Source organism: Verrucomicrobiia bacterium, from assembly GCA_035577545.1.
Lineage (GTDB): Bacteria > Verrucomicrobiota > Verrucomicrobiia > Palsa-1439 > Palsa-1439 > Palsa-1439.
In genome coordinates, this window is record DATLVI010000010.1 from 1 (window position 1) to 57671 (window position 57671).

At 58.3% G+C, this 57671-nt stretch carries 50 protein-coding genes (1 of these 50 running past the window's edge); 35 read left to right on the forward strand and 15 right to left on the reverse strand.

Annotated features, from left to right (window positions below; translation table 11 throughout):
- From VNL17_03040 to VNL17_03050, 3 genes are all read right to left on the reverse strand, one after another.
- Nucleotides 1-282, reverse strand: a 282-nt coding sequence (locus VNL17_03040) for a 3-deoxy-manno-octulosonate cytidylyltransferase (protein ID HXI83047.1), incomplete at its 3' end; no start/stop codon positions are given.
- Nucleotides 283-328: 46 nt separating this feature from the next.
- The gene (locus VNL17_03045; protein HXI83048.1) at nucleotides 329-913 is read right to left on the reverse strand and encodes a DNA-3-methyladenine glycosylase I; all 585 of its coding nucleotides are present in this window, start codon (nucleotides 911-913) and stop codon (nucleotides 329-331) included.
- Between the two features lie 2 nt (nucleotides 914-915).
- Nucleotides 916-1368 (reverse strand): cupin domain-containing protein, encoded by a 453-nt coding sequence (locus VNL17_03050; GenBank protein ID HXI83049.1) that lies wholly within the window; start codon nucleotides 1366-1368, stop codon nucleotides 916-918.
- Between VNL17_03050 and VNL17_03055 the strand changes: the two genes are divergently transcribed.
- The 11 genes from VNL17_03055 to VNL17_03105 all read left to right on the forward strand — a co-directional run bounded on the left by VNL17_03055 (nucleotide 1367) and on the right by VNL17_03105 (nucleotide 13888).
- Complete coding sequence (locus VNL17_03055) at nucleotides 1367-1489, forward strand: hypothetical protein (protein ID HXI83050.1); 123 nt, start codon at nucleotides 1367-1369, stop codon at nucleotides 1487-1489. The two genes, VNL17_03050 and VNL17_03055, sit on opposite strands and share 2 nt — an antisense overlap.
- Nucleotides 1490-1522: 33 nt before the next feature.
- Entirely contained in the window at nucleotides 1523-2500 is a 978-nt protein-coding gene (locus VNL17_03060; GenBank protein ID HXI83051.1) for a ParB/RepB/Spo0J family partition protein, read from the forward strand.
- A 20-nt stretch (nucleotides 2501-2520) separates the two neighbouring features.
- Complete coding sequence (locus tag VNL17_03065) at nucleotides 2521-3636, forward strand: M48 family metallopeptidase (protein HXI83052.1); 1116 nt, start codon at nucleotides 2521-2523, stop codon at nucleotides 3634-3636.
- Nucleotides 3621-4532 carry a M28 family peptidase gene (locus tag VNL17_03070; GenBank protein HXI83053.1) on the forward strand — a complete coding sequence of 304 codons (912 nt, stop codon included), beginning with the start codon at nucleotides 3621-3623 and terminating at the stop codon, nucleotides 4530-4532. Before VNL17_03065 ends, VNL17_03070 begins: the two co-directional genes overlap by 16 nt.
- 90 nt (nucleotides 4533-4622) lie before the next feature.
- A complete protein-coding gene (locus VNL17_03075; protein ID HXI83054.1) occupies nucleotides 4623-6605 on the forward strand; it encodes a patatin-like phospholipase family protein in 1983 nt (660 codons plus the stop codon).
- Nucleotides 6602-8056, forward strand: a complete 1455-nt coding sequence (locus tag VNL17_03080; protein HXI83055.1) for an AMP-binding protein — start codon at nucleotides 6602-6604, stop codon at nucleotides 8054-8056. Before VNL17_03075 ends, VNL17_03080 begins: the two co-directional genes overlap by 4 nt.
- Nucleotides 8057-8109: 53 nt before the next feature.
- Nucleotides 8110-8883, forward strand: coding sequence for a dienelactone hydrolase family protein (locus VNL17_03085; GenBank protein HXI83056.1), 774 nt, complete (start codon nucleotides 8110-8112; stop codon nucleotides 8881-8883).
- Nucleotides 8880-10121 carry a thiolase family protein gene (locus tag VNL17_03090; protein ID HXI83057.1) on the forward strand — a complete coding sequence of 414 codons (1242 nt, stop codon included), beginning with the start codon at nucleotides 8880-8882 and terminating at the stop codon, nucleotides 10119-10121. The genes VNL17_03085 and VNL17_03090 overlap by 4 nt, the downstream gene beginning before the upstream one ends.
- A 220-nt stretch (nucleotides 10122-10341) precedes the next feature.
- A complete protein-coding gene (locus VNL17_03095) occupies nucleotides 10342-11223 on the forward strand; it encodes a PEP-CTERM sorting domain-containing protein (protein ID HXI83058.1) in 882 nt (293 codons plus the stop codon).
- Between the two features lie 92 nt (nucleotides 11224-11315).
- Nucleotides 11316-13325 (forward strand): 3-hydroxyacyl-CoA dehydrogenase NAD-binding domain-containing protein, encoded by a 2010-nt coding sequence (locus VNL17_03100; GenBank protein HXI83059.1) that lies wholly within the window; start codon nucleotides 11316-11318, stop codon nucleotides 13323-13325.
- A gap of 8 nt (nucleotides 13326-13333) precedes the next feature.
- The gene (locus tag VNL17_03105; GenBank protein HXI83060.1) at nucleotides 13334-13888 is read left to right on the forward strand and encodes a YqgE/AlgH family protein; all 555 of its coding nucleotides are present in this window, start codon (nucleotides 13334-13336) and stop codon (nucleotides 13886-13888) included.
- Here the strand turns inward: VNL17_03105 and tadA are convergent.
- The gene (gene tadA / locus VNL17_03110) at nucleotides 13885-14355 is read right to left on the reverse strand and encodes a tRNA adenosine(34) deaminase TadA (GenBank protein ID HXI83061.1); all 471 of its coding nucleotides are present in this window, start codon (nucleotides 14353-14355) and stop codon (nucleotides 13885-13887) included. The two genes, VNL17_03105 and tadA, sit on opposite strands and share 4 nt — an antisense overlap.
- A 170-nt stretch (nucleotides 14356-14525) precedes the next feature.
- On the opposite strand from tadA, the gene VNL17_03115 reads away from it, so the two are divergent.
- The 8 genes from VNL17_03115 to VNL17_03150 all read left to right on the forward strand — a co-directional run bounded on the left by VNL17_03115 (nucleotide 14526) and on the right by VNL17_03150 (nucleotide 22314).
- A complete protein-coding gene (locus VNL17_03115) occupies nucleotides 14526-16172 on the forward strand; it encodes a tetratricopeptide repeat protein (GenBank protein ID HXI83062.1) in 1647 nt (548 codons plus the stop codon).
- An 86-nt stretch (nucleotides 16173-16258) separates the two neighbouring features.
- Entirely contained in the window at nucleotides 16259-18088 is a 1830-nt protein-coding gene (locus VNL17_03120; protein HXI83063.1) for a hypothetical protein, read from the forward strand.
- A gap of 4 nt (nucleotides 18089-18092) precedes the next feature.
- Nucleotides 18093-18830 (forward strand): glycosyltransferase family 2 protein, encoded by a 738-nt coding sequence (locus VNL17_03125; protein HXI83064.1) that lies wholly within the window; start codon nucleotides 18093-18095, stop codon nucleotides 18828-18830.
- Between the two features lie 6 nt (nucleotides 18831-18836).
- Nucleotides 18837-19511 carry a class I SAM-dependent methyltransferase gene (locus VNL17_03130; GenBank protein HXI83065.1) on the forward strand — a complete coding sequence of 225 codons (675 nt, stop codon included), beginning with the start codon at nucleotides 18837-18839 and terminating at the stop codon, nucleotides 19509-19511.
- A 135-nt stretch (nucleotides 19512-19646) separates the two neighbouring features.
- Nucleotides 19647-20492 carry a glycine cleavage T C-terminal barrel domain-containing protein gene (locus VNL17_03135; GenBank protein HXI83066.1) on the forward strand — a complete coding sequence of 282 codons (846 nt, stop codon included), beginning with the start codon at nucleotides 19647-19649 and terminating at the stop codon, nucleotides 20490-20492.
- 53 nt (nucleotides 20493-20545) lie between these two features.
- Nucleotides 20546-21079, forward strand: coding sequence for a peptidylprolyl isomerase (locus VNL17_03140; GenBank protein HXI83067.1), 534 nt, complete (start codon nucleotides 20546-20548; stop codon nucleotides 21077-21079).
- A 12-nt stretch (nucleotides 21080-21091) separates the two neighbouring features.
- Nucleotides 21092-21298 (forward strand): hypothetical protein, encoded by a 207-nt coding sequence (locus tag VNL17_03145; GenBank protein ID HXI83068.1) that lies wholly within the window; start codon nucleotides 21092-21094, stop codon nucleotides 21296-21298.
- A 245-nt stretch (nucleotides 21299-21543) separates the two neighbouring features.
- Nucleotides 21544-22314 carry a PEP-CTERM sorting domain-containing protein gene (locus tag VNL17_03150; protein ID HXI83069.1) on the forward strand — a complete coding sequence of 257 codons (771 nt, stop codon included), beginning with the start codon at nucleotides 21544-21546 and terminating at the stop codon, nucleotides 22312-22314.
- Between the two features lie 117 nt (nucleotides 22315-22431).
- Here VNL17_03150 and VNL17_03155 read toward each other — a convergent pair whose 3' ends face one another.
- Genes VNL17_03155 through VNL17_03165 form a run of 3 tightly spaced genes read right to left on the reverse strand, consistent with a single transcriptional unit; the run spans nucleotide 22432 to nucleotide 27917 of the window.
- On the reverse strand, nucleotides 22432-24153 hold the full coding sequence (locus VNL17_03155; GenBank protein HXI83070.1) for a glycosyltransferase family 39 protein: 1722 nt from the start codon (nucleotides 24151-24153) through the stop codon (nucleotides 22432-22434).
- A gap of 9 nt (nucleotides 24154-24162) precedes the next feature.
- Nucleotides 24163-26382 (reverse strand): tetratricopeptide repeat protein, encoded by a 2220-nt coding sequence (locus tag VNL17_03160; GenBank protein ID HXI83071.1) that lies wholly within the window; start codon nucleotides 26380-26382, stop codon nucleotides 24163-24165.
- Nucleotides 26379-27917 (reverse strand): hypothetical protein, encoded by a 1539-nt coding sequence (locus VNL17_03165; GenBank protein ID HXI83072.1) that lies wholly within the window; start codon nucleotides 27915-27917, stop codon nucleotides 26379-26381. The genes VNL17_03160 and VNL17_03165 overlap by 4 nt, the downstream gene beginning before the upstream one ends.
- Nucleotides 27918-28187: 270 nt before the next feature.
- On the opposite strand from VNL17_03165, the gene VNL17_03170 reads away from it, so the two are divergent.
- Nucleotides 28188-28865, forward strand: a complete 678-nt coding sequence (locus tag VNL17_03170) for a PEP-CTERM sorting domain-containing protein (GenBank protein HXI83073.1) — start codon at nucleotides 28188-28190, stop codon at nucleotides 28863-28865.
- Between the two features lie 126 nt (nucleotides 28866-28991).
- Nucleotides 28992-30608, forward strand: coding sequence for a bifunctional UDP-sugar hydrolase/5'-nucleotidase (locus tag VNL17_03175; protein HXI83074.1), 1617 nt, complete (start codon nucleotides 28992-28994; stop codon nucleotides 30606-30608).
- 3 nt (nucleotides 30609-30611) lie between these two features.
- Here VNL17_03175 and VNL17_03180 read toward each other — a convergent pair whose 3' ends face one another.
- A complete protein-coding gene (locus VNL17_03180; protein HXI83075.1) occupies nucleotides 30612-31292 on the reverse strand; it encodes a hypothetical protein in 681 nt (226 codons plus the stop codon).
- 297 nt (nucleotides 31293-31589) lie between these two features.
- Between VNL17_03180 and VNL17_03185 the strand changes: the two genes are divergently transcribed.
- The 12 genes from VNL17_03185 to VNL17_03240 all read left to right on the forward strand — a co-directional run bounded on the left by VNL17_03185 (nucleotide 31590) and on the right by VNL17_03240 (nucleotide 42998).
- Complete coding sequence (locus VNL17_03185) at nucleotides 31590-32798, forward strand: type II secretion system F family protein (protein HXI83076.1); 1209 nt, start codon at nucleotides 31590-31592, stop codon at nucleotides 32796-32798.
- A gap of 81 nt (nucleotides 32799-32879) precedes the next feature.
- Nucleotides 32880-34406 (forward strand): sigma-54 dependent transcriptional regulator, encoded by a 1527-nt coding sequence (locus VNL17_03190; GenBank protein HXI83077.1) that lies wholly within the window; start codon nucleotides 32880-32882, stop codon nucleotides 34404-34406.
- Between the two features lie 291 nt (nucleotides 34407-34697).
- Nucleotides 34698-35084, forward strand: a complete 387-nt coding sequence (locus VNL17_03195) for a prepilin-type N-terminal cleavage/methylation domain-containing protein (protein ID HXI83078.1) — start codon at nucleotides 34698-34700, stop codon at nucleotides 35082-35084.
- A gap of 95 nt (nucleotides 35085-35179) precedes the next feature.
- The gene (locus VNL17_03200) at nucleotides 35180-35605 is read left to right on the forward strand and encodes a prepilin-type N-terminal cleavage/methylation domain-containing protein (protein ID HXI83079.1); all 426 of its coding nucleotides are present in this window, start codon (nucleotides 35180-35182) and stop codon (nucleotides 35603-35605) included.
- Between the two features lie 143 nt (nucleotides 35606-35748).
- Complete coding sequence (gene pilM / locus VNL17_03205) at nucleotides 35749-36864, forward strand: pilus assembly protein PilM (GenBank protein HXI83080.1); 1116 nt, start codon at nucleotides 35749-35751, stop codon at nucleotides 36862-36864.
- Between the two features lie 16 nt (nucleotides 36865-36880).
- Nucleotides 36881-37549 (forward strand): hypothetical protein, encoded by a 669-nt coding sequence (locus tag VNL17_03210; GenBank protein ID HXI83081.1) that lies wholly within the window; start codon nucleotides 36881-36883, stop codon nucleotides 37547-37549.
- Nucleotides 37546-38145, forward strand: a complete 600-nt coding sequence (locus VNL17_03215; GenBank protein HXI83082.1) for a hypothetical protein — start codon at nucleotides 37546-37548, stop codon at nucleotides 38143-38145. The genes VNL17_03210 and VNL17_03215 overlap by 4 nt, the downstream gene beginning before the upstream one ends.
- Nucleotides 38142-38741, forward strand: a complete 600-nt coding sequence (locus tag VNL17_03220) for a hypothetical protein (protein HXI83083.1) — start codon at nucleotides 38142-38144, stop codon at nucleotides 38739-38741. Before VNL17_03215 ends, VNL17_03220 begins: the two co-directional genes overlap by 4 nt.
- A gap of 51 nt (nucleotides 38742-38792) precedes the next feature.
- Nucleotides 38793-40373, forward strand: a complete 1581-nt coding sequence (locus VNL17_03225) for a secretin N-terminal domain-containing protein (GenBank protein ID HXI83084.1) — start codon at nucleotides 38793-38795, stop codon at nucleotides 40371-40373.
- A gap of 204 nt (nucleotides 40374-40577) precedes the next feature.
- Complete coding sequence (locus VNL17_03230; GenBank protein HXI83085.1) at nucleotides 40578-41048, forward strand: type II secretion system protein; 471 nt, start codon at nucleotides 40578-40580, stop codon at nucleotides 41046-41048.
- A 4-nt stretch (nucleotides 41049-41052) separates the two neighbouring features.
- Nucleotides 41053-41628 (forward strand): hypothetical protein, encoded by a 576-nt coding sequence (locus VNL17_03235; protein HXI83086.1) that lies wholly within the window; start codon nucleotides 41053-41055, stop codon nucleotides 41626-41628.
- 11 nt (nucleotides 41629-41639) lie between these two features.
- Nucleotides 41640-42998 carry a hypothetical protein gene (locus VNL17_03240; protein ID HXI83087.1) on the forward strand — a complete coding sequence of 453 codons (1359 nt, stop codon included), beginning with the start codon at nucleotides 41640-41642 and terminating at the stop codon, nucleotides 42996-42998.
- A gap of 12 nt (nucleotides 42999-43010) precedes the next feature.
- Here the strand turns inward: VNL17_03240 and VNL17_03245 are convergent, their stop codons facing one another.
- The 3 genes from VNL17_03245 to VNL17_03255 form a co-directional block, all read right to left on the reverse strand.
- A complete protein-coding gene (locus tag VNL17_03245; GenBank protein ID HXI83088.1) occupies nucleotides 43011-44438 on the reverse strand; it encodes a sigma-54 dependent transcriptional regulator in 1428 nt (475 codons plus the stop codon).
- Between the two features lie 79 nt (nucleotides 44439-44517).
- Nucleotides 44518-45825, reverse strand: a complete 1308-nt coding sequence (locus VNL17_03250) for a CCA tRNA nucleotidyltransferase (protein HXI83089.1) — start codon at nucleotides 45823-45825, stop codon at nucleotides 44518-44520.
- 158 nt (nucleotides 45826-45983) lie between these two features.
- Nucleotides 45984-48734: a hypothetical protein gene (locus VNL17_03255; protein HXI83090.1), complete on the reverse strand. Its 2751-nt coding sequence runs from the start codon at nucleotides 48732-48734 to the stop codon at nucleotides 45984-45986.
- Between the two features lie 1348 nt (nucleotides 48735-50082).
- On the opposite strand from VNL17_03255, the gene VNL17_03260 reads away from it, so the two are divergent.
- On the forward strand, nucleotides 50083-52518 hold the full coding sequence (locus VNL17_03260; GenBank protein HXI83091.1) for a U32 family peptidase: 2436 nt from the start codon (nucleotides 50083-50085) through the stop codon (nucleotides 52516-52518).
- A gap of 11 nt (nucleotides 52519-52529) precedes the next feature.
- Here VNL17_03260 and VNL17_03265 read toward each other — a convergent pair whose 3' ends face one another.
- The 4 genes from VNL17_03265 to VNL17_03280 form a co-directional block, all read right to left on the reverse strand.
- A complete protein-coding gene (locus tag VNL17_03265) occupies nucleotides 52530-53735 on the reverse strand; it encodes a lysylphosphatidylglycerol synthase transmembrane domain-containing protein (GenBank protein HXI83092.1) in 1206 nt (401 codons plus the stop codon).
- A complete protein-coding gene (locus VNL17_03270) occupies nucleotides 53732-54655 on the reverse strand; it encodes a TIM barrel protein (protein ID HXI83093.1) in 924 nt (307 codons plus the stop codon). Before VNL17_03270 ends, VNL17_03265 begins: the two co-directional genes overlap by 4 nt.
- Nucleotides 54656-54739: 84 nt before the next feature.
- On the reverse strand, nucleotides 54740-54916 hold the full coding sequence (rpsU, locus tag VNL17_03275) for a 30S ribosomal protein S21 (protein ID HXI83094.1): 177 nt from the start codon (nucleotides 54914-54916) through the stop codon (nucleotides 54740-54742).
- Between the two features lie 673 nt (nucleotides 54917-55589).
- The gene (locus VNL17_03280) at nucleotides 55590-57224 is read right to left on the reverse strand and encodes a vanadium-dependent haloperoxidase (GenBank protein ID HXI83095.1); all 1635 of its coding nucleotides are present in this window, start codon (nucleotides 57222-57224) and stop codon (nucleotides 55590-55592) included.
- A gap of 319 nt (nucleotides 57225-57543) precedes the next feature.
- Here VNL17_03280 and VNL17_03285 point away from each other — a divergent pair, with 319 nt between their 5' ends.
- Nucleotides 57544-57671 carry the beginning of a hypothetical protein gene (locus tag VNL17_03285; protein HXI83096.1) on the forward strand. Its footprint extends 508 nt past the window's final position, so the window shows 128 of its 636 coding nt (coding positions 1-128); the start codon lies at nucleotides 57544-57546; its stop codon lies off the right edge, out of view.

Here is a 57671-nt window from a genome sequence, read left to right on the forward strand (position 1 = left end):
GACCAGGTCGCAGTCGTAAGCAACCGCAACCTCCGCGACGCGATCGGTTCCCGTCGCACAGTCAGGAGATGTAAGCATCGCATCACCGCCGAACGCCTCGACGGCCTCGAGAATGCGGGTATCTTCCGTGGCGACGATGACCTTGTCGAGCCGTTTGGCCTTGGCCGCCTGCTCGTAGACGCGTTGGACGAGCGTCTTGTCGGCAATCATCGCGAGCGGTTTGCCTGGAAACCGTTGAGCACCGTAGCGGGCGGGAATCACCCCCAATGAGCGAATCTTCATTGGGGTTGCAGTGTAGCACAACCCCGGCGCGTGACAAGGCCCGCGGTCAGCGCTGCACTTCGCGGTAGCGGAAACAGGTGACGAGGTGGTCGTTTACCATACCGGCCGCTTGCATAAAGGCGTAGCAAATCGTAGAGCCGACAAAGGTAAAACCGCGAGCTTTGAGGTCCTTGCTCATCGCATCGGATTCGCTGGAGGTGGCGACGATTTCTTTCATCGACTTGACGCGCGTAACAAGCGGTTTGCCGCTGACGAATTGCCAGATGTAACGGTCGAACGAGCCGAATTCATCACGCACCTTCAGGAATGCCTGCGCATTCTGTACGGCCGAACGGACTTTCAGCCGATTTCGAATGATGCCCGGATTCGTCAACAGCTTCTCGATGCGTTTCTCCGTATAGCGCGCCACTTTCTCCGCATCGAAGTTGTCGAACGCCTTTCGGTAGCTTTCGCGTTTCAGCAAGATCGTCTGCCAACTCAGGCCGGCCTGCGCGGCGTCGAGCACGAGGAACTCGAACAGCTTGCGGTCGTCATGTACCGGCACGCCCCACTCGGTGTCGTGATATTCGATCATCAGCGGATGATTCATGGACCAGCCGCAGCGGATACGGGTGTCAGAAGCGGAAGACATGATTAGCGAGTGTTATCCTTCACGCCTGGCGGTACGATCTTAATCACATAATAGATCGCGGGCGTCCGGCTGACATTACGAAGGCTGTGGTATTCGTTGGAAGCCTGAAAAATCACGCCGCCGGCATCCACGTGGTTGGTTGCGCTGTTTTGCACAGCCTCCAGTGAGCCATCTTTAATGATGACCAACTCTTCGCCCGCGTGGCGATGACCCGGGTGAGGCATCTCGCCGGGGTTGAGCGTGGTCACGTGAACCTCGAGCTGATCCAGAATGGCTGTGCGCGAATCAAAAACTTGTCGGCGCGCACCATATTTGGTCGCCTCCATCTTCAGATCGGCCCAATTGAAGACGGAACAATGAAGAATGGGACCCGCGACCGAGTCGGCGAGTGTCATCGCCACTGTAGTCAGACCGATCGCGGTAACGGCCACAAGAACATCTCTTCGCGTAATCATGGGCTGGTTCTCCTCGCTGGTTTCGGTTGGTTTGATGAAAGCAGTTTTGCGCGGGAGCGGCAAGGACTATTGGCGGTCGAAGCGGCGGTTTCTGCTCGACAGGGCGCTGGTTTCCAGCTAAATACGGTGGTATTAAGGAGGTGGGATTTCCACCATGACAAAGAAGGCGTTGGGTAGGGGATTGGATTCACTGATTAGTGGCGGGGTTGTTCGCAGCGTGGCGGCCGAACCTCCTCACGTTGAAGTCGCTATCGTGCCCCCCGCGACGAACGTAGTCCAACCACTTGGCTCGAGAATGGCCAGCACCGGCAGCGACAGCGACGGCAACGCGGTTCGCCATCTGGGCATCGATACCATCGAACGCAGCCGCTTTCAGCCGCGCACCGATTTTGATCCGGAGCAACTACGCGAACTGGCGGATTCCATCAAGCAGCGCGGCGTTATTCAGCCGTTGCTGGTAAGACCGGTTGCCGCAACCGATGGCACGCACCGCTACGAACTGATTGCGGGCGAGCGCCGCTGGCGAGCGGCGCGCGAGGCGGGGCTGACGACGATTCCCGCGATCGTTCGTGAGGCGAACGACCAGGAAGTGCTTGAAATCGCGCTCATCGAAAACCTGCAGCGCGAAGATCTCAATGCGGTTGAAGAGGCGCGGGCATACGAACAACTTTCCACGCAGTTCAAGCTTACTCAGGAGCAAATCGCCGAAAAAGTGGGTCGAAGCCGCGCGGCGGTAGCTAACTCGATGCGATTGCTCGGTTTACCCGGGGAAGTGCAGTCGTGGATCGCTGATGACCGGCTCAGTGTCGGTCATGCCAAGGCGATTCTCGGGCTGGCCAATCCCGCGGAGCAGCGGCTGGTTGCCGAGCGCGTACTGAAGCGCAATCTCACCGTGCGCGAGACGGAACAACTCGTAGAACAGCTCAAAGGGGAAGCGAAAGTTCGCGCGCGCACACTCGGTGGGGTGGCGAAATCGACGCACGTTTTGGCGGTCGAAGAGCGACTGCAGCAGAAGCTCGGCACCCACGTCAGCGTTTATCACGGTAAGAAAAAGGGACGGATCGAGATCGAATATTACGGGAACGACGATCTGGCGCGCCTGCTCGGCATCCTCGGCATCGACAATCTCTAGGGCGCTCGCCGAGTGCCGAAATGGACGAACCCAGCCAACAGCAACGCGCAAAACGCTACGAGGCGATCCACAACTTTCTTTTTGTGGTGGAGACGGTGTACACCATCCTGTCGCTCATCGTGTTTCTCTATTGGGCAGGTTCGGACATCCTTGCGAGCGTAGTGCAATCCATCTCGCCGAACCCGTGGATCCACGTCGCGATTTATGGCGCGGTGGTCATCATCGCGACCAAGTTGCTATTTTTGCCGCTGAACTATCTTGGCGACTATCATCTCGAACATAAGTTCGGGCTGTCCAACGAAAGCCTCGGTGCGTGGGCGCTCGATGAACTGAAGTCCCTCGGGTTGAATTTGCTGCTGAGTGTCGTGCTACTGGACGTTCTGTATTTCCTTTTGCGACGCGCTGGCGACTGGTGGTGGGTTGGCGCTGGACTTTTCTTCCTGGTGTTTGGCGTGGCGATGTCGGCGCTCTTTCCCGTGCTGATTCTCCCACTCTTTTACAAATTGCAGCCCTTGGAAAACGAGCCGTTACGCGAGAAGCTCACGGCGCTCGCGCAACGGGTCGGTGCAAAAGTCCTTGGGGTCTACCGGATGGGGATGAGCGAGAAGACGAAGAAAGCCAACGCGGCGTTCGCGGGACTTGGCACCACCAAGCGCATCATTCTCGGCGACACCTTGCTGGATAAATTTGCGGAGGACGAGATTGAGGTGGTCATGGCGCACGAGATGGCGCACTACCAGCACGGCGACATTACGAAGATGATCGCTTGGGGAACGGTGACGACCTTCGTTGGACTCAAAGTCGCCGACCTCGGGTTGCACTGGGGCATGACCCGACTCGGGTACGACCACGTCTGGGACATCGCCGCATTCCCGCTGTTAGCACTGTGCCTGTTTGTTTTTGGGTTGGTGGCGATGCCGCTGAATAACGCTTTCTCCCGCTCCCGTGAATGGAAAGCGGACGCCACGGCGCTGGAGTTGACTGCAAATCGCGACGCGTTCATACGCGCCATGCGGAAACTCGGGGAGCAGAATCTCGCGGATCTTTCACCGCATCCGGTTGTTGAGTTTCTCCTGCACGATCACCCGTCGCTCGCGCGACGCATTGCCTGGGCGGAACAATGGCACGGCGACTAGGCTTCGTCCTTATCGTCGGGCTCGTTTGCGGCTGTGGCGGGTCGCGACCGCCGCCGCCAATTCCCTGGCAACAGTACAGCGGCGAGCGGGCGTACCGGCATGTTGAAAAACTTGTCGGTTATGGGCCGCGACCCAGCGGAAGCGATGGGCTTGGACGCGCGGCTACTTACATCAAGACCCAGTTGGAGGAATACGGGCTGGCTACCGAGGAACAAGTCTTCATCGCGCCGACGCCCCTCGGGCCAAAGCAATTTCGGAATATTGTGGCCAGGACGCGCGTGCAGCCGGCCCGCCCCAATCGCGTGATCATCATCGGTTCGCACTACGATACGAAGTTCTTTACGAACATCACGTTCGTCGGCGCCAACGACGGCGGCTCCAGCTCGGGTGCGCTGCTGGAAATCGCGCGCATCGCTGCCGAGCAGCCGGGCCTGTGGTTTGTGTTTTTTGACGGCGAAGAGGCTGTGCAGCAGTACGGCGAGGAGGACGGGCTGTGGGGGAGCAAGTTCTTTATCGAAGATCTCAAAGGCAGGAATCAAATCGGCCAGGTCAAGGCGATGGTGTTGCTGGATATGATCGGCGACAAGAATTTGAATATCACCGTCAACGGCTCGCTGATCCCGCAGACCTTTGACGCTTCGCGCGCGGCGGGGTTCCGTGACTACTTCGCCTACGGCGGGAATGGGATCCTTGACGACCACGTGCCATTCATGCGGGCGGGAATCCCAGCCGTTGATCTGATTGACTTTGAATTCGGTAGCAAGCCGGGCCTTAACGATTATTGGCATACAGAGAAGGACACACTCGACAAGATCAGCTCGCGCAGCCTGGAAATCGCCGGCAAGACCACGTTGCGGCTTATCGAACTCCTTCAGAATCAAGCCGCTGGCCATTGATTCGGCCCACGGCTTGCTTTACTATAATTGTGGTGGAAGTGAGCCTAAACGCTCACGTCGAGACAGAGTGTTGGTGGGAAGGATTGCGGCATGGAGCACAAACTCCAAGTACTTGAAAGCGTGCCAGTTCTGGCCAGCCTTGGCAAAGAGCTGATGAAGGGCCTGGCTGAGCGCGCTGAATTTGTCGCGGTCAAGAAGGGCGACCTTGTCGTGCGCGAAAATGACCCTGGCGATGCGCTTTATGTCGTCGTTTCGGGTCGACTCCAGGCGTACACACGGCTCAAGAGCGGACGGGACCGTATTTTCGCCACCTATTGTGATGGCGATTGTTTTGGGGAGATGCCGCTGCTGAGCGGGGAGACGCATTGGGCGAATGTGCGCGCGCTCAACGATTCGATGCTCCTGAAAATCCCGCGCGAAGATTTCGATTCCGTGGTCAATCGCGACCCGCGCGTGGCGGTGAGCTTCAGCCAACGGCTGGGTCATCGAATCAAGGAACTTCGTGAAGAGAAATATCGTGCCAAGCGGAGCATAATCATCTCGCTCTACGGCTCCCTGCCCGACACGGGGAAGACGACCCTCGCGCACAACCTGGCTGCCAGCCTTGCCCACGAAACGCGCGAGCCCGTGCTGCTCCTCGATTTTAGCGGCCGGCAGCGCGGCGTACCGCTGTTGAACTGCGAGCGCCTCGATTTCCGCAGCGGCCTCGGGCTGCAAGACATCACGGTGCATTCCCCGCTCGGTTACGACCGCTTGAATCTTGATCTCGTGGGCGACGAGCGCGAGATCGCGCTCATTGCGCCGGTGTTCGGCCATCTCGTGAAGCAGTACGATTACGTGATTTGCGATCTTCCGAACGCAGTCTCCGCGTCCGTGTTCGCTTGCCTCGTGCAATCGGACCAGGTGTTCGTCATCGCCAAGTACGACGACGAGCATCTCTACCGCACCCGGCTGTTGCTGGAGGATTTCCGTTCCCACGCAGCGGCGCGTGGGCCGCAGGTGCGAGTGATCCTCACAGCAGTCGGTGACGCCAGCGCGCCGTACGTGGAAGAAGCCGAGCGAAAGGTCGGACAGCCGATCTCGTATCTCTTGCGCTGGATTCCCGAGTCCGAGGTTGTCGAGGCCGTGGATGGGACCCCCTACGCGATTCGCAAGCCGATGGAGCCGTACAGCCTGGTGGTGCGGCGCATGGCGCGCGAGTTGGGCAATGTGTTGGTTGGATTGGCGCTCGGGACGGGCGGGGCCCGCGGCCTGGCACACATTGGGGTTATCCGCGTGCTGGAACGTGAGGGGATCGCCATCGACATGGTGGCTGGCAGTTCGATGGGCGCGCTCATCGCGGCGGCGTGGGCTGTTGGAAAGAGCGCCGACGAGATGGAGGCGATCGCCAAGCGGATACGCGACAAGCGCACGTTCCTGAAACTGCTGGACCCGATGTTTCCCGGCGCCGGCATCTTTCGCGGCATCAAGGTGTACAATTTCCTGCATTCGATTGTGAACGGGCTGACGTTCGCCGATACGCTCATTCCGCTAAAGATCATTGCCAGCGACATCAACACACTTGAGGAAGTTATTTTCCAGGACGGCAAGCTCATCGACGCGATCCGCGCCAGCATCACGATTCCCGGCGTCTTTCGTCCTGTGGTGACCAATGGCCACACGTTGATCGACGGTGGCATCACCGATCCGGTGCCCGTGCAAGTGCTCGCGCATGCCGGTGTCGCAAAGATCATCGCCGTCAACACGATTCCCAACGTAGATGAGATGAAACAGCGCGAACGCTACCGTAACGAGAGGTCGCTGGCGTCGCGGAAAGAAAGCAAAGGCGGCATGCGCGAAACGGGTCCCGTTGTCGAGACCCCGACCAGCCTGATCAACGTGTACATGCGCTCCATGCACGCGATGCAGTCGCGCATGGCCGAAGTCGCCTGTACCAATGCCGACGTGGTGATTCGCCCGATTCTCGCCGACAGTGTCTGGTACGACTTTTATCATCCTGAGCGTTACATTCGTTGCGGGGAAGAGGCGGCGCAGGCGGCGTTGCCCCTGCTGAAGGGGCTGGTGGGACGATGAAATGGGACCATCTGACGCCGGTGGAGCAGCGCCGCATCCAGAACGAGAGGCTTCACCACTACTTTACGGAGGTCATCGGCCCGTTCAGTCCCTACTACAAGAAGCTCTTCGCCGAGCATAAGATCGACCCGCGGCACATCAAGACGGTCGATGATTTGCGGCGTCTTCCGTTCACGAGCAAAGCTGATTTGCTCCCGACCCCGGAACAGCCAGAAAAATTCCGCGAGTTCATCATCACGCCGGATATCTCGGTGCTCAAACATCGTCCCCGTGTCGTCGCGGAGGCGTTGTTGCGCGGTCGCAGCGCGGTGGAACGGCGTTTCGAGCGCGAGTATCGCCCAATCTTCCTGACTGCCACCACGGGTCGCAGCGCGGCACCCGTGGCCTTCACGTACACCGACCACGACATGCGCAATCTCCGCACCGCCGGCGCGCGAATCATCCAGGTATTCGGCGCGACGACGAAGATGCGCGGCGTGAACATGTTTCCCTACGCACCACACCTGGCATTCTGGCAGGTCGTGTTTGCGGGACTGGAGTTTGGCATGTTGCTCGTCAGCTCGGGCGGCGGGAAGGTGATGGGTACCGACGGCAACATCAACCTCATCGAGAAGATCAAGCCCGAGGCGATTGTCGGCATCCCGACGTTTGTTTACCATGTGATCCGCGAAGCGCACGAACAAGGCCGCAAGTGGCCGCAGGTCTGCAAGATCGTCCTCGGCGGGGAGAAGTCGCCACAGGGTATCCGCCGCAAAATGGTTTCCATGTTACAGGACATGGGTGCGGGGGACGTGCGCGTTTGCGGGACGTACGGCTTTACAGAGGCGCGCCTGGCGTGGGGTGAATGCCCGACGCCGCCGGGGGAATGGAGCGGTTATCACCTACTGACCGACCTGGGCATCATGGAGGTGATTGACCCCGAGACGGGCGAAGTCAAGGGCGAGGGCGAGCCGGGCGAACTGGTGTACACACCGCTCGACGCGCGCGGCACGGTCGTGTTGCGCTATCGCACGGGCGATTATGTGGACGGCGGAATTACCTGGGAACCGTGCCCGTATTGCGGGCGTACGGTGCCGCGTATCGTCGGCAAGATCGGGCGCGCGTCCAGCACCAAGGAATTACAACTGGAAAAGCTGAAAGGTACGCTCGTCAATTTCGACTCGCTCCAGCAGATTCTCGACGACACGGCCGAGGTCGGCGAGTGGCAGTTGGAGATTCGTAAGGCCCACGATGATCCGCATGACGTGGACGAGCTGATTCTGCACGTCGCGCCTGAGAACGGGTCGGACGTCGAGCGTCTTAAACAGAAGATTCGTACGCGCTTTCAGACCGAGATCGAGTTGACGCCCAATCGCATCGAGATCCATTCGCTGGACGACATGCTCAAGCGCATCAAACTGGAAAGCTCATTGAAGGAAGTCCGCGTCTTGGATGCGCGGCCAAAGGAATGAGTTATCGCTCCCGGATTGCACCAGGGAATCGAGCATGTTAGCGTGAAGGCGCTATGAAAACGCAACTTACCATTCTTTTTGCGGGGCTTTTTGCCATGAACTCTTACGCCGCATTGCATACCGAAGCCATTGAGTACAAACAAGGCGACACCACACTCGAAGGTTATCTCGCCTACGACGACGGTGTGAAGGGGCCACGGCCGGGTGTGCTCGTCGTGCACGATTGGCTGGGGTGTGATAGCTACGCCAAAATGCGGGCCGACATGCTCGCTAAACTGGGGTATGTCGCGTTCGCGGCGGACATTTACGGTAAGGGTGTGCGTCCCAAAGACCCCCGAGAAGCGGGAGGGATGGTCGGAAAGTACAAGGGCGACCGCACATTGCTCCGTGCCCGGGTCAATGCTGCGCTCGATGTGCTGGAGAAACAACCGCAGGTTGATCCGAAGCGCATCGCCGCCATTGGTTATTGCTTCGGGGGCACCACCGTGTTGGAACTGGCGCGTAGCGGGGCCGATGTTGCCGGCATCGTTACCTTCCACGGGGGACTCGACACGCCGACGCGCGACGCGAAGAACATCAAGTGCAAGGTGCTGCTCTGCCAGGGTGCGGATGATCCGTATGTACCGGCCGCCGATGTGGCCGCGCTGCAAGACGAACTCCGTTCCGCCAAGGTGGACTGGCAGATGATTTATTATAGCGGCGCCGTCCACAGCTTTACGCGGCCTGATGCCGGCAACGACAACTCGAAGGGTGCGGCCTACAACGAGCACGCCGATAAACGATCGTGGGAAGCGATGAAGGAGTTTTTCGCAGAGATTTTCCGATGACCCGACTGGCGATCATCGACGGGATTCGGACGCCGTTCTCCAAGGCGGGGACGGATTTGAAGTCGCTCCCCGCGCAGGAACTCGGTCGCATCGTCGTGAGCGAATTGCTGGAGCGTACGGGGTTCGACCCACGCAAGGTTTCGCAGGTGATCTTTGGTTGCGTCGCGCAACCGCCGGAGGCCGCGAACATTGCGCGGGTCATAGCGCTCAATGCAGGACTGCCGAAAGAGATTCCCTCCTACACCGTGCATCGCAATTGCGCGAGCGGTTTTGAGGCCATCACCAGCGCGTACGAAAAAATGGTCTCGGGCCAGGGGGACGCGTTTGTGGTTGGGGGCACGGAGAGCATGTCGAACATCCCGCTGCTGTATTCGACGGCGGCGGCGGACAAATTCGCGGCGCTCTTGCGGGCGAAGTCGTCGCTGAAGAAGCTCAGCGCCATGTTGTCATTTCGTCCGAGCGATTTCAAACCCAGGATCGGCGTGATGCTCGGGCTGACGGATCCGGTGTGCGGACTCAACATGGGCCAGACGGCAGAGGTGCTGTATCGCGATTACGGTATCACCCGCGAACAACAGGATGCGTTTGCCCTCGATTCGCACCAGAAGGTGGTGAAAGCGCGGGCGAAACTGGCGGAAGAGATGGCCACGGTTTATTTGGCGAAAGGCCAATACGTGGACAAAGATAATGGTGTGCGTGACAACCAGACGATGGAAGCGCTGACGAAATTGCGGCCGGTGTTCGACAAGCACAACGGGACCGTGACCGCCGGCAACTCGTCGCAGATCACTGATGGCGCGGTGGCGTTGCTGGTCATGGAAGAAGAAAAGGCGCGCAAGCAAGGTTTTCAGCCGCTCGGATACCTGCGCGGCTACGCCTTCGCGGGAGTGGATCCGCGGCGAATGGGGATCGGGCCGGCCTACGCCATCCCGAAGGCACTGGAGGAGTCGGGCGTGAAGTGGAAAGACATCCAACTTCTGGAAATCAATGAAGCGTTTGCGGTTCAGGTGTTGGCAGTGGAATTAGTGATGCGCAAGGAATTCGGCATGGAAATCAACCGCGACCTGCTCAACGTCAATGGCGGTGCAATCGCACTCGGTCATCCCGTGGGTGCCAGCGGCGCACGACTTGTGCTGACTCTGTTGAAGGAAATGAAGCGCCGCAACCTCAAGACGGGAGTTGCTTCGGCCTGCGTGGGCGGGGGACAAGGCGGGGCGCTGATTCTGGAACGTGCGTGAGACCTGACAGCGGAGTCAAAAAAAGAGAATTATCTTTAGGCAGCTAACCGCCCTGCAGGCATTGTACTTACTTGGATATATGTCTGCCACCCCTTAAGCATCCATGCCGGAGCGGTTTCTCTACTGACAATTTGCAAGAGTTTTGCGACAAGGGCAGCGGGTCATAAAGAAGCGAGAGTTACGCAGCCGAATCGAATCAGGGGATCAGTGGGAGGCGGGTATGCGAGTAATTTGGGTGGGCATAGCATTATTTCTGACCACCGTTAGCGCGAGCGTTGCAGCATTTGGACCGATCACTTTCAGCAGCGACGCTGACTACAACAATAATAATCCTCCGACCTCCGGGTTGTTCAGAGACATCGGGCCATTGGTTCGTCAGCAGGGCATCAACCGCGGTTTTGATTTGGGGCCCACAGGTCACACTGCCCTGAACTTTGTCGGCACGGTGGGAGCGGGTGGCTCCAACTCGGTCACGCTCTACGATACAAATCCGACCACTGCGACTCCTGATAATATCTTCTCGGGCAATCTCAGTCTGAGCGCTGACATCTTGTTCAAGGAGTTCAACAACACCAAGCAGGGCGGATTCGTATTCCTCTACAACGAGGGATTCCCAACCAACAGCGGTCTGGCCCTTATGCTTTCCGACGCCGGTAACACGGATAACAACATATTGTCGATTGCGGACATGAACGGTCCGGCCATGACAACTCTTCAGTCGACCTCCTTGTCCGGAGGCCTCGGGGAGGTCGCGTGGTATCGACTTACAATGGATATGACAGTCAGCGGCGGCACCTTCATCATCAATGGGAAGGTCTTCAGCCATACTACGGGCACGGATCCCGGAAGCGCACTCGGCTCTCAGATTGGCCCTACGCTGGCTTATACCAACACCTTCGCGGCGCTGGGTATCCAGAGTTCCGGTGAAATTGGTCTGGCCATGCGCGAAATCCTTCAAGCCGCCCCGAACACGAATATGGTCAGCATCGCGAATTTCTCGGGAGTGCCGGAGCCGGCGAGTACGTCACTCGTGGTTATGGGGTTAGCCTTATGCTCCGTAGCGGGATTGGGGATGTTGGTTCGCCGGCGCAAATCCGCCTGATCATCCAGCTCGCCTTCCTTTTGGCCCGGCATTATGTTGCCGGGCCAATTTGTTTTGTATAGGATTCCCACCAGACCTGAATGACAACATTGGTGGCTACGGAATCTCCGCGGATTAAGTTCGACGCAGACGGCGTTGCGTGGGTGCTGTTCGATGACCCGGATTCGAAGGTCAACATCCTCGGGTTCGCGCAAATGCAGCGGCTGGAGGTGATTCTAGATGAACTCTCCAAGCGCAAGCCCAAGGCTGTCATCTTTGCCAGCGACAAACCGGGTATCTTTATCGCCGGCGCGGACATCAACGAACTGGAAAAGATCCGCGACGCGAACCATGGTGAGCAGCTCTCGCGCGAAGGACACCGGATTTTCGCCAAGATCGAACTACTCGGTGTGCCGACGGTCGCCGCTATTGGCGGCGCGTGCCTGGGCGGCGGTTGTGAGCTGGCCCTCGCGTGCCGTTACCGCCTGGCGACGGACCATCCGAAAACGCAGATCGGATTGCCCGAGACCCAACTCGGCATCATTCCCGGCTGGGGCGGGACACAGCGGCTGCCGCGGTTGATTGGATTGAGGGCGGCGCTGGATATTATTTGTGCAGGCAAGAGCGTCGGCGCGGACAAGGCACGGCGGATCGGTTTGGTGGACGCAGCCGTACCGAGCGTGGTCTTGCGGGAATCGGCAAAACGCTTCGCGCTCGGTCAGCGCCGCGCGTCCCGCAAATCGGTGAAGTTGCAGAACATGTGGCCGTTGCGGCCGATTGCCTGTCGGATCGCCCGCAAGCAGGTGTCCGCGCGCGCGCGAGGCCAGTACCCGGCGCCGTTGCGGGCCATTGACGCGATAGAAGAAGGTCTGGCGGGCCCGCTCGACGCAGGACTGGAGCGCGAGGCGAAGATCTTTGGCGAAGTGAGCGCGACGCCGGTGTGCAAGAACCTCATCCGCATTTTCTTCCTGCGCGAGAGGTATTCCAAACTGACGTTTGACACCGGGCGGGTGGAGCGCGCCGGGCCGGTCTCGGCGCGAGTCACGACGGTACCGATCCAGAAAGTCGGGGTGCTTGGCGCGGGCGTGATGGGCGCGGGTATTGCGCAATGGTGCAGCGCACGCGGGTTGACGGTGCGGTTGAAGGATATCAAGCAAGAGTTCGTCGCGACCGGCGTCAAGCGCATTGCGGACGCGTACCGCGAAGGCGTGAAGCGGCGGAAGTTTTCCGAACTGGACGCGCAGCACGGTTTTGCGCGGGTGCACCCGACGACGGAGTACACCGGTTTTGGCGATTGTGACCTGATCATCGAGGCGGTCCTCGAGAAGATCGAGGTCAAGCGGTTGGCGTTCAGCGAATTGGTTGACCGCCTGCGCAATGACTGCATTATCGCCTCCAATACGTCGGCGATTCCCATTGATGAGTTGGCGGAAGCCAGTGGCCGCCCGAAGCGATTCATCGGAATTCATTTTTTTAACCCTGTGCACAAGATGCCGCTGGTGGAGATCGTGTACGGAACGAAAACCGCGCCGGAGGTAATCGCAGTGGCCGTCGAGTTTGCGAAGCAATTGAAGAAAATCCCGATTATCGTGAAGGGGGCGCCGGGATTCCTGGTGAACCGACTGCTCATGCCGTATTTGAACGAAGCGGGCGTGCTGCTGGGCGAGGGCGTCAGCGTGGAGTCGATTGACAAGGCCATGCTTGATTTCGGAATGCCGATGGGACCGCTTCGGTTGATCGACGAGGTGGGGATCGACGTCGCGTACGATGTAGCGCGCGAACTCGCCGAGGCTTTCCATGATCGGATGACGGTCGCGCCGATTCTCCGGCAGGTTTATGAGCGGGGGTTGAAGGGGCGAAAGAGCGGGGCAGGGTTTTACCTATATAAAGGCAAGAAAGAGAGACTGAACGCAGGATTGAAGCTCGCGAGTGGGAAGACGCCCAGTCCTGCGGAAATCCAGGCGCGCTTGCTGGGAGTGATGATCAACGAAGCGAAGCGCTGCCTCAGCGAAGGAGTGGTGGCTTCCGAGGACGACATCGACGTTGGCATGATCTTTGGCACGGGTTTCCCGCCATTTCGCGGCGGGCTGGTCAAATATGCGCGCGATGCTGGGAAGTGGTAAGGTAGGGCATGGGATTTGAGATTCCAGAAGGCGAATCGCTCGCGGGGTTGGTGCTGGCGGCCTCGCGAGACTTGCTCGACCCGAATTTTCACCAGACGCTGGTCTACATCGCCGAACACGGTCCCGACGGCACACTTGGGTTGGTGATGAACCGTCCGCTCGACAAGAAACTCGGCGAGGTGGCGCTGTCGCCGGACCTGCCGAAGGCGTTGCAGCAAATTCCGGTATTTCAGGGCGGACCGGTCAAAACGACCGCGCTACTTTTCGCCCGGTTCCAGCGCGGGAAGAACGACGAACAGTTGCGCTGCCAAATCGTGGCCGACCCGCAAGAACTTACTGCGCTGCCCAAACAGGAGTGGGTACGGGCATTCGCCGGTCATGCGGGCTGGAGCGGGGGACAACTCGAGCGAGAATTGAGCGAAGGCTCGTGGCTGGTGTGCCGGCCGCACACGGCGATGCTGGAGGAATCGGTCCCGAATGCCATGTGGGAGGCGTTTGTCGGCAAGGACCAGCGGTGGAGAAAACTGCAGCCGTTTCTGCCGAAGAACACGGGGCTAAACTAGCCCGCCGAGCGCCGGGCGCGGAAAAAACTTTGCAACAGATCGCGTGCCTCGGTTTCCTTCACACCTGCGACCACATCGACGGTGTGGTTCAGTCCCTTCGCGGAGGTAATCGGAAAGACGGACCCGGCACCGCCAGCGCGTTCGTCACGGACGCCAAACACGAGGCGATTCAGGCGCGCAAGCATGAGGGCGCCGGCGCACATGGGGCAGGGTTCCTTCGTGACGAAGAGGGTGCAACCTTCCAGCCGCCAGTCCCCGAGCACATGAGCGGCCTGCGTGATGGCGAGAATCTCCGCGTGCGCGGTGGCGTCTTTGAGCAGTTCCACCTGGTTATGGGCCCGGGCAATGATTTTAAGGTCGCGGACGATGACGGCGCCAACCGGCACTTCATCCGTGTCGTAGGCCGTGCGCGCGAGTCGTAGCGCTTCGCCCATGAAGTAGTCGTCGCTGGTTAGGTCGAGAGGCATGACTGGGACAGGCTACTGATTCGGCAGGAAGGACGCAAGCAGTCAGGATTGTAATTGAAGTGCGTTGATAGTAGCGTTCCGACCCGATGAAGCGCGATGGTGAACCTACCGGTGCGACCCCAGACTCGGCCTGCAAGGAAGATAGCCAGTACATTTATTGGTGGGTAGGATTGATCATACTCATTACGTTCATCACCTACGGACCGACATTGCATAATGGGTTTATCTGGGACGATTTTCAGGACGTAGTTGATAATCAGCTGCTCCGCACGAACGGCGGCTTGCGAGACCTGTGGACGGCGCACTGGCAGGATGTCCCGCTCCCATATTATCCACTGACCTTTTCCACGTTCTGGGTGGAGTACCATGCGTGGGGTCTCCAGCCACTTGGCTATCACATGGTCAATGTACTTTTGCACGTGGCGAACGCGATTCTGGTGGGGATATTGTTGACTCGTCTGTCTGTACCTGGGGCGTGGCTGGCGGCATTGATATTCGCTGTCCATCCGGTTCAGGTGGAATCGGTGGCGTGGATTGCCGAGCGCAAGAACGTTCTTTCGGGATGCCTTTTCTTCCTGGCATTCCTTGCATACTTGAAGTTTTTGGCTCCCGCAGCCCGGCGGTGGTGGTTTTACGGAGCAGCCCTCGCACTTTATCTGTTGGCGTTGCTGGCAAAAACGGCGGTGGTTCCTTTGCCGGCGGTTCTCCTGGTGGTGCTCTGGTGGAAGCGCGAGAAAATCAGGCGAGAAGATCTGGTTCCTCTGGCGCCATTTTTCCTTGTGGGCGCCACGATGGGAATCGTGACGATGCACTTTCAGGCGGCCCTTTCAAACACACAGGCCCCAGAATGGCACCTGTCAATAATTCAGCGCGTTTTGCTCGCGGGTCGGGCTCTCTGGTTTTACGCCGGGAAGATTATCTGGCCGCACCCGGTCATGATCGTCTACCCGCAATGGCAAATCGATCCTTCGATGTGGTGGCAGTACCTTTATCCGGCATGTGCGTTGGGCGTAATCCTGGCGCTATGGCTTAACCGCGCCAAGCTGGGGAAGGGTCCGCTTGCAGCGGTGCTGTGCTTTGCCGTCATGCTGGGGCCGGTTCTCGGGTTCTTAAGTGTGGGCTTCGCGGAATCGTTTGTGATGGACCACTGGCAGTACCTGGCCAGCATTGGTCTCATCGCCCTGGTGTCTGCGTGCGCCACCCAACTGATTCGCGAAAAATCATTGGGCCTATTCGCCGCCGCCATCGTGGTCGCGGTGCTTTGCACCTGGAGTTGGCGACATTGTGAGGCCTTCCGAAGCCAGGAGACATTGTACAGCGAGGAAGTGACCTTGAATCCCGGTTCCTGGTCTGGACATTACAACCTGGGGAACGCCTATTTGCGCGCACGCCGACTTCAGGACGCGATTGACCAATATGAGCAGACGCTGCAGATCCGACCGGATTACGAGGAAGCGGAGGGCAATCTTGGGTATGCGCTGCTTCAATCCGGTAATGTCACAGGCGCAATCGCACACTTGAAACATGCGGTGGAAATCGATCCGCGGTTGGCCGAAGGGTGTTTCAATTTGGGAGCCGCCCTGCTGCAGTCCGGGCAGATCCAGGAAGCGACCGAACACCTCCGAAAGGCCGTGCACCTTAAGCCGGAGTTTACCGAAGCGCGCTACATGCTGGCGGCTGCGCTGGCGAAACAGGGTCACCTTGACGAAGCGATTTCGCAGATGGAGAAAGCGGTGCAGCTGCGACCGGATTCAGACCAGTTTCGCCAGACACTCGAGAACATGCGGCAGTTTCGAGCGCATTCAGTTGCTCGATAATCCGCACAATTGGCCGTTTCACACCCGGGCATGGACGGGTTTTCTCTCGACACTCCGGTTGCCCTTCGGCATCATAAAATCCATCCTTGTCGAGTAAAACTACCAACCGAGAGATTCTGTTCCTGTTGCTGCTGTTCGTAGCCGCAACTATCGCCTACTTCTGGGCCCGAAACATCCAGGTCCCCTTGTTGCGTGCGCCGGACGGCCATTATGTCCTCGTTGATTCTGATAGCATGATGCGCTGGCGGTTGGTGGAACGGGCTCTCGACGGCGATGGCGCGCGCATTCACTGGTTGCCTGAAATCAACGCACCGTACGGTACGCTCAACCCGTGGACGGCTCCGATGACGACCCTGGGTGTCGGTATGGTGCGGGTGGGAGAATTTGTGGGTGGGATGCCGCGCGCACGCGCGTTGGAATGGGCGGGACTGTGGCTGGGGCCGATTGTCGGATTGGCCGGCATGATCGCGTTGGGGTTATTGGGCTTGCGCGCGGGCGGCTGGCTTTTGGCGGCCTGCTGGATTGTGGCGTGGCCGGTGTTGGTCGATGTCATGGTGATCACGGCCTTTGGAAACACGGACCACCACAGTTTGCATCAGCTGCTCTTCATTTGCATTGTGGGAGGGTGCCTGGCGTGGCGGCAGAAGCCTACCACGGCGGGAGGGGTGTTCGTGGGTATTGCCACGGCACTGGCAATCTGGTCGGCAGGATCGGAGATGATGCCTGCGTGCGGGTTGGTGGGAGGGCTGGCTTTGTACGAACTCGGGTGGCAAACAGCGGATGAGGGGCACAAGCAATTCTGGCGCGGCTGGTGGATCAGCGGACTCGTAGGTACTCTGATTGCATGGCTCTTCGAGTTTTGGCCACATTTGTTTTCCCAACACCTGGAGCTCATCTCTGCGTGGCACGTGGCGCTGTGGCTCATTGGCGGGGGATTGCTGGAACTGGTTAGTCGCTCCCCGATCTCGAAGAGTTGGAAACTGCTAGCGATTTTGTTGGCGGCAGGGCTGTCGGTGGTGACTGCGGCGGCCATGAAGGGCTTCGATTGGCACCATCTTCACGTGATGCAGGACGTGCGACTGAAGCGATTGATGAGCGTAACAGTGGAATGCATGCCGTACCCCACAAACTTGTCCCAAGCACTGCAACACGGCTATATCGACTTCGGTTTCCTGCCATTCGTGTCGCTGGGCCTGATTTTCACTTTCAAGAAGATTGACCGGCGCGTTCGTTGGGTCCTGCTCGTGGCTCTTTCGTATCTGCTGCTTACATTTTGCCAGGTGCGCTGGATGGACTTTTTCATTCCCGTGCTGGTCATGACCGCCGGGCTGGCCGTCACGCATCTGTGGGCCAATTCACCCGAGTTTTGCCTGGCGGGCATGGTGGTGGCAACCTTTCCCGCGTGGATGATCAACCTGCGCGTCAACCACAGCATGAAATTGATTGGCGGGGATTCCTTGCGCGGGCCACAGGTTGAAACTTTCGCCCTGGAGGCCGTCTCCGATTGCCTGGGTTCGACGGTGCGGCACCCAATCGTGCTGGCACCGTGGGACGAGGCGTCATTTCTCGCGCCCATGGGCAAGGTGCGGGTCGTTGGCACTGGCTTTTGGTGCAATTTGGATGGGATTAACGACACAGGCGAAATGCTCACGACAGCGTCCGCGGACCGGTTTTGGGAACTACAGCGGAAAAGAAATGTGGAGTTCTTGTTGGTACGTTCACAAGCGAGTCTGGAAGAGGACATGCGATTGGCGTTCGTGGCCCTGACGGGGCAGGAGCCATCGCAAACGGACATTGCCGCCGCGTATGTGTGGCAGCTCCTGAAGGACGATCGATTTCCAACCGTGACCTGTAAGGAGATGGCGCAATTTGAGCCGTCGTGGAGAATCATCCGCCTCAACAAACCCGGCGAGTAACACGATGGCAAGCTTGGAAAAACACAGCGGAACACCGGATCTATCGATTGTAATCCCGGTTTATAACGAAGACCAAATCATTGAAGCGGTCCTCCGCATGATTTTGGCGGTGGATTTCGGCGATTACCTGCGGGAAGTCGTGGTCGTCGATGACGGTTCCAGCGACAAGACGCGGGAAGTGCTGGGTCGATTTCACGAGACGCAGAACCTGCGCATCATGTATCGCAACGTCAACGGAGGGAAAGGTGCGGCCCTCCGGGACGGGATCCGCGCGGCCACCGGCAAGGTAATCATCATCCAGGATGCGGATTTGGAATACGATCCAAGCCAGATCCCCATGCTGACGACACCGATCCTGGAGGGGAAGGCCAAGGTGGTTTATGGTTCCCGATTCAAGGGAGTGATTCGAAATATGTCACCCATTCGCCGGTTGGCAAATCGGTTCCTGACTTTCTATGTCAATCTCCTGTTCGGCACGAAAATCACCGATGCCTGTACCTGCTATAAGACGTTCGAAGGCGATGTTCTCCGGAGCTTTGCCTTGAAGAGCGACGGCTTCGAGATCTGTCATGAAATCACCGCCAATGCGGCGCGTCGGGGTTACTCGATTGTCGAATTCCCGATTTCGTATTGCGCTCGCGGCGCGGACGAAGGGGTGAAATCTTCCTGGAAGGATTTGGTCCGGCAATTGGGTTATATCTTCACGTTTCGTTTTTGTCGACTTAATGGCGCAGTGGGCTGAGATGATATGAAGAAGAACATCCACGGGTATTCCGCGTACCACTCGGATCTCGTGGCGAGGATCTCCTGGCGCGTTCGGGGAAGGATATTTCGCCTTTTCCTGGACACATTCTCACCGAATGAGAGGACCAAAGTGCTCGATGTTGGCGTGATGGCAGACGCCATGAGTGAAGAAATAGAATCAAATTACTTTGAGCGCCTTTACCCTCACCCGGAGATGGTCACCGGCGTAACCCCTGAGGATCCGTCTCGACTCCAAAAGCAGTTTCCGCTCAGCCGTTTTACGCGCGCCGATGGACGCGCTCTACCATTTGGTGATCAGTCGTTCGACATCGTTTTTTCGGGAGCCGTGATCGAGCATGTGGGTTCGCGGGAGAATCAGCGGCAGTTCGTGCGGGAGGCCTGTCGTGTTGGTAGAAACGTGTTTATCACCACACCCAATCGGTTCTTTCCTGTGGAAGCGCATTCCTACCTGCCATTGATAAGCTACTTCCCGCCCCGGGTTTTCAGGGGTATTTTGAGTACGGTCGGGCTCCATGAGTTGGCGAAAGAAGAGAAACTGAATTTGCTGACCGAACATGAATTGCTTCAATTGTTTGACTCTGCGGCCCAACCCAGAATCGTTCGCATTCGCCTATGCTTGCTGACCCAGAACCTTGTCGGTATCGTGAAAACATGGTGATCGAATCGAACCACCCTGAGTTTTGCCGATGAGCGGTTGCCAGGACCATAGACCGCATCGCGGAGCCCGGCGGGTAAGGTCAGATTGTCGATGGATTTGTTATCGAGTTGTCCGTAGCAGTAGCTTTTGGAGCACATGAACGAATTACTTCGCGAACCTTCAGCGCGGGCTGGCGGGCGGACCATAGTTGACTTGTCATCTTTGCGCGAACGGCTCCGGATCACCGGTGCGGATCGTGTCGAGTTCCTGCAGGGCCAGTGCACCAATGATATCAAGCGGTTGCAGCCCGGCCAGAGTTGTTACGCGGCATTTTTGAATGCGAAGGGCAAGATGCGGGGGGAGGGGCAGGTCATTTGTTTGGCGGACTCATTTCTGCTGGAGGTCAACCCCGGGCTCGCGCCATCGCTCGAGAAGTTCATTATTACGGAAGAGGTGACGATTGAAGATGTGGGCGATTCGATGAGCGAATGGCTGGTGATTGGCGACGAGATTGGCACAGTACCCCCTCAGGCCGTGACTTTCCAGCATCCGCTCGGGTGGGGTGTGATCAGCGCGACCCCGATGATGGAGACAATCAGTGCGGAAGCATTGGAAGTGTTGCGTATTGAGGGGGCTGTACCGAAGTGGGGCGTGGACATGGACGAAAGCATGATTCCCAACGAGGCCGGTCTCGAAGCGCGCGCGATCAGCTATGACAAAGGCTGCTACATCGGGCAGGAAACCATCGCGCGCATCAAGACGTACGGACACGTGAACCGTCGGCTGGTGCAGATCGTCATCACAGGAGAGAGCATTCCTACCCGTGGCGATAAGATCGTTATGGAGGGCCGCGAGGTGGGGCAGCTGACCAGCGCGATCCGTTCATCGCGGCTTGGCAAACCGCTGGCGCTCGGCTATGTTCGGCGCGAGTTCGCAACGGCGGGAGTCAAACTCAATTGGAACACGGAAACGGCGGAGGTCTTGAGAGTATGCGGAGAATGATTGGATTGGCCGGTTTATTGGCAACGGTATTTCTACTGAAAGGAACAACCCTCATGGCAGCGGATACGGATACGGTGGCGGTGGTCGAAACGAAATTCGGCAAAATGGTGATCGAGTTCTACGACAAGGACGCGCCGAAGACGGTGGCGAATTTCAAGAAGCTCGCGCAGCAGAATTTTTACGACGGCACGGCGTTTCATCGCATCATCGATGGTTTCATGATCCAGGGGGGTGACCCCTTGAGCAAGGACCCGCAGAACCCGGGCGTGGGCACCGGCGGACCTGGCTACAAGATCGCGGCCGAATTCAACACGAACAAGCACGTGCTGGGTGTTGTTTCCATGGCACGAAGCAGCGACCCGGATTCCGCCGGCTCGCAATTCTTCATTTGCCTGGGGGACGCGTCGTTTCTCAATGGCCAGTATACGGCCTTCGGCAAACTGATTGCCGGCGTTGACGTGCTGAAAAAAATCGGCGGGGCGTCGACCAAAATGAATTCCTCGGGGAGCGAGAAAAGCGCGCCGGTGGAACCGGTGGTCGTTACGCATGTGAAAATCATTCCTCGCCAGGAAGCGTTGGGCAAGTAAGGCCGTTGGGCCATGACCCTTCAGGAAATCGCCGCCAGATTGGAGCGACTGGGTTGCCCGCGTGAGAAATCGGCGGCAATGGCCTCCCAGCTTGATCGGCGGGCCCGCATGGATGCCGAGCGGGACGGTACATCGAGCGAGGCCGCCTTGGCGCGACTTTTGGGCCTGATGGCGCAAGGGTGGGCAACTCAGGGTTCCCAACCCAAAAAGAGCGAATAACGCCATCAAAAGCCACCAATTGTTCACGCTCTAGCCCTTATTCTGTAACATTTCCAAGGCAATCTTTGCCTGTGATACCGATTGCAGAGCTTGACAGGAGCGCCATCCAAAAAAAGTCAAGAAAAGTCAAAAAAAAGCCTTGCATTACAAAACGTAATCTCTATGATGGCGCTTGGAGAAGCGAACAAGAGCCCGCTCGCGAGGTGGGCGCAAACTAGATTGAGAAAGAGGGGAGAATAGGCGAGATGAGTAAATTGATTAAGTTCACGGGTATTCTAGCTGTAGCTATTCTGGCTGCGGCACAAGCGCAGGCGGCACTGACTGGAAGCGAAACGTTCAGTTATTCAGACGGCGATTTGACGACTGTCGCTCCTGCTGGAGTATGGTCCAATTTCAGCGGCACAACGGCGCTCAATGTTAGCAACGGCGTCGCTGTCCTTACAGGAGTAAATAGCAAGGATGACGGGCTGAACTTGAGTTCAGCAGGAGCATCAAACGGTGTTGAATACGCCAGCTTCGATGTCAACTTCACTTCTTGGCCAGCCGGCACTGGGTCGTATTTTGCCATGTTCAAAGACACGTCGACCTCGAATTTCCGCGCGAGGGTGCTGGTCACGAACACGGTTGGAGGGGTTTCGATCGGCATCGCAAACTCGTCCGCAACGGCGGTCGCTGGCACGGCTTTCCTGCCCGGAGTTTTGAGTTTGGGCACGACGTACCGAGTCGTGATCAGGCTTGATCAAAGCAGCGGGGTTGATTCGTCTACCATCTGGCTCAGCCCCACGCTTGAGACGGATCCAGGCGCCACCGCAACGGATACCGTAGTGTCGGGTCCTCTACAGATTCCGGTGACTCAGTTTGCGCTGCGTCAGAGTAATGCGACGCAGGGACTCAACTGGGTTGACAACATCCTGGTTGGAACCACGTTCGCCGATGTAGTTCCAGAGCCTTCCTCGATCGCATTGGTCGGAGCGGGCCTACTGGGTCTGTTGGCGATGCGTCGTCGCCGTTCATAAGGGTTGTAAATCTAGATTCGCTTCATCACGGGCCACTCCGGAAACGGGGTGGCCCGTTTGTGTTTGCAGATTGGGGTAGGCCTCGGTCGGTCTGAAGGCGCAAGTCTGCGGGAAGCGCTAATCACCGATTCTGTAAACGAAAAGCGTGTAGCCGACGCGGTCGATGGGTTGATGTTGCTCGCGCAGCCAAGTCCATTCGGGTTGCATGAGGACCATCGCCGAGATCACGAGCGTGCCGGGTGGGGCGGTGCGCGCTTCCGCGGCTTCCACCGTGGTGTACTGGATGCCGTGGTAGGTGAGGGCCTTTTCCACGCCAAAGTAGGCCAGATAGCAGCGTTCCAGATGGTGGCCGGTCAGGTACTGCTTCAGGCGTTTGACGTCCTGGCCCCAATCGAGATTGGAGTCGAGCAGGTACTTGTAGCCATTGCGCGCACCGCCGGCGAACTCGTTGAAGTATTCGATGTAGAACGGATGTGCGTCTATGCTCACGGCTACCAGCCAGGCAACCAGAAACATGGTTGCGACCCTCCAGGCTCCACGTCGCAGCGCCAACTGCGAAGCCACGCCCACGGACAGCAGCCCGTAGACGGGTAGGAGATGGCGGACGCCGATGTTCATCTTGTTGTACATCGCCAGGCCAAAGAAAATGGCGGCGGCAACCCAGGGGACAAGTTGTTCGAGCCGTTGGGTTCGAATTCGCCGGAGAAGAACGAAGAGAGCCCCGGTCAGGAGCGCCAGAAAGGCGATCGGCGTTTTCAAGGCGAACGCGACGGGGTAGTAGTACCACCAGCCCTCGGGACTCCACTTCCCGAGCAGGTAGCCATTATGCCCTGCGTCGGCAGTGCCCAGCAGCAACGCCACGGCTTTGAAGAAGTCCGGCGGAATCAGGACCAGGCGGAAGTCCTCAAACCACGACGGAACATTCAGCCACGCGACTTGTGCCGGTTCAAGCGGAGGCGCGGGCATCCAGTGCGGCGCGTAGACAATCAAGATGACGGCCCACGTACTGGCGGCCAGTACGAAGATGAGTTTGACGAACTGAAGAGTGCTCCTTTGCTCTGCAGTCAGCCTCCACCGTACAAGCGCGGTCACCACGACGAAAATAGGCAGGAGCAGGAGGGCGGATAGTTTGGTCGTCAGCGCCAGGCCGAAGGCCAGTCCTGCGATAATCGCGGTACGAAGACGAGGACGTTGCACGAAATGGGTGAAACTCCATAAAGACGCTAGTATCGTCAGTGTCCCACCCCCATCGGTCTGGACGATATGGCCGTGCGCCAGTGCGACCGGGTTAAAAACCCAGAGGGCACAACCGAGGAGCCCGGCCCAAGGGCCGGCGAGTTGATTGGCCCAGAGGAAAATAACGACGGCCGTGAGCAGGGTCAGCACTACTTGCATCAAGCGGGCTGCGGTCAGCAATCGGTCGGCATCGTTTTCGCCGCTGTAGAGGAAGAATTGGCCGAAACGATCCCCTTCCATCCACGGCCAGTAATACCAATTGTCACGACCCGCTGGAAACAGTTGGCTGGACGCTTCAAGGGGACCACGCCATGGACGGTCCATAGGATATCCTGTATGACCTTCGAGGAGCGAACGTGACTCCTCTGGAATCTTCACTGACATGAAGGTCAGCGGCAGGGCGGACCACAATTTGGCCAAGGGTGGCTCGTCGGGGTGCATGCGGAATCCCAGGCCTTCACAGTACGTATAGCCGGCGCCGAGAATCCATGGTTCGTCCGCCGTCGCGCTCTCCTCATGGATCGGCTGCCACATCAAGCACACCATGACTCCCGCGAGGAGCAGAAATCCGGTCAATGCGCCCGCTTTTTCGGGTTTCGTCATGTTAGCTATTCAGGGAGTGCGGTAGGGCTCACGAGCTTCGTAATTCTTGAGTTGAATTGAAATTGCCGTGACCAGGTTGCTTTGATTTTGCGCGCCGGCAAGCGCGAGCGCCTCGTGTGCGGTCGTAACGGCTTCATCGAAGCGACCGGCTTCGGCATAGGCCGCCGCCAGCGTGACCAATGGCTTGGGCTCCTTGCGAGCGGTCAATTTGGCAAGCTGTTCGCCAATCTGGATTGCCTGCGGCGCGTTCCGCAACGAGGCGTCAGGTACGGTGGCCATGAGCCAGGCCATTTCGTTGCCCATGATCATGTGGCTGGGCTCGATTTCCAAGCCGCGCCGAAAGGTGTCGATGGCTTCGCTGTACCGACGGGCCTGGACAAAAGTTTTGCCCAATTCGAAATAGGCCTGCCCCAGGCCCGGGTACAACTCGATTGCCGCGCGGAACTGGTTGATTGAATCATCGAGCCGACCTGCGGTGCGATACGTTACCGCCAGATTGTAGCGGAGTTCGGGGAGTTTTGGATCGGCCCTGACCGCACGTTCATAAAGACGAATCGCCTCATCGAGTTCGCCTTTTTCGACGAGGATCCTGGCGAGATTGCTATTTACCAGCGCGTAGTCGGGCTGCAAGGAAAGGGCCAAACGGTAGCACTTGGTGGCTTCATCGGTACGGCCTTGCTCCAGCAACAAGGTTCCCAGGTCGTAATACGCCTCAGCCATTGTCGGCTCGGCCAGAATGGCCCGGTGGAAATACTGCTCCGATTCGGCCGGTTTCTTGATCTTGTAAAAGAGGTGGCCAAGACAGTAGAGGGCCTTGCTGTAGTCCGGCTTGATGCGGAGAGCTTCCTGCAGGGCTTGCTCCGCCTCTTCGTAACGCTGCTGCTCGGTCAGCGCGAGCCCGAGATTGCTTTGCGCTTCCAGAAACCCGGGCTTCAGGCGTAGCGCTTGCCGGAAATACCGCTCGGATTCCACGTACAGCTTTTTTCCGTTGTCGATCACGCCCAGATTGCACCAGGCCACGAAAGCATCGGGGTTCTTCGCCACCGTGTCCTGCCACAGGGTTTGATCGTCATGAAAGACTTGTGCATGATGCCTACTGATTGTGCCCAGTCCCGCGATCAATACTACTGCCAGGGTCCACTGTACGATTCGGGACGCCAGCAGTGTGGCGCCGGCGGCCGCGACCAGCGTCAAAATACCCAGCGAGGCAAGGTACTGAAAATGGTCCGACACGAATGAGTAGCGGAAAAAGTAGATATCCAGGAACCCGAGGACCGGTAACAAGGCGATGGCAAAATAACCGATTCCAAATGTTGCCGCCTGTGCCCAGAGTTGGCGCTGGTAGCGCCACAGAAGGCCTGCTATCCCGACAACACCCAGCAGTGGGACGAACGAGACCAGTGAGCTCGCGTTGATCTCCCATCGCGAATAGACAAACGACAAGTCCACCGGCCAAAGCAGCTTGGCCGCGTAAAACCACAGCGCCTTGCCGGCCACGATCAGGCGTCCCGCCAGACTCAATGACCAATCCTGAGTCGAGCGTTCGATCTGGCCGCGTTGTTCTACGATGGTTAAAAGCGACATTCCCGCGGACAACGCGAAAAATGGCGCGGCGCGGAAAAAGTCGGCCTTATGCAGTTCGCCTTGTTGCCACCACGCCAGCAGCAGGAGCACGAAGGGTAGCACGACTGCAGAAGGTTTGCTCAATAACGCTGCGGCGAAGGCAGCGAGGGCAAACGCGTACCAAGTTCGGCTTTTGTTGTGGTCAAATTGTAGAAAGCACAGCAGCGACGCGAAAAAGAAGAAACCGGACTGGGTGTTTTTCAGTTCTGTGATCCACGCGACGGATTCGACGTTGACGGGATGAATTCCCCAAAGCGCGGCGGCCACCCAGGCACCGCGAATGTTCAGACGGCGCAGCAACAGGAAAATAAGGGCCACGTTACCGGCGTGAATGATGATGTTGACCGCGTGGTAGGGCAGGGGATTCAGACCCCACAAGCGGCGCTCCGCCCAAAAGGTGGTTAGCGTGAGCGGGTAATAGCGTGAAAATGTCACCGACGTCCAGACCTTGTGCAGGCCGCCGGGCAGGGTCATCGCCGGGTTGGCTGTCAGATGATCATCATCGTCCCAAATGAAACCATTGTGCAGGGCAGGCCAATGCGTGAACACCGTAAGCGCAAGGAGTGCCGCGATGGCCAAGAGCATTTGTTTCGAGGGCCGGCTCATCGTGCGATGGCGTCTTGGACGGCTTTACGGACGTACAATTGCCATGGACCCGATTCGGCCTGTAATTCAGCGTGCTCAGCCAGGTACACTGCAAAATCGGCAGGCATGCCCCGCGCAAGGAAGTAGTTGTAGGCCGTGCCGTGCTTGTCCCAGTTGAACAAATTCGGGACGTACTCGTTGGGCGCGGGCGGTCGCACATTGTCTTTCAAACGCATCGGCATCGGCGGTGCCCAAAAATAAGGGCTCAGCCCGCCCCCCACAAGCATATGGTAGTAATTATGCGCTTTTAGATACGGGTCGAAATACGTGGAATCCAACTCGGGTGAAGTTCGCTCAAAGACCAGTGGCAGCACCGTTGCATTCGGCGGCATCTTTTCGATAATCGGTGTAATTTCGGCAATCTCGTGTGAGATGCGAATTTGCTTGGCGACTGATTGTATGAGGATCACCGCGATCAGGCCAACGAATACGGCGATTTGGCCGCCTTGGAAACGCACATCGGCCACCACGACTGCCAGCAGGAAGTACGCGAGCGAGGCCACGCGGAAATTAATGAAGGTGTATTCACTGACGCTGAAAGGCAGCACCACTGCAGCGGTAGTCGCCACGCAAAACAGCACGAGGTAGCGCCTGGTACGCTGGCGCGACAGAGTATCCGAGCCTGTCCCGGACCAAGCCCAGCCGGCGCATGCGGCGAGTAGCATCCACGACAGCACCGTTGTTGAATCCACGCCGTCGTGCCAGCGCATGCCTGTGAACATATACAGGCTGAAGCCCAGTGATTCGGTTACCGGCTTCCAATTCCAGGCGGGAAGTGGATTGTCCATGTTCGGTGGAATGATTGTCGTCGGGCCAATGGTGAGGATTCCGACACTTAGCAGTACGGTGCCGATACTGATTGCGATGGCCATTCTTCGGATCCGCGCCGTATCGTGTCGATACGAGATCGACATGACAACCGCCAGCGCAAAGAACACGAGAAACGCGAAGACATGCGTGACAAACAGCGCCAACTGCCACAACGCCTGTCGCGTGCAGCGCCATGCCGTGAGCGGTTGGGTGACCAATTCCTCGTAATCAAGCAGCGCCAGCACGACCAGTGGCAGCGCGTAGCAGTAATTCATGTTACCGAGAAAGTACTGTTGATTGAACATGAACAGGAAAAGCAGGAGCACGCCCCATGTTGGTGCATCTCCACTTATCCGGTTCCGTAGTTTCACGACGAGAGCTACAACCAGCGCGACGTACGCCGATATGGCCAGTTTGCCCGCGATCTCAATCGCCGTGAGCTTGAAGAGCGCTGCTGTAAGGATATAGAATGTGGCGTACGTGGGCTGCAATCGAAGCTCGAAGTTCCGCATGTACACGGAGGATGAGTCGCAGGCCAATGCCAGGAGCTTGGCCTGCAGCAAGTGTTGTGGGTAATCTTGCAGGGGGGGGAATCTGGTTGACCAGATGGGCCAGAGGCTAATGATTGTGAAGGCCACAACGGCGACCCACCACAGCGCAAAAGCCTTCGATGGCGCCTGATTCATTTGCGCGATGGTAACGAATCAGTTCACAATCTGCAAGAACATGGGGACGCGGGTGCAAACGGTTGCAGAACTTCCGCTATCGGTCTTTTTGTCGAGTTGTAATCGCTTTCAATGCGTCGATACTCCATGTGTTGCTCCGGCTACTAAAAACGTGAAAACAACGGAGAAAAGTCTTGCGTTATAAATGACGATTTTGTAATGTTGGCATTGGAGAAGCGACTAATTCCGCTCGCGAGGCGGACGAAACAACGGCAAACGGAGAGGGGAAAGATGAAGAGAGTTATTATTGCGAGTTTGGTGGCCATGGGGATTTTTACTGCGGAGGCGCAAGCCCTAACCAACATTGTTTTCTACTCATTTAACACCAACGGATTCGTGGGAGTAGACCAGAGTACTGCCATGACCAATTACCTTCAGGTGGCGAACATTGGCTCTGGCATCAGTTCGTTCTCGTTCTCCAACTCGCAAGCAACTCCGTTGCTGACGATCCTGTCATCGGTGACAGCCAGTCCGAATAACCACGGATTCCCGGCGGGTAACTCTGTGGGTATGAACGGTTGGAACGGCGGGGCCAGCTACTTCCAGTTTACCCTGAACGCGACAGGTTTTCAGGGGCTCGTTCTTGCATGGGCCGGAAATCGGTCGAGCACTGGCCCAACGAACGTCGTATTACAGTACAGCAGCGATGGTGGTGCAACGTTCAATAATTTCAACACCTTTGCCGCGCCAGCTAATGTCGGGACAACTCAAGACGTCAGTGCGGTGACCGCGCTGGACAACAACGCGCTCGACGTGTTCCGCATTGTCGGTGTCGATGCTGCCGCAGCCGGCACGCTCAAGATCGACAACTTCTCGATTGAAGCCACGGCCGTCCCCGAGCCTTCCACCATGCTGTTGGTTGGTGTGGGAGTGTTGGGTATGTTCGCGATTCGTCGCCGTCGTTCGTAATTACGAATCTGAATTCATCACGGGCCGCCCTGGCAACGGGGCGGCCCGATTCGTTTTGACACATAAACATGGCCGGGTGGTACTATCCGCGAATGTCCATTGGATTCTCTCCCGAGGTGCTGCAATATGATTAAGCCGCCGCGAACGGTGGTGGCTGTCCTAATTCTGTTTTGCTTTGCGCGAGTAAGCCTGTTGGCGCGTGAAGTGCCCATCACGATCATCCATACCTGCGACCTTCACGGCAACGTGTTGCCTACGGAGAGCTACGAAGGGAAGACGAATCTGGGCGGCATCGCGCGTTGCGCCACGATGATTCGCCAGATTCGCGCGCAGGAGAAAAACGTCCTGCTGGTGGATGCCGGCGACTCCATGCAGGGCACCCCGGTCAGCTTTCTCAGCGATGGACAGGTGATGGTGAAGTGCCTGAACCATCTGCATTACGATTCGTGGACGTGGGGCAATCATGAGTTCGATTGGGGACTGGGCAAGCTGGCAGCCTGCGCCGAGCGGGCCGAGGTCCCGATTGTGGTCGCCAACATCCAGGAAGCGGGCAGCGGCGGCACTCCCACCTCCCAGCGGATTACGTCGCGCTTGAAGCCGTACGTAGTGCGGGAAATGGACGGCGTGAAAGTGGGTATCATCGGGTTGGACACGCCCGACATCCCGAGCTGGAGCCGCCCGCGACTGTTTGCAGGACTGGAGTTCAAGGATTCGGTGGAGGCGTTACGGCGAACCGTTCCCGAATCGCGGGCGGCGGGGGCGCAGGTCCTGGTGCTCGTTTGCCATCAGGGCTATCGCGAGGCAGGGGATGACCACGCCAACCAGATCAACGCCATCGCGCGCAATTTTCCGGAGTTGGATGTGATCATTGGCGCCCATACGCACCGTAACTTTCCGGAATTCAAGGTCAGCAATATCCTGTACAGCCAGGCCGACTATTATGGGATTTATCTTGGCCGCGTGGACCTGGTGTTTGACACGGAGAAGGGCCGCGTGGTCAAGCGCCAGTCCAACACGCTGCTCATGGACGAACATATCCCGCTCGACGGCGAAGTGCTGAAGCTCGCGGGCGCGGAAATTGACCGCGCCGAGAAGTTGTCAAGCGCCCACCTTGGCGAGGCCACCGATGATCTGTGGATCCGCGCCCTGCCGCACAAGGAAACGCCGATCCACAACGTTATCTTTGAGGCGATTGCGGATGCGCTTGGCGCGCGCGGCGTGAAGGTGGACGCGATCGTGCACGGGATCAACGAACGGCGGAACGGGTTGAAAAAGGGCGCCATCACCGTGGGGGATGTCTGGAAGGTTGTGCCATACGAAAACACCGTCGGTGTTCTGGAGTTGACGCCGGCGGAGCTGCGTGACGTCCTGGATGAAGACGTCGAGACCTACAATAATCCTGCGTTTCGCGGGATTTGGGGGTTGAAATGGACCTTCGATCCCGACGCAAAGCCGGGGCAGCGGACCATCTCGCTGGTTCATGCGGATGGTTCCTCTTTGGACGAAACGCAACGGCTTGCCGTGGCCTTCAACAGTTACGATTTGGCCGGCGGCGGGCAGCGCTGGAAACGGTTGCGGGAGTTGGTGGACCGGCCCGACACGAAGCTGGTGGAGTACGATTTTCAGACGCGGGAGGCGGTCATCAACTACATCCGCAAACGCGGCACGATTACGCCAACCATCCGCGATTGGTGGACGGCAAAGCGGGGGGCCAGGTCGGACCACCCACGGAAGACCGAGTAGGGCCTACTGGGGCGCGAGTTTCACCGCGCCCGCAGCTTCGAGAACGATCGTCGGCTTCCCACTTTCCAGCTTGACCGGGCCGGTGATTGTGAGCGCGCGCCCTGGTTGAAGCTGTGCGGCGGAGAGTCCCGACAGGGCCTTTTCCCCGAGCACGACCGGGATTTCACCGGTGGCATCCTGGACGCCGAGTCGCTGGGTTTTGTCGATTGTTTCCGAGGCGGCAATCGTGCCGGAGATAATCACGGCGCGGTCAACCCAGTCCGCCTTGATCGCCCCGATGACGGTCTCGACGGGCGGTGCTGTTGGACGGGCTGCAGTTGCCGTTGCATTGGTGGCGGTCTCCGCGGCACCAGCGACGGCATTGATTACGTCGAGCGCCGCCGCGTTACGCAGGCGCAGTTGGAGCGCATCCCGAAAAACATTCACGAGGGCGGTCACACGGATGGTATTTCCCACTTTCACCTTCGACGCGAGTTGCGGTTGCATATCCGACCAGTACACGAGCGGGACCGTCGCGCCAGCCTCGGTGAGGTTGACAAGATAGGGAGCGCGTGGACTGCTGGGCTCTCGCACACTCGAGATGACGGCTTGCACGGTGACTTCGTGGTTCGTTAATGCCTTGGTGACGCTGCCGACAGGCGTGAGGGATGCGTCGCTTGCCAAAGCGGCTACAGGAATCGCCATATTCGTACAAAGGAGCCCGACAAAAACGGACAGCAGCCACCGCGAAAAGGGTCTTTCGCCCGTGGAGGGGAGTTTGTTCGTTGAAAGGTGGCTGGCAAATGTTGGCATCATCGTCTTTCCTCTTCTCCAAGGCTTTACGGCTTATCCGCAGACAACCAACTTGATTCTTTCAATGAAATGCAGGCGCGGCAAGGAAAAACCTTGACGAACCAAATATACAGGTTGGGAGGTGGCATATTAGCTGCTCGGATTTGCGTAGGATTGTTCTCGATGGCAATTGGATACTGACGAGCAGCTATGGCGAATTTCACATATCAAGCGCGGGACACCTCGGGGAACCCGAAAGGTGGCGATATCGAAGCCGCGGATCAACAAGCGGCGGCCGCGATGCTGGTGGATCGCGGATTGATGGTCATTTCCATACGGGCGTCTGCCAGCCAGAAGGTCGGGCGCAAACGCCGCCAGGGCAAGGTCAAGTCGCAGGATTTGGTGGTTTTCACCCGCCAACTGGCGACCATGATGGATGCCGGTTTGCCGCTCGTGCAGACGCTGACCGCGTTGGAAGAGCAGACCGACAACCCGGTGTTCAAGCCCGTGTTGCGCACGGTCACCACAAGAGTTGAACAAGGCCAGGCGTTTTCCGAGGCCCTGGGCGAACATCCCAAAGTGTTTACCAAACTCTATGTGAGCATGGTGGAAGCCGGTGAAACCGGCGGTCTGTTGGCGGAGATCCTGGATCGTTTGGCGTGCTATTTGGAGTCAACCGCGCGTTTGAAGAAGAAGGTAAAGTCAGCGATGTCATACCCGGTCATCGTGTGCGTCATCGCTCTTTCGATCGCACTGTTCTTGATCGTCAAGGTCATCCCGATTTTTGCCAGCATCTATAAGGACTTTGGCGCGGCGTTGCCGACCCCAACACAGATCCTGATCGACTTCAGCAACTTCATTCGCGCGTACTTCGTGCTGGCCATCGGCGCGGCGGGTGGATTTACCTTTGCCCTCATAAAGTTCAAGCGCACCAAACGCGGGACCGCGCTTTGGGACCGTACCAAGTTGCGGCTGCCCGTGTTTGGGAAACTGGTGCATAAGATTGCCATCTCACGATTTGCGCGGACCTTCGCGGCGCTGTTGCGGAGCGGTGTGCCGATTTTGGAAACCCTGCGCATCGTGGGGCAATCGGCGGGAAACACCGTGGTGGAACGAGCCGTGGAAAAGACCGCCGCCAGCATTGAGCGGGGCGACAACCTTGCCGTGGCGCTGGGACAGCATCCTATTTTCCCGCCCATGCTGGTACGGATGGTATCGGCCGGTGAGCAAACAGGCAAGGTGGACGTGATGTTGGAGAAGATTTCCGATTTCTACGATGAAGAGATTGAGGCCATGCTGTCAGGACTGACGTCGCTGATCGAGCCTTTGCTGATCGTGTTCCTCGGCGTGGTGGTCGGCAGCATTGTGATTTGCATGTTTCTACCGATTTTCAAGCTGAATCAGGTCGTACAGTTTTAGAGTGGCGCCGCCTGGCAGCGAGGCGGCGCCGGTGAAGCGGAACAAGGGGGCTGCCACGAGTTGAGCGCAGAGGAGGAATTCATGGCGAAAATAATAATTGTTGATGACGATCCCGCGATGGTGTCCGTGCTATCGGAGGTGCTGCGTGAGCATCGCCATGAGGTGCTACCCGCCAGCAGCCCGGAGCGCGCGTTGCAACTGGTGAAGGAAGGCGCACCCGATCTCGTCTTATCCGATATTGAGATGCCCGAAGGCAAGCCCATGGGCCTGAAACTGTTGCAGCAGGTCAAGGAGTACAACCGGTCTATCCCCGTGGTCATGATCACGGGGCAGGGGACCAAGGAGCGCGCCGTACAAGCGCTCCGCGCCGGCGCGCATGACTTTATCGAGAAGCCCTTTCAGATCGACGAGTTGGTCAAGCGCCTTGACAACGCGCTGATGCAGCAGAAAGCCGTGCATGCGCTCGAAGAGAACGTCGAACTCCGTCGCCAACTTCAGGATAAATTCCGTTTCGACTCGATGATTGGCTCGAGCCCACGCATGGAGGCGGTCTACCGGCTCATTGAGCGCGTGGCCAATACCGACTCGACCGTGCTGATCCTCGGCGAAAGCGGGACCGGGAAGGAGCTGGTCGCCCGCGCGCTGCATTACAACAGCCGGCGCGCCGCCATGCCCTTCGTGGCCGTGAACTGCAGCGCGCTTCCGGAGCATCTGCTCGAGTCCGAACTCTTCGGCCATCGCAAGGGCGCGTTCACCGGCGCGGCGTTCGACAAGATGGGCCTCTTCCAGCACGCCGATGGCGGTTCGATCCTCCTCGACGAAATCGGCTCGATGGCGCCGAGTCTGCAGAGCAAACTACTGCGCTTTCTCCAGGACCGGGAACTCCGCCGTGTTGGCGATACCGACACCATCAAAGTTGACGTGCGGGTTTTGGCGGCCACCAATGAGCCGCTCCAACAAAAGATGCTGGACAAGACGTTCCGTGAAGACCTCTATTACCGCATCAGCGTCATCCCCGTGCAGCTACCGGCGCTGCGCGAGCGTGTTGAGGACATTCCACTGTTGGTGAACCATTTCGTCCAACAGTGCTCACAGCGACAGGGTACGCCGCCGCCCCGCATCTCCGACGAGATGATGAGCGTGATGAAGGCGTACCGCTGGCCCGGCAACGTCCGCGAGCTACAAAATGCCGTGGAGCGTGCCTTCGCGCTTTGTGATAACGGTGTGTTCCTGCTCAAGGATTTGCCCGAGCGCGTGCTGGAGGCAGTGGCTGGGATCCCTGCCACGTCGCCAACAACCATTTCACAACGATCCACGCCGCCGCCAGGCACCGGCCCGGAAGTGGCGGGAAGCACAATCGACTCGACGCTGGCCGAGATGGCCGCGGGCGCGGCCCAATGGAGCCGGGGTCTGCCGCCGATGCAACTCAAGGAGTTCCTGCACGGACAGGAAGTTAACTACATCGAGCAAGTTATCCAGTCGACTGGCGGTGACAAAGAGAAGGCTGCGCAAATGCTTGGCATTAGCATGGCCACGCTTTATCGCAAGCTCGCACCCAGCTCCGATGAGCAGCTGTCCGGGGTCGAGAAAGTCCAACCACAGGTGTAACGGGGGCAGTGAGCCGGGCCGCCCGGTTTCGGTCTCGTCGGCCCCCGTTCGGCCACTCGACGGACAGAGATGTCCAATCTCCGTACCAATTGTGTGCATGAACACCCCGGTTGTCCACGTGAAGGGCTTGCAAAGATGCGAAGATTCTCAGTTCTTGGCATGGAAAGGCGACAAACTCACAGAAATGGCTGGTTCAAACCGGGTCTCGCGCTGGCTGTAAGCACTGGCATTCTGCCTGCTTAGAATCCTCCCATGGAAACAAACAACTTCCATGAAAGGCAGGTGAATCAGATGATTACGATAAACAGTATCCGCAAGGACCGCTCGGCATTTACCCTGGTTGAAATCATGATTGTGGTTGCCATCATTGGGTTGCTCGCCGCGCTCGCGATCCCGGGTTTCGTCAAAGCCCGCAAACAGTCACAAGGCCGCCGCATTCTTAATGACGCGCGTCAGATGGACGCCGCCATTGACCAATGGGCACTTGAGACAGGCCAGACGGATGGCAATGCCATCAATACGACCTCGGCCGCGACGTACTTGAAGACAACCTGGAAGAGTCAAGACCTTCTCGGTAATGCCTTCGCCGTTACGGTGGTCGGTGGCACCCAGATGGCGGTCAGCGCCACTACGAAGTCTGCTTTGGCAGGCGTCGGTATCGACTGGGGCGCCTACTAAGGCTCGACCCGGTACAAGCGCGCAAGCGCTTTTTGTTGTACTCGACAGAGGCAGGAGGGCATTCCCTCCTGCCTCTGCTGCAAGGAAGAGACGACATGAAACTGGAACGAGCAGACCGATGGAGGGAGGTGGATTCGATGCGTCAACGATCACTGTACGAACAACAGGCGTTCACCCTGGTTGAAATCATGATCGTGGTAGCCATTCTTGGGTTACTCGCCGCGCTCGCAGTCCCCAGCTTCATCAAAGTTCGCAAGGAATCCCAAGGCAAACGCATTGTCAACGATGCCCGTCAGATTGATGCTGCCATCGACACCTGGGCCCTCCAAGTAGGCGCGTCTGACGGCGACGCTGTGGATCTTGTGCAGGCCGCCCAGTACACGAAATCGGGTACAATTAACCCCAACGACGTACTGGGAAATCCCTACCTGATTGGCCCCGTGGGTGAGACCCAGATGGCAGTTTCGGCGGTGACAAAATCGGCCCTGGCCGGAGTGATCATCGATTGGGGAGCGTACTGAGCAGGGATTCCTCAAGGGGCGGAGCCTCGCGAGGTGTCTTCCAGCTGTCCTCGCGATTGGCGGAGTAGTTCATCCACAGCCCAAACCCCCGCGTGAAGGCGCTGGCACATGAGGTGCTGGCTTATTGGAGTTGGCAAACAAACATGTTTTTTCGACGCAACAAACAACGTAATAAATGCGATGTGGCCCTGGGCATCGACCTGGGCGCGAGCCAGATCAAGGCCGCCGTTGTCCGGCGGCAGAAGGACAAACTGGAACTGGTCGAGTACGCCGTGCGCTCGCTCCCCGCGGGGACGGCCAAAGCGTACAAAGGACCGGAATTCGCCGCGGAGCTGCAGCAACTCGTGGACGGCCTCAAGACATCGGAACGCCACGCCTTTGTGACGATTAGTTGCAGTTCGGCGATGGTTTGCCAGGCCGAGTTCCCGGCAGCGCCGCTCGCCGAAATCAAGAGCGCCCTGAAGCTCAACAGCTCCGGTTACTTGCGCCGTGATTTTTCAGCGTATTACCTCGATGTGTTCGAGTTGAAGAAAGGCACTGAGGATACCAAGAGCAAAGCCAAGGATAAGGATAAAGACAAGGATTCGGACAAGGCCAAGGATTCGGCCAAGACGAAGGACTCGGCGAAGGCGAGCGTCCTTGTTGGCGGAGCGACCAAGGAAGAAGTGGATGCCTGCCGCGACGCGCTGGAGGCCGCCAAGATCAAACCGGAAGTGATCGAACTGGCGGCCGTTTCCGTCATCAACGCGTTCCAGGTGGGCCATCCGGAGATCAAAGACGAAGTCGTGGTCCTGATCGATATCGGCGCGCGCATGACCAGCATCAACTTCCTGCTCAACGGCGTGCCGCTGATCACACGCATCATGCATTTCGGTGGCGCACAACTCAGCGACTACATTGGCCAGGTCCTGGTGCTCAAGGCGAACGAAGCCGAGGAAGAAAAACGCAAGATGTCCGGGCCAATCCAGGAGTTGGTCAAGACGGCCATCTCGCCGCTGGCCCGGGAAATTCGATCCTCCATCGATTTCTTCGAACGACAGCACGATCTCCACGTCCGCCAAATCTATGCGTGTGGAGGTTCCGCGTCTTCGCCACAGATCCTGGCGATCCTGGGGGAGGCTGTGGGGGCGCATGTCGAGTGTTGGAATCTGATCGAGACCCTCGACGTCAGTCACTTCAATGGAGAGACACAACGCGTGCTCGCCCTGGGGCCATCCCTGGCCGCCGCGGTGGGTGCGGTTGTTCCACAACTCTCATGAACCGGGATTTGCGACGATGATAGCCATCACCCTTAATCTTCTGGCGGAAGAACAGCAGGCGCAGGTCGAACGCGCCCGCGATCCGATCAAGTTCTTTATCGCCGTTGGACTTGCCGCGCTGACGGCGGTGGTTGCGTGGGGCGGTACGCTCTCCGCCATCTTGATGCAGCGACGAGTCGAGCTGCAGGGGCTCGACGCGCGCTGGAATAAAATGAACGACGGCAGCCAGGGGCAGGGCGACTACCAGAAAGACAGCAACGCGGCCACGGAAATCCTTGCCATAAACCACTCCCGGACCTTGATCGGGCCACAGTGGGCGATGGTCAAGGACCTCATTCCTTCCACCGTCCAGTTGACCCGTGTTGGGTTTACGCTGGTGGTCGAAACAACCGGGGGCGATAGCGGCGAGGGTGGGGACGGGGAAAGCAAGCATCCCACGCGTCCGAAACAATCCAAACATCTTGCACTGCGGTTGGAAGGCGCTGCCTCCAGCGCGCGCCCGGAGTTGGAAGTGGACCAGTTTCTCAAGTCGTTGCGCAGTGATACCCGATTCGGCGCGCTCGTGGCGGACATCCAGTTGCGCTCCATTGCGCGCGCGTCCGATGACACCGACAAGACCGGTCGACGGTTGCCCGCGGTAAACTTCGTTATCGAATGTTCGTACAAGGAAAAGGCGAAGAAATGAAGCGCGGATACTGGAGCAAGCTATCGAAGGACAAGCAGCAGAAGATCGTCCTAATCTGCATCGTGACGCTGATCGCGCTCTCGGGCGTGGTTCAGTTTTATGTGCTCAAGAATTGGAATGCGCTCGTTGACACGAAGAAGCAGATCGCAAAACTTGACGATCAGATCCAGCAGGCCGAACGCGATGCCCAGCAAGCGGCACGCGATGTGGCGCATCGCGCGGAAGTGAAGTCTTTCGTCGAGATCCAACGCGCGAAGATGGTCAGTGGTGATCCCTTTGCCTGGGCCGTACGCGAGTTCAGCCTATTGGCGGAGCAGGAGCCGGTGCATATCGTCGGACTACACCCCGGCGGCAAAGTTGAAACGAAACTGGGAAGCCCGTCATATAGTACGCGGATCGAGTTCTCCGGCACATACGACGAGATCGGTGTGTACGTCCGGGACCTCGAGAACAAATTCCCGACCAGCGAAATACAATCGTTCTCGGTTGGCGGCAGCCGCGATGACAAGGGACGCCACAGCGCATCGCTGGAAATCGCACTGGCCGTGCTACCGGCGCACACGAGCGAGGAACTGGGAGCGAAGAAAACATTATGAAGCTACGGGCTCAACCAGTGATCTGGACACACCGCGCCTGGCCCAGGGCCGACGTTCTTGTTGATGGGCGTTGTGAGGATCGGGAGGACACCGCGGCAGCCAAAGTCGAACGCAAAGCGGTGACCTGCCGACAGACCGCCAGCGACAGTCTTTCCGTCCCACTACGTATCGTCGGGGTTCTCGCGTTCTGTCAGGCACTGGTTTTCATTGTGCTTTTCCTTTTCATCTGCGCCCGGGCGGGTGCGGCGACCGTTGGCAAGCCGACTTCGGATCTCGCGTTGAGTTTGTCGGCCTACACACCGCAAAGTGAGCGCGATCCGTTTGGTTCAGAGGCTCCGAAACTCGCCGGCGCGACCCAACCTGTAGGACCCGACCTGTTCAAGCTGCATGGAATCCTGTATAGCGCGGCCAATCCGTCCGCGCTGGTCAATGATCAACTCGTGGAGTTGAACAAGACGGCCAAGGTCCACACGGTACAAGGCGATGTGGAAGTCAAAGCCCTGAAGATTACCCGTGAGCTTGTCTTGTTGGATGTCGGTGGGCAGCAGGTCGAGTTGCGGCTTGGCGGGGCGGAGCACAACCCACCTGCCAAGTGAGGGAACAACCTGACTGGCCCAGATGCTGCTCACTACAAGGAAGATAACATCATGAAGACGCTACGATACCTCACCGCTTACGCGATCAGCGCCCTGGCATTTTCCTCGCTAGCCTGTGCCAAAGACGGACCCGAGCCCACGGCCCCGGCGGCAGTCTCGAATCCGCTCCCGACGGTCGTATCAGCACCGGCAACGATTACGGCTGCGCCTACAACCGCGCCCGCCGCAGTTGCCGCACAGCCGGTCCCCGATGAGCCGATTGAAATCGGTTATATCGAGGCCGATATCCAGAATGTCCTGCGCACGCTGTCGGCCAAGGCGGGCATCAATCTCATCCTCGGTGATGAGGTGACCGGCAAGGTTACGGTGAATTTGAAGGGCGTCTCATACGAGCAAGCAATGCAGTTGATCGCTGAGTCCAAGGGCTATGCGTACGTGAAGGACAAGAACATTGTCAAGGTGAAGTCCAAAGAGTCCCTGGATACCGAGGCGATCGAGATGCGCATCTACACATTGAACTACGCCAAGGCGGACGACATCAAGAAGACGCTTGATCCCGTGTTGACGAAACAGGGCAGGATCCAGATCGATACCCGTAGCAATACGCTGGTACTTTCCGATACGCCGTCAAGTCTGGCAAAGCTTGTCCCGTTGATACAAGCACTCGACACCCAAACGCCGCAGGTGATGATCGAAGCGAAGTTCGTGGAGACCACGAAGAATCCAAAGAAAGACCTGGGGGTTGACTGGACCAGCACACTGTTGGGCCACCAAGTGATCGTGGGTGGCAGCGCGCTTTCAGCGAGCCCGGGCACGCCTCCGGTTATTCCGGTTAACGCGCAGAACCAACCAATTGGCGGGCTTCAGTGGGTAAAGGGGGCCGGTGGCTCAATCGTGACGCCATGGTCCGCCGGCGCCGCGCTGCTCGATGCCGGCCGCGCCAGCCTCGTATTTTCCTATTTGAGCCAGGACACGGACACGGAATTACTGGCCAATCCGCGCGTGGTGACCACGGACAACGTCAAGGCGCGCATTTCGATTGCGACACAGTTCCCGATTCCAAACTTCGCCTTCAGCGAGCAAACGGCGTCGCTGCAGATCAACGGGTTTGAGTACAAGGACATCGGTATTATTTTGAACGTGCTACCGCGCATCAACAAGGACGATTTCATCACGCTCGAAGTGGCGCCTGAGGCCAGTAGCTCCACGGAGAACGCGACCTTGCAGAGCGGCGGCGGTTCCGCGGTCCAAATTCCGATCATCAACACCCGCACGGCCACCACGACAGTGCTCATCAAGAGCGGCAACACACTGGCGATTGGCGGGCTCATGCGCACGGATGTCAGCGACAGCTACACGAAAGTACCGCTGATGGGCGATGCCCCTCTCTTCGGACCGTTGTTCCGCAGCAAGAGCCTCAGTAAGACGAAACGCGATCTCTTGATCTTCTTGACGCCGACGATCGTGCGTGGCGACTCCCAAACGACGGGCTACGAGAAGTTTGCCAATGGGCTGCCGAGACGCGAAGTGTACACGGACGACAAGTGGATGCCGAAAGATAACGCGAAGGCCCGCAACCTAATCGGCAAACCGAACAGTCCGGCTCCCGATCAGAATTTTAGCGCGCAATAGCACCGGCGCAGGCGATGGTGTTGGTTCCCGCCAGGTGAGGGCGGGAGCCATGGTAGAGAGGGGCGTCCCACGACGGACGCCCCTCGCACTACCGCGAGTGATTCTCAATCTTGCGCAGTTTCGGAAGCCGGGGTGTTTGGGAGATTTCACCGGAACCTCAGGTTTTCTTCATTTTCTTTTTCGGAGTCGCAGTGGGTATGTCAAGTGCTCCCCTTGAGGACGAACGGTGGATCGATTAGCCCGGGAGAGACGATGATGCGGAAGCTGGCCAACACGAAGGACGGATTTACTCTGCTGGAGGCGATGATTGCCGTCATGATTCTGGGGTTCGTGTTGGCCTCGGTGCTCGTCACGGTGTCCCAATCTGCGCGCTATCTCACGGACATTCGTCGCACCGCGCGCGCCTCCCAAGTGCTGCAGCAGGAAATGGAATACATCCGACTGCTCGACTGGAACACACTGCAGTCGGTTACCAACACCTTCAGCGATCCGAGCGATACAGCGCACCTCTACACCGGGAAGGTCACGCAGTCGGCTTACGATGCGTATGGCACGACGAACACGATCGTCAAGGTTACTCTGACGGTGTCGTGGACGAACCAGGTCAACTGCGTGTTGACGAACACATTGACCTCGCTTGTGGGTAACGGGGGACTGAACAAGTATATCTTTTAGGACCATGAACACGCGCTTCTGCTTTTTGACGATCGCCCGGCGGTGGCGTGATACTCGGGCGTCGACCCTGGCGGAGACCCTGGTGGCCTCGACCATTGGCGCGCTCGTCCTGGTCGGAGTCATGACGACGTACATTATGTCCGTTAAGGGGTTCACGGCGATGTCGAACTACCGGCAAATCCACGGGGACGGCCGGTTGGCGGTCACCTATTTCGCCCGGGATATGCGGGGCGTTTCCAGCATCTCTTCCTTCGCGAATTCGTCCAATATCACCGTTATCATTCCCACGGCGTTCAACAGCTCCGGGGCGGCGATCTCGAACAAGACCGTCAGTTATACGATGAGCGGGGGCGTGCTCTCTCGCTACGATTCCAGCACGGGCTTCACAGACAAGCTGGCTGCCAATATCAACGGGCTAATGTTCACGCTCTACGACAACCTCGGCAGCTCGAATGGGGTGACTGTCAATACCGCCAAGGGCATCCAGCTCGACATTAAGCTGCGCAAGACCGTGATGAGCCAGGTTCAGTCGGAAGATTACTTGTCCGCGCGTTATGACATGCGGAACACGTCCAACTAGGGGACACCACCATGAAGACTCAATTATTGCATACTGCCAAGGGCTCGGTTCTTCTCAGCGCCGCCATGAGCGCCGGCGTTCTCGCGATTATGATCGCCGGGGTGCTCACGTACCTGACCGATGAGTATGACGCGAATTTTCGCACGCACCGTTGGAACCAGGCCCTGCATCTCTCGGAGGCCGCCGTGGAAATCGGTCTGGCCGAGCTCAATTACCAATACACACAAGGCGGCAGCGGATTTCAGTCGGCACGCGGTTGGACCAGCCTGGGGGGCGGCAGTTACAGCAAAACGGTGACGAATCTGCCGGATGCCTATGGCAATGCCGTGGGGACTTTGGCTGTGACGGCAAGTAGCATTGGCGGCTCCAATCCCACGTTTCAAGGAGTAGGGACGGTCACGAGCGGAAACTTTCGCGGGGCGAGCATCGTGCGCGGGGTGAAGGTGTCCGTGGCGGGCAGCAGCATGTTCCCCGTTGGACTGGCGTCAAAGAATACGATCGACCTGAACGGCAACAACGCCTATACGGACAGCTTCGACTCGAGCGACCCCACCAAATCCACCGGCGGACAATATGACGTTACGAAGCGCCAGGCCAACGGCAACGTTGGTACGCTGAGCACTCTGACCAACTCGGTCGGGGTTGGGAATGCCGATGTGTACGGCACGGTGGCCACCGGGCCGGGTGGCAGCGTCTCAATCGGCCCCAACGGCAGCGTCGGATCGACATTCGTCTCCAGCGACCGGGCGACCACCGATTCCGGAGGCATTTCCGACGGGTTCATTCGCAATGACTTCAGTGCGACCATCCCCGATCCCGCGCTACCCTCCGGGGCAGGCTCGTGGACGTCGGCGGGCAATATCAACAACAGCGCCACCATCACGGCTGGGAACTATACGGCGAGCGGCATCAACTTGAGCGGCAACAACGCCGTACTGACGATTTCCGGGAACGTCACAATCTATGTCACAGGGAACACAAGCATCTCAGGGAACAACGCGCAGATAACGATATTGGCAAACTCGAGTTTGACGGTGTATTCGGCAGGTTCCATCTCAATCGCTGGGAATGGAATTGTGAACAATGATATCTATGCTTCGAAAGATGTGTTCTACGGCCTTTCCTCTTGCACATCGGTCAGTATCGCGGGCAACGGCAGCTTCACCGGCGCGATTTACGCGCCCGAGGCCGACATGACCATCAGCGGCAACGGCAACATCTATGGCGCGCTCGTGGGCAAGAGCATTACCCTGAACGGCAACGCAAATGTTCACTACGACGAGTCGTTGAAGAACATCACCGGGTCCGCCGGCTACCTCGTCCAATCCTGGCAGGAGTTGCGGTACGTCAGCGGTGCCTGGGTGCCGTAAGACGGTGGCGAGCTACTTCACTTCCAGCCGCTTCGCGATTCGGAACTTCTCAATGCGTTTGCGCAATGTCGCGCGCGTGATGCCCAGCAACCGCGCGGCTTGAACCTGGTTGCCGTTGGTCTCCACCAGCGCTCGCGCAATCAATTCACGCTCCACCACCGCCATGATCTTCAGCTTCGGGTCCTTCTTCGCGAGCGCGTAAAGCGGACGTACTGCCAGGTCGATCGCCGCCGTCAGGTCATCCGGCGGGACGGCGACGGCTTGCGGTTCGCGGACCTCGGTGGGCAGGTCCTTGGGCAGGATCGAATCGCCGCGGGCGACCACCGCCGCGCGCTCGATCACGTTCTCCAATTCCCGCACATTGCCGGGCCAGGGCGACTTATCGAGAATCTTTAGCGCTTCCGTTGAGATCTTGGTGACCTTCCCGGGGACCGTGCCTGATTTTACGAACTGCTGTAGAAAGTAATCCACCAGCAAGCGAATGTCCTCGGGGCGCTCGCGCAACGGCGGCAGGTGGATGCGGACCACGTTCAGGCGGTAAAACAGGTCCTCGCGAAATTTCTTTACGGCGATGAGTTGCTCGGGATGCTTGTTCGTCGCAGCGATGACGCGCACATTGACGTGAAAGGTTTGATTGCCGCCGACGCGTTGGAACTCGCCGTTCTGCAGCACGCGCAGGATCTTGGTTTGGGTCGAAAGCGGCATGTCCCCGATTTCATCGAGGAAAATCGTCCCCTGATCGCATTGCTCGAACTTGCCGATGCGGCGCTCGACGGCGCCGGTATACGCGCCTTTTTCGTGGCCGAATAATTCGCTTTCCAGCAAGTGTTCGGGAATCGCCGCGCAATTGATGGCCAGGAAGGGATTCTCGGCGCGCCGGCTGTGATGATAAATCGCGCGGGCGACCAATTCTTTGCCCGTGCCGCTTTCGCCGGTGATGAGCACCGTTGCGTCCGACTGCGACACCTGGCCGATGAGTTTGAAAACCTGCTGCATGGGCTCGCTCTTGCCGACGATACCCTCGGCGTAGTCCTCACTGGCGAGCAGCGGCTGATAGCTGACCACCTCGCGCATGTCGCGGGCGGCCTTCAGCGCGGAGTCAATGAGCGCCTTGAGCTTTGGCACTTCGAGGGGTTTGAGGACATAGTCGTACGCGCCGAGCTTCATCGCCTCGATGGCAGTCTGCGTCGTTCCGTAGGCGGTCATCATGATGATGAGCAGTTTCGGATCGAGCTCGCGCAGCTTGCGCAATGTGTCGAGCCCGCTGGTGGCGCCCATGCGGATGTCCATGACCACGAGATTCGGGCGCTCCTTGGCAATCATCCGAATCGCCTCCTCGCCGTTGCCCGCATCGACCACCTGCAGGGCATCGCTCGCGAGGTTGCGATGGAAGGCGCGCCGAATATCGGCCTCGTCATCGACAACCAAAATCTTATCCATGGCGGCGCATCTTAGTCGTGACGGCCTTGCAGGGCAAGTGCTGCGGAGGGAAAATATGAGAAAACCGCGGTGTCGATGATCAGATTGCCGGGACGCGTGTCCTGGCAAACTCCAGGGCCTCCGCCCGCGATTTCAGCCGTTCTTCCAGTTGCATTTCCTCGACCTCGTGGAGGATCTGTCCCACCAACGGCCCCGGCTTGAGGCCCAACGCGAGCAGATCGTGGCCGGTCAAAAATGGTTGTGGTTTCAGGACTTCCGGCGGCATTTCAGCGGCTTTGGCCTTCAGGAATTCGTAGTTTTCCAGGTTGCGATGGCTGGAGGCGCAGTCGATCCGGTGCAGTTCCAACTCATCGGGAAAGGTGTCGCGCGCCATGAGGCGTTTCAGTTTTGCCGGACGCATCTCCTTGACGAATTGAAACTTCATGTGCTCTCGGACGCAGAGGACGACTTTCTCGATCTCGTCATTTGAGAATCGAAGACGGCGGAGGATGGCTTCGGCCATTTCCGCCCCGACGCGGTCGTGTTCATTGAACCGAATGCGGTCCGGCGCGCGGACAAACGTGGGTGGCTTGCCCACGTCATGCAGTAAGACCGCGAACGCCAGCACCACGCTCGGGTTGGAGGGCAGGGTATCCAGCATCAAGCGTGTGTGCTTGAACACGTCGCCCTCGGGATGGAACTCCGCGGGTTGTTCCACACCTTTCATCGCGGCGATTTCCGGCAAGATTTCCCGCAACAGCCCGCTGGCATCGAGGAGTTCTAGGCCACGCCCGGCGTTTGCCCGCGTAAACATCTTCACCAATTCATCGCGAATACGCTCGGCGCTGACAGCGGTGATTTGGGTGGCCATCTCCTTCACCGTATCGAATGTGACGGTTTCAATTTCGTAGCCAAGATTCGCCGCAAAGCGCACACACCGCAGCAACCGCAGTTTGTCTTCCGTGAACCGTTGCTGCGGATCGCCGATCGTCCGTACCAGTTTGCGCTCGATATCCACGCGCCCGCCGACAAAGTCAATGATCTGATCCGCAATCGGATCGTAGAATAATCCATTGATCGTGAAATCGCGGCGGCACGCGTCTTCCTCCGGCGAGCCGAAATGAACGGCGGAAGGACGGCGTCCGTCAATGTAGGCGTCGTCGGAGCGAAACGTGGCGACTTCGAATTGGTGTCCACCCTCCAGCACCAAAACGACCCCGAAAGCGGCGCCGACCGGCACAGTCCTCGCGAACAGCACCTGCACTTGCTCGGGTGTGGCACTGGTCGCAATATCGATGTCCTGCGGCTCAACCCCCCGCACCATATCGCGAACGCACCCGCCATTGAAATAAGCTACATGCCCCGCCTCCCGTAGGCGTTTCACGATGTTGATTGCAACTTCTTTCATGGCGGACACACACTAATTGAGCGGTTCGGCAGGTGCAAGCGTGGGGCGGAGACCGTGCGAATGTCTGGGTCGTCCTAGGATGTAAACTGTAAGGCGCTGACCCCTTGAACTGTTTTTCATCCCCACTTTTATGGGGCTGGTTCTTTTAAACGCCTTTTTTAGTTACAGGTCGCTCCCGTGCTCGGATGGATCTGCCGATTGCCGCTGTCCAGATCGCCGCCGTCGTCGATGTCCGGCTCCGGCACACTGGTGCGGCCATTGATCAACTGACCGCACGGCAAGGTGCCCGCCACGACTTCGATATGGGCATTCTTGCAGGCCACCGCTTCACGCAGTGCCAGGATCGGCGCCGTGTCTATATCCAACGGATTGATGATCCACATCCGCATCCGATAGCGGTCCGTCGCGTTGAGCTTATTGGCCTTCGAGATCGGATGCGCACCACCCGGCTGGCCACGATCCTCGATGTCCACACGGAAAACGACCTTGTTTTCGGTCTTCCTGTCATTGCTCAGGGTATAGTCGCCCACACCCGAGAAGCAGATCTTGTTGGCGGGCGCTTTCCCCGGCTCCGGCCCACAAATCGTGTCGGTGTTGCACAATCCGTTCTCGATGATCCCGTCACCGTTATAGGTGCGATCCTGCGGATGGCACGAGAGATTCGACGTTGGCCACACCGGTGTGGACAGGTCAAACGTGTCACACGGCAAGCATGCGCACGCCAGGCTGTCGAAGTCGTGTTCCCGGCCGTTGCTGGCGGCATGGAACGTACTCCTCGGGCCGCCCTTGATATGGCGCACGTGCTGGTACTCACCGCGGATGCACGGGTTGTAGAAGCCTCCGGCGAGACCCTTGCTGCAATCCGGCGCGCCAGCCGCGCCGAACGGAGCGCCGACCTGGCCACCGTGGGTGACGTACCCGATCACCGGGCAGGTGTTTTGGGAAGGCTGCTTGCCACCACCTGTGGTTCGGCAACCAGAGGTTGACGGAGGTATGCAGGTAACGGAGGCGGAACTCGTGCAGATGTCAGACTTCACCGGGAAGCCATTTGTGCCGATTGCGCAGATCCCGGCCGTCGGGGATACTTCTCCTTGCGCTTGGCAGCTATTCGCCGTGCTTCCTGGGCAAGAAACAGTACCGCTGCAGATGACATCAATGCTTGCACCCGCATCCAGGAAGGCGACCGTCAGCGGGAACGTCACCGCAGTGCCGTTGGTGGTGCATGATGTGCCCGATGGCAAAGCGTTGACCTCGGTGAGTATGACGTTTTGCAGCGGGAAACCATTCGGATTGGTTACGGTGAGCTTCCAAATCACGTTCTGAGGAGTGCTTTGCGCGTTCAGGACGAGGTTCTTGACGAAGTCGACGCCGTTGCTTGAAACAAGCTTCTCACAGGTGAGCGGAACGGGAATTAGATGCACGCTCGCATTGTCGGAGCTGCTTACCGTGCGGCCGGCAAAATCCTGACCAACGGCATGCACAAAGTCTGGAACATCTCCCGTTACACCAGGATACGCGGTGCTGTGGATGCAGTTGGTCGATGCCCCCGCAGCCAGGCTAAATGACGTCGGGAAGCAAGCGCTCACCAGGGAATCAACCGGGCCGCCGGGTGTCGTATCCGTCACGGTGATAACCAAATCCTCCCCTCCGATATTCAAAACCGCGATGCTGTAACAGAACACACTGTTGACCACACCCGTGGCGATCTTGCCGTACGCCGGATCTCCCGCAGGCGGGCACCCGTCACTGGTCAAGCAGGTAACCTGTTTGATGATTTGGATCCCGGGCTCGCCGCAATCGCATTGCAGCAGCGCACTGCACGTGCTCGTCGCCATGACTGGCTCGCCATTGGTCCCGATGCCGCAGACGCAGCTGGCGGGATTGTTCGGCACGGTACCCGTGACGTGAACGGTGTTCGGAAGGGTATTGGCACAATTGGCCAGACAGCCCGCGATATGATCCGCTGTGTCCGTGAAGAATACGTTCGTCGAATGACCGACCGCGAGGGAAGCAATGGTCTGGTCAAGCCCGCTGACCGCTGCATCCGTGACCTGAACGTTTTCCAAGGGCGAAGTCCCATCGTTCGTGACGATTACGCGGTAGGTGACCTGGGGATTCGTTCCCGCTGGCACCGTCACGCTGTTGGAGAACACACCACCCTGGCCGTTGAGCGAAATGTCTTTCTGGCAGGAGATGCTCGCCCGTAAGACCGTCGTTGTGGCTGAATCCGAAGCCTGAAGCGAATTTACATCAATGGCTTCGATGCCATTAACCGTTATCGTGTTGGTGTTACCGTGGGTTTCGAGTTCATCAAAGAAGAACGTCGTTGACGCACCGGCGGGGAAGGATGTCCCATTATTCGCATTGGTAAAGGTGTCGAACTTGTCGCCGAAGGAACTATCGACCACACTCTGGATTGTCATGTCATCACTGCCGCAGTTGGTCACGGTAACGCTGTAACAAAATGCCGCTGCCGGTTGGTCATCAATAAATCCAGTGGCCGATTTGCAGTAGGAGGCCAGGCTGCAATCGCCGCCGGCAGGGCGGCAGGCAACCAGCTTGGTAACTTTGAGGCAGGGCGTGAAAACGAAGACAATTGTCTGGCAAGACGCGGCCGTCAGCAGATTTACTCCGGCCGAAACATTTTCAATGCCGGAAGTATCTTCTTCAACGACAAGAAAACCTTGCACTCCGTCAGCCGCATTCGCGATTGTCGTCGACGTCACGTTGGTTGTGGAGGTTCCCTGGCTCGGATCGCAGCCCGGAAGTGTGAACAGGTGTGGGCTCGAGATGAGGTTCGGTTGGACCTCCGTAACGTCGCCATGAAATATCGTGAAGTGGACATTCGTTACTGTAAGGCCAAGGTCGGTAGCACAATCGAAATTGTCGCCATTTCCAGTAATAGCCATTAAATCAATCGTATCGCCAACGAGCGCTCTGCCAGCGACGAAGTTGTGGTCCGGTCCCGCCGCTATCGTTGAGCAACAGATGTCACGCTGGCATTGGGCGTAGCCAACGCCTGAAAGTACCATCGTGATAGCGACTACGAATAAACCAAGCAGAATCCATGATTTGTGACGCATCTTGCACGTACCACCCTCTTTGTTTCCCGATTTGTAGTCTCCAAATCGAAGAACCGATCGCGAGTCTCTCGCTGGTCTCACATTACTATCGCGCATCTCATGTCCGACAAATGCCGACCCTTGCTTCAATTCAACCGCCCTAAATTGCATTGGCGATGCGCCACCCTCGCATACCAAGCATACAAGGGCTTGGCTACGCGAAGCGATAACGCAAAATGTCCTGGAGAGCAAGATTTTTCGGCGGTCGCGGCTGACGACCATCTCGGATGTGGCGAAGAATTATCGTGTCTCAACCGGCCGGACTGACCGCGCCATTGCTGCCCACAACTTCGGCGTGTTCAGTTTGCTCGCTCGCCTCTTCGACAATCTGCGCTTCACAGAAGCGCAGCTACAACGGGCAGGACGGGACATCCACCCCTTGATCACCTCCGGGGAGTGGAATCCTCCTTCGCTAAAGCTTGCGCCTTCGGCAAACCTACCGCGGACGAGACGGCGGACAAGTATACGCGGAGTATCGGAAAGTGATAATTGTGCTGGACACGGTGAGGCGGGCGATGTATGGTCAGGCAGTTCTTTGAGAACTTGTGTCTGTCTTCGCTAAGGCCTTTGTCGTCGGTAAATCTGTAGTGCGACATGCGGGGCGGAGCTATGTGGGGAAAAGGTCTTCCTCCGTCGCTAAAGCTATGGAGGACGAGCCTTGTGGAAAAAGGGCACTCTCAAAAACATGGTTTCTGCGAAACGAACCCAAATTGAAAACGTGTATTTGTGAGCGCATCGATCGGAATGAAAGAGGGTTACAACTGTGGAGGGCAAATTTTTATTTGGGTTCGTTCTGGAAAACGAACCCAATTTGACACCACAAGAGAGGGGGTCGGAACGGATTAACACCCAACATTCAACATCAAACGCTCAACGTTCAAATGGGGATGGAGGGGAAGATGACGGCAAGCGGGGCGTTTGCCCTACAATTCCGGACTCGGCAGTCGCAGACCGCCGCTACAGCGGACGGAAAAGGACCGCGCTTAGCAAGCGCGGCTACAACGGCGGGGTCCTGCGGTCAACGCCCGCGGCTACAACAGGCCGGAAGGACCGCGCCTTACGGCGCGGCTACAGTTCGCCGGGCCTACAACGGCTCCTATCATGTTGTCGGAGATTCTGGTATGGTGACTGCGTGTTGAAGAAGCAATTAGAATTGATTGCGCCGGCGGGGAATATGGAGTGCGCGCGGGCGGCGGTGGCGAACGGCGCGGACGCGGTGTATTTCGGGTTGCAGAAATTCAATGCGCGAATGCGCGCGGACAATTTCGCCGAGGAGCAGTTGCCGGGGTTGGTTCGCTTTCTGCACGAGCACGGCTTGCGGGCGTTTTGTACGGTCAATACGCTGATTTTCACGGACGAGCTGGCGGAGGCGGAACGCGAGCTGATGCTTCTCGACCAGGCGGGCGTGGATGTGATCATCGTGCAGGACCTCGGGTTGGCGGTGCTGGCCCGTGAGCTCAGGGTGCGGATGGACGTGCACGCGTCGACGCAGATGACGATCACGTCGCCAGAAGGCGCGAAATTTGCAGAACGTCTTGGCGTCAAGCGCGTGGTGTTGGCGCGGGAAGCGTCCATGAAGGAGATCGCGAGGTTCGGCAACGAGGCGGAAATCCCGGCGCTGGAGGTTTTCGTTCACGGCGCGTTATGCGTGGCGTATTCGGGTCAATGCTTGACGAGCGAAGCGCTCGGGCAACGCAGTGCCAATCGCGGTGAGTGCGCGCAGGCTTGCCGGTTGCCTTATGAGTTAGTCGTCGACGGCGCGTTGAAGGAGCTGGGCGACCGACGTTATCTGCTCTCGCCACAGGATCTGGCGGCGGTTCAGGAGATTCCCGAATTGATTCGGCTGGGAGTGACCGGGTTCAAGATCGAGGGGCGGCTCAAGTCGCCGGAGTATGTGGCGGCGACGTGCCAGGTTTATCGGAAGGCCATTGATGCGGCGATGGCGACCGAGAACGGCGACGCTGCTACTGACGAGGCGGACAAGTACAAGTTGGAGATGACGTTTTCGCGCGGCCTGTATTCGGGGTGGTTGCACGGCGTGAATCATCAGGAATTGGTGCACGCGCGCTTCGGGAAGAAGCGCGGGCCATTTGTGGGACTTATCAACCGGGTTGGTGCTGACCACGTGGAAGTGGACGCGCAGACGCCGTTGCGGGCCGGTGACGGCGTGGTGTTTGATAATGGGGGCGATACCGATCACGAGCAGGGCGGGCGCATCTGGGAGACGCGGGAGAATGGACTTTATTTCGAGCGGGGGCACATCGATTTCGGCAAGTTGAAGGCCGGCGACCGCGTGTGGAAGACGAGCGACCCGCAGCTCCAGCGCGAATTGAAGCGCACGTTCAAGAACGATATTCGGCGCCCGAAAACAAGGATCGACCTGACGGTGAAGGGCGAGGTCGGGAAGTCCATGACGATTGAGGCGAACGGGGTACGGGTCAATTCTTCCATGGCTTTGCAGACGGCGTTTCGGCGTCCGTTGACGGAGAAATTGTTGCGCGAGCAACTGGGAAGAATGGGGGAGACAAATTTTGAGTTGGGCGAGCTTCACAACAAGCTCGTCGGTCAGGCGATCCTGCCAGTGAGCGAACTCAATCGCCTGCGGCGCGATCTGGTGGAGAAGATTGTTGCGGCACTGGAAACGGGAGCCGTGCAGCGGACTGGATTGACGTCGGTCCTTCCTGAATTGCTGGCGAATGTTCCCGAGCGGCGCACTGCTGCAGCGACGCAACTTGTCGTTTTGTGTCGCACGATGGAACAGCTCACGGCGGCGCTCGATTCCGGTTGTGTGACGGTTTATGTGGATTTCGAAGACATCCGCCGCTACGACGAGGCGGTGGCATGCGTGCGGAAGCGAACCGGGACGCAGATATTCCTGGCTACGCCGCGGATTCAAAAAGCCGGCGAGCAGGGGTTCTTTAAAATGATCAATGACTCCAAACCGGATGGAGTTCTCATTCGCAACCTGGGCGGGCTGGACTATTTTCGCGAGAGCTCGCTGCGGAAGATTGGCGATTTCTCGCTCAACGTTGCCAATCCTTTGGCCGCCGAAGTTCTCATGCGTGAGGGATTGGAGCGTCTCACTGTCTCGTACGATCTCAACGCGCAGCAGGTCCTTGATCTGTTACACGCGGCTTCGCCTGACTGGTTTGAGTTGACGGTCCACCAGCACATGCCGATGTTTCATATGGAGCACTGCGTATTTGCCGCGTTTCTTTCCAACGGCACGGACGCCTCTAATTGCGGGCGTCCCTGCGATCGTCATAATCTGAAATTGCGGGACCGCGTCGGCGTGGAGCACCCGGTGAAAGCGGATGTCGGTTGTCGTAATACTGTTTACCACGCGAAGGCGCAAAGCGGGGCTGATTATCTACAATCATTCCTAGAGGCAGGCGCCCGCGTCTTTCGTGTCGAACTCCTGGAAGAAGATGCTGCGAAGACCCGCCTGATCTTGCAGGGCTACCGGGAGTTGATCGACGGGACAGCCGCGGATTCGTCCGCATTGTTCCGCCGACTGAACGTGGTAAAACAACTGGGCGTCACCAGCGGAACGCTCACTGTATTGACGTGACCGGCCTGTTGTTATTCGGCCTGGCCCATCTGGTCTGTAGGCGGGAGTTCCTTGCGGTGAGTCAGGAAAAATCCGCCACCGACGATGCTCCAGAAGAGCGCAGCCAGATAGCCCAGCAGCGACATCACGAGGGCCACCGGTTCCGCCACGCCGACTTCGCGAAACATCTTGATGTACATGCCTTCGCGGACGCCGAAGCCCGAAATGGTGATCGGCACGGCTGTCACCGAGTTGATGATCGGCAGGTAGAGGAAGTAGTCGGTAATCTTCGCGGAGAGAACTCCCAGACCACGGCCCACACACCAAATGCTGAGCATGGAAAAAAAGTGGACAACAAATGAGATTAGCAACGTCTTGGCCAGGATTACCGGATGAGAGGCGTAAACGCGATAGGCATCCACCATGCGGCGCAGCATGGCGTAGTGCGGCATTCGTTGCAGCCACGATCGCAATCCCGGAAACTTGTCCACAAAGCCGGGCCACAATCCCACGACTGTACCCACGACCGTAAACACGACCACCCCGAGGGTCGCGACCGAGAACCAGAAGAGTTTGGGGTCATCAAATACGCGAGTGTGGTAGAGCGCCATCATAAAGAGCGCGATGACAAACAGGGCCAGAAGCCCAATCAATCTGTCGACGACGACGGTCGCGATGGCCTCGGCCTTTTTGTGGTGCGTCTCGTGCGCAACATACCAGGCCTTGATCACATCTCCTCCCGTCGACCCGAGCATGAACGCGTTGAAGAACAACCCAATGAAGGAAATCGAAAAGAGACGCGAGAATTTCACCTCCAGGCCCTGGACGTGCAAAATCAATTGCCACCGGAGGATGCCCAGCACCGCGGGTATTCCCGCGCAGATGACGGCGGCGGCCAGCCACAAGGCACTGATCTTCCGCAGCGCTTCCCACAAAGACCGTGGCCCGATCGTCCAGACCAACGGGATGCGTTCGGACCAGGAAAGATTCTTGAGACTAACAGTCGGGACAACCTCGTCATCCTCTTGTTCGAGCACGATGCACTTGGCGCGCACCAGCTCCACCTCCTCTGGACGGAGGCGAAGATCGCGCGCCAGATCGGCGACACTGGCGTTCGGCGAATGGGCAATCTTCCCCAATGTCTCCGTTACTTCTTTTTGGAAAATGCCATTGAACAGGTAGGCCAGGATGCCCACGCTGACCACCACCCGCACCAACGCGCCCAGTTTTTTCTTCATACGATGACTGGTTTCCTCAGCAAGTCGTGCACCCGTTTCACGCCTCCAGCGATTTGCTCCGGCTTCCATCCGGGATGAATCTCCCACGCCAGCACCATGTCGTCGGTCACGAACGGCGCCAGCCGTGCAAAATCAAACGTGCCGAACCCCGGCGGCTGATGATCCTCGGCAGGCGGGGCAAAATCCTGCAAGTGCATCCCCAGCGTCCGTCCGTGGAACCGGTGCAAAATAGTCTCCAACTTCATCAACCCGAGCGTTTCCTTCACCGCCGCGTGTCCGACATCATGCCAGTACATTATCGACCCGGTGCCAAACCGTTTCAGGATCTCCTCCGCCTCGACCTCGTTGGGAATCTCTTCGATCCCGAATCGCGTTTCCATCCCCAGCTTCACATTCATTTCCTTCGCGTGCGGCAAGATCTCCTCCAACGTCCGATAGACCTGATCCAAATGCTTTTGCCGCTTCTTATCGCGCACCGTTTGCGCCTTGTCGAGCAGTCGCTGAAACTTCGGCGTGTCGCCGCGTCCTTCCGCATACAGCCCCAACAATCGCATCGTGTAATCCCGCATAGCCACCAGGCCGAGGTGCAGCACCACAATCTTCGCCCCAAGCGTGGCCGCGCAATCGATCGTCCGCAACGTGTGCCGCACAGCGCATTGCCGTTCATCCTCGTCCCGCGAACTGGGCAGGTAGTAATCCGGCGCCGGCCCCATCACGCCGAGGGGCAGGGGACAGAAATTATGGAGGGAACAAATCTTGATCTCGCCCGCCGCCACCGCCTGCAAGACACCGTCCAAAAGCGACAGCCGCGTACCATGTCCCAATTCGGCGTACTCGAAGCCGAGCGCGCGCACTTCATTCACCATCGCGCGCCCGTCCGTATGGCGCTGGGAATTCCAGCAAGTTGAAAAGGCGAACATGAAAATGAGAGGGGCCAGCCCTGAAAGTCTTCGGGGCCAGCGGTCGCATCGCGGCGCTGGCCCCGCTGATTTGTTTATGCTCGTTTAGAATCCGGCGAACAGCCGAGGCCCGCGGGCCTTGCGCCGACGCTTCTCGCTCGGCTTCTCAAAATGACGATGCGCCCGCGCTTCGCGCAACGTGCCCTCGCGATCCAGCTTCTTCTTCAGCCGGCGCAGGGCCTTTTCCACGGGCTCACCTTTTTTTAGTCTGACTTCTGACAATTCCGATTCACACCCCTCTCAAACGCTTCTCACTCACGCACTTGCGTGCAACAAGAACTCTCAGCGTTACAGCAACTCCGCGCATCATAACCGCCCCAACACCCCCTGTCAATGCACGCCCTGTCCACTGTAGCTTTAGCGAAGGAGGATCCCGTTCCCACTTGAATGTTCAGCTTTGGACATTGAATGTTGGGCGTTAATTCGTTCCTATCCCCTCACTTGTGGTGTCAAAATGGGTTCGTTTTCCGAAACGAACCCAAATTATAAACGCTCTCTGCAACTCCGCAACTCGCTATCCCCATGATAGATGCGCTCAAAAACTCCCAAAACAAAATTGGGTTCGTTTCGCAGAAAGCATGTTTTTGAGAGTGCCTTTTTTCCACAAGGCTCGTCCTCCATAGCTTTAGCGACGGAGGAAGACCTTTTTCCCACATAGCTCCGCCCCAAGTATCGCGCGATGGGTTTTACCGACGGCGAATCTCATCCGCCGTTTTGTCCACCATAGTCCAAAGGGCAACGACGGAAGGCGTCCTTGCGAAATAGGCCCTGTCGCGCCGTAACCTCAGTGAAGGCGGATGTCAAAGAACTGCCCGCACTATACCGGACCAGGATCGATATGTCGAGAAAAAATATCGATTTGCGATAGGCGGATCGGGGGGCACGACCGCCGGCATCAAATCGTGATGTTCGTCCCGTCGAACCGGGTGAGTGTGAAACTACCGCCCTCGTTGTAGCAGGCTTTGTTTTCCTGCAAAACGCCGATGGCGACGGCCTCGCCAAGCTTGAGCGATTCCGAGTAATCGCTTCGGTAGTGGAACCCCAGCGCATTGCGACCGATGGCGACGTTGGCGGCGAGTTTGTTCAACTCGTTGCCGACGGTGAGCGTGGCGCCGGTGAACGTCTCAAGAGCGGTGCCGTCGGCATTCGACACAACGGGATTCGGGATCACAAACGATTCGTCGAACCACGCCTTGAGGATGGTGACGCACGCGCCCGCGACCGTCGCGTGACCGGCGCCGTACGACGGATGCGTCGGGCAACCTTCCGGCGCGCCGACCGGCAGCAGATAGGTGCCGTTCGCCGAGAACACGCCGCCGAGCGCGGCCGAGTTGAGAACTTCCGAGTTGACGGGATACGTTGCGGCACCGCTGCGCGTGTTGTGAAGGAGACCGCCGAACTCTTCGGGCCGCAGCCGCCGATGCACAAACCATTTCTGGTACCACACGGCCTTGAGTGCGCGGGTGGCGACTTCAGTGACGAGGCTCAGGATGTGCGGCCCGCCGAACGTCCCAAAACCGATCTGCGTGGCCGACGACCGGTACGGATTTCCCGCGTCGAAAGGCGCTCCCATCCCGAGCAGGATCAGGCAGGCCTGATGATACGCCTGGTAGAGCGCATCCACGTGCACCCATTCGCCCATGTCGCGCAGGTTGCGAATGTAGCGCGGTGTCGGGTCCAGCGCGTACGACGGCGGAGCGGCCCCGTTCTGCATCGCAAGCCAGTCGCTGAAGTTTGTCATGTAATCGACGCCGGCAAGCACCGTGTTCATTGTCTGCGGAATCAACAACGCGCCCATCGGGACGTCCAGCCACAGGAACTGCGACAGGTACGGTCCGATCACATCGCCCGGCGAATTTCCACGAAAGATCGTGATCGGCCTTACCCGACCGCCCTTCTGTGGTCCGCGGAAGTCGGACAACGCCGACAGGTCGGCGCACGCGGCAGCGATGGTCGAATCCGTTGCGTAGTCAGAAAAATGAACGTCACGCGCCAGCGCCATCCAGTAAAGCTCCACCATCTCACCCGCGCCCCACGCGCTGGCGATCGTCGGCGCCGGGGGGATCGCCAACTGGTGCGAATCGGGTCCTTCGAGATCGAATGCCAGCCCCGACTGCGGGTTCGTCAGCTTGCGGCCCAGCCCGAGCGGGATCGCTTCGAAATCAGCGGGGCGACCCGAGTTGAGCGCGGCGATCAACTGGTTGTAGGCAGCAAGATCGACCTCCCCCAGCGAGTTATGCGGAAGGCCTTTCGAATAACTGGCAATCTTGTTCGCGTAGAGTTCTTCTTCGCCGTTGGTGGGATGCGCTACCAGCGGCTGGTGACGCTCGAACCCCGCCGCGTCCTTCCGCGTGCGGAAGCATGCCTCGCGGCGTTGATTGGAAGTCAGCGGGTCAATCGCCGCTGCTTCGACGACCCCCTGCAACGTGGGAAGTGAGAGCGCGCCGAGACCGACGGCCGCGGCCGCCCCTGCGCCGAGTTGTCCGAGGAACTTGCGACGACTGACCGGCCCCGCGTTGCGTCGATTCATGATGCTTCTCCTCACCCAGGGTTGAACTGGCAAAGTCTAGTGATTCATCCTGCAAATAGCCAGACCAAAAAGCTCGCCAACCCAATAAATTACTGGCGGATATAGTTACTGCCCGATGCCGTCGTAGCCCGCCCAATTCCCAAGTATTAACCCGTGTTTTCTGTAGTCGCGGGCTTCAGCCTGCGTTCCCCGGCTTAGTTGTAGGCAGCGTGCCCTCACGCGGCGGCGGACTCGGCCTGCATCCCCCCAATGCTTGCTTGCCCGTGCGAACTTGCTACACTCCTGCCTGCAGGGCAGCGGTAACTTATGATGAGCACTCATGGACACTGATCTCATAATAAAAGTCGCTACAGCAATCGTCGTCGTATTTGGCGCGGTACTTGGTCTCTTTCAGTTTTTAACCACAAAGCGTTCGCATGTGTATCAGAACTCAAAAGTTGAAATGGA

Bases quoted from the DNA above. Each gene is read 5' to 3' on its own strand.
- tadA (HXI83061.1), bottom strand. From the start codon at position 14,355: ATGCCTCTCGACCTAACCAGCGACGACTACTTCATGGGCGAAGCGCTA.
- VNL17_03200 (HXI83079.1), top strand. From the start codon at position 35,180: ATGAAACTGGAACGAGCAGACCGATGGAGGGAGGTGGATTCGATGCGT.
- VNL17_03235 (HXI83086.1), top strand. From the start codon at position 41,053: ATGAACACGCGCTTCTGCTTTTTGACGATCGCCCGGCGGTGGCGTGAT.
- VNL17_03045 (HXI83048.1), bottom strand. From the start codon at position 913: ATGTCTTCCGCTTCTGACACCCGTATCCGCTGCGGCTGGTCCATGAAT.
- VNL17_03060 (HXI83051.1), top strand. From the start codon at position 1,523: ATGACAAAGAAGGCGTTGGGTAGGGGATTGGATTCACTGATTAGTGGC.
- VNL17_03050 (HXI83049.1), bottom strand. From the start codon at position 1,368: ATGATTACGCGAAGAGATGTTCTTGTGGCCGTTACCGCGATCGGTCTG.
- VNL17_03070 (HXI83053.1), top strand. From the start codon at position 3,621: ATGGCACGGCGACTAGGCTTCGTCCTTATCGTCGGGCTCGTTTGCGGC.
- VNL17_03265 (HXI83092.1), bottom strand. From the start codon at position 53,735: ATGAAGAAAAAACTGGGCGCGTTGGTGCGGGTGGTGGTCAGCGTGGGC.
- VNL17_03190 (HXI83077.1), top strand. From the start codon at position 32,880: ATGGCGAAAATAATAATTGTTGATGACGATCCCGCGATGGTGTCCGTG.
- pilM (HXI83080.1), top strand. From the start codon at position 35,749: ATGTTTTTTCGACGCAACAAACAACGTAATAAATGCGATGTGGCCCTG.
- VNL17_03140 (HXI83067.1), top strand. From the start codon at position 20,546: ATGGCAGCGGATACGGATACGGTGGCGGTGGTCGAAACGAAATTCGGC.
- VNL17_03280 (HXI83095.1), bottom strand. From the start codon at position 57,224: ATGAATCGACGCAACGCGGGGCCGGTCAGTCGTCGCAAGTTCCTCGGA.
- VNL17_03255 (HXI83090.1), bottom strand. From the start codon at position 48,734: ATGGCTATTACTGGAAATGGCGACAATTTCGATTGTGCTACCGACCTT.
- VNL17_03055 (HXI83050.1), top strand. From the start codon at position 1,367: ATGGGCTGGTTCTCCTCGCTGGTTTCGGTTGGTTTGATGAAAGCAGTT.
- VNL17_03155 (HXI83070.1), bottom strand. From the start codon at position 24,153: ATGACGAAACCCGAAAAAGCGGGCGCATTGACCGGATTTCTGCTCCTC.
- VNL17_03150 (HXI83069.1), top strand. From the start codon at position 21,544: ATGAGTAAATTGATTAAGTTCACGGGTATTCTAGCTGTAGCTATTCTG.
- VNL17_03135 (HXI83066.1), top strand. From the start codon at position 19,647: ATGAACGAATTACTTCGCGAACCTTCAGCGCGGGCTGGCGGGCGGACC.
- VNL17_03165 (HXI83072.1), bottom strand. From the start codon at position 27,917: ATGAATCAGGCGCCATCGAAGGCTTTTGCGCTGTGGTGGGTCGCCGTT.
- VNL17_03245 (HXI83088.1), bottom strand. From the start codon at position 44,438: ATGGATAAGATTTTGGTTGTCGATGACGAGGCCGATATTCGGCGCGCC.
- VNL17_03130 (HXI83065.1), top strand. From the start codon at position 18,837: ATGAAGAAGAACATCCACGGGTATTCCGCGTACCACTCGGATCTCGTG.
- VNL17_03090 (HXI83057.1), top strand. From the start codon at position 8,880: ATGACCCGACTGGCGATCATCGACGGGATTCGGACGCCGTTCTCCAAG.
- VNL17_03225 (HXI83084.1), top strand. From the start codon at position 38,793: ATGAAGACGCTACGATACCTCACCGCTTACGCGATCAGCGCCCTGGCA.
- VNL17_03095 (HXI83058.1), top strand. From the start codon at position 10,342: ATGCGAGTAATTTGGGTGGGCATAGCATTATTTCTGACCACCGTTAGC.
- VNL17_03250 (HXI83089.1), bottom strand. From the start codon at position 45,825: ATGAAAGAAGTTGCAATCAACATCGTGAAACGCCTACGGGAGGCGGGG.
- VNL17_03215 (HXI83082.1), top strand. From the start codon at position 37,546: ATGAAGCGCGGATACTGGAGCAAGCTATCGAAGGACAAGCAGCAGAAG.
- VNL17_03210 (HXI83081.1), top strand. From the start codon at position 36,881: ATGATAGCCATCACCCTTAATCTTCTGGCGGAAGAACAGCAGGCGCAG.
- VNL17_03085 (HXI83056.1), top strand. From the start codon at position 8,110: ATGAAAACGCAACTTACCATTCTTTTTGCGGGGCTTTTTGCCATGAAC.
- VNL17_03170 (HXI83073.1), top strand. From the start codon at position 28,188: ATGAAGAGAGTTATTATTGCGAGTTTGGTGGCCATGGGGATTTTTACT.
- VNL17_03145 (HXI83068.1), top strand. From the start codon at position 21,092: ATGACCCTTCAGGAAATCGCCGCCAGATTGGAGCGACTGGGTTGCCCG.
- VNL17_03080 (HXI83055.1), top strand. From the start codon at position 6,602: ATGAAATGGGACCATCTGACGCCGGTGGAGCAGCGCCGCATCCAGAAC.
- VNL17_03065 (HXI83052.1), top strand. From the start codon at position 2,521: ATGGACGAACCCAGCCAACAGCAACGCGCAAAACGCTACGAGGCGATC.
- VNL17_03240 (HXI83087.1), top strand. From the start codon at position 41,640: ATGAAGACTCAATTATTGCATACTGCCAAGGGCTCGGTTCTTCTCAGC.
- VNL17_03185 (HXI83076.1), top strand. From the start codon at position 31,590: ATGGCGAATTTCACATATCAAGCGCGGGACACCTCGGGGAACCCGAAA.
- VNL17_03125 (HXI83064.1), top strand. From the start codon at position 18,093: ATGGCAAGCTTGGAAAAACACAGCGGAACACCGGATCTATCGATTGTA.
- VNL17_03160 (HXI83071.1), bottom strand. From the start codon at position 26,382: ATGAGCCGGCCCTCGAAACAAATGCTCTTGGCCATCGCGGCACTCCTT.
- VNL17_03195 (HXI83078.1), top strand. From the start codon at position 34,698: ATGATTACGATAAACAGTATCCGCAAGGACCGCTCGGCATTTACCCTG.
- VNL17_03270 (HXI83093.1), bottom strand. From the start codon at position 54,655: ATGTTCGCCTTTTCAACTTGCTGGAATTCCCAGCGCCATACGGACGGG.
- VNL17_03105 (HXI83060.1), top strand. From the start codon at position 13,334: ATGGGATTTGAGATTCCAGAAGGCGAATCGCTCGCGGGGTTGGTGCTG.
- VNL17_03220 (HXI83083.1), top strand. From the start codon at position 38,142: ATGAAGCTACGGGCTCAACCAGTGATCTGGACACACCGCGCCTGGCCC.
- VNL17_03175 (HXI83074.1), top strand. From the start codon at position 28,992: ATGATTAAGCCGCCGCGAACGGTGGTGGCTGTCCTAATTCTGTTTTGC.
- VNL17_03075 (HXI83054.1), top strand. From the start codon at position 4,623: ATGGAGCACAAACTCCAAGTACTTGAAAGCGTGCCAGTTCTGGCCAGC.
- VNL17_03180 (HXI83075.1), bottom strand. From the start codon at position 31,292: ATGGCGATTCCTGTAGCCGCTTTGGCAAGCGACGCATCCCTCACGCCT.